The organism is Ascidiimonas aurantiaca, assembly GCF_037646345.1.
Taxonomy (GTDB): domain Bacteria; phylum Bacteroidota; class Bacteroidia; order Flavobacteriales; family Flavobacteriaceae; genus Ascidiimonas; species Ascidiimonas aurantiaca.
Genome location: NZ_JBBEWR010000004.1, coordinates 173015 through 230685 on the forward strand (window position 1 = coordinate 173015; position 57671 = coordinate 230685).

General features: G+C 40.8%; 53 protein-coding genes (2 of these 53 running past the window's edge). 33 read left to right on the plus strand and 20 right to left on the minus strand.

The window, feature by feature from the left end:
- From gwsG to sufD, 8 genes are all read left to right on the plus strand, one after another.
- Nucleotides 1-255: the final stretch of a grasp-with-spasm system ATP-grasp peptide maturase gene (gene gwsG / locus WAO84_RS05825; protein ID WP_340064350.1), read on the plus strand. Its footprint begins 711 nt before the window's first position; 255 of the gene's 966 nt are visible here — the last part of the coding sequence; the start codon falls outside the window, past its left edge; it ends in the stop codon at nucleotides 253-255.
- The gene (locus WAO84_RS05830; protein WP_340064351.1) at nucleotides 252-476 is read left to right on the plus strand and encodes a hypothetical protein; all 225 of its coding nucleotides are present in this window, start codon (nucleotides 252-254) and stop codon (nucleotides 474-476) included. Before gwsG ends, WAO84_RS05830 begins: the two co-directional genes overlap by 4 nt.
- On the plus strand, nucleotides 469-1545 hold the full coding sequence (gene gwsS, locus WAO84_RS05835) for a grasp-with-spasm system SPASM domain peptide maturase (protein ID WP_340064352.1): 1077 nt from the start codon (nucleotides 469-471) through the stop codon (nucleotides 1543-1545). Before WAO84_RS05830 ends, gwsS begins: the two co-directional genes overlap by 8 nt.
- 295 nt (nucleotides 1546-1840) lie before the next feature.
- Nucleotides 1841-3040 (plus strand): redoxin domain-containing protein, encoded by a 1200-nt coding sequence (locus tag WAO84_RS05840; RefSeq protein ID WP_340064353.1) that lies wholly within the window; start codon nucleotides 1841-1843, stop codon nucleotides 3038-3040.
- A 607-nt stretch (nucleotides 3041-3647) separates the two neighbouring features.
- Entirely contained in the window at nucleotides 3648-3977 is a 330-nt protein-coding gene (locus WAO84_RS05845; RefSeq protein WP_340064354.1) for a HesB/IscA family protein, read from the plus strand.
- 86 nt (nucleotides 3978-4063) lie between these two features.
- Entirely contained in the window at nucleotides 4064-5509 is a 1446-nt protein-coding gene (gene sufB / locus WAO84_RS05850) for a Fe-S cluster assembly protein SufB (protein ID WP_340064355.1), read from the plus strand.
- A gap of 17 nt (nucleotides 5510-5526) precedes the next feature.
- Nucleotides 5527-6282 (plus strand): Fe-S cluster assembly ATPase SufC, encoded by a 756-nt coding sequence (sufC, locus tag WAO84_RS05855; protein WP_340064356.1) that lies wholly within the window; start codon nucleotides 5527-5529, stop codon nucleotides 6280-6282.
- Nucleotides 6283-6297: 15 nt separating this feature from the next.
- Entirely contained in the window at nucleotides 6298-7614 is a 1317-nt protein-coding gene (sufD, locus tag WAO84_RS05860) for a Fe-S cluster assembly protein SufD (RefSeq protein ID WP_340064357.1), read from the plus strand.
- On the opposite strand, the gene WAO84_RS05865 is transcribed toward sufD, so the two are convergent.
- The gene (locus WAO84_RS05865; protein WP_340064358.1) at nucleotides 7592-8953 is read right to left on the minus strand and encodes a serine hydrolase domain-containing protein; all 1362 of its coding nucleotides are present in this window, start codon (nucleotides 8951-8953) and stop codon (nucleotides 7592-7594) included. The two genes, sufD and WAO84_RS05865, sit on opposite strands and share 23 nt — an antisense overlap.
- A gap of 149 nt (nucleotides 8954-9102) precedes the next feature.
- On the opposite strand from WAO84_RS05865, the gene WAO84_RS05870 reads away from it, so the two are divergent.
- The 6 genes from WAO84_RS05870 (at nucleotide 9103) to WAO84_RS05895 (ending at nucleotide 13329) form a co-directional block, all read left to right on the plus strand.
- A complete protein-coding gene (locus tag WAO84_RS05870) occupies nucleotides 9103-10317 on the plus strand; it encodes an aminotransferase class V-fold PLP-dependent enzyme (RefSeq protein WP_340064359.1) in 1215 nt (404 codons plus the stop codon).
- Nucleotides 10318-10500: 183 nt separating this feature from the next.
- The gene (locus WAO84_RS05875) at nucleotides 10501-11532 is read left to right on the plus strand and encodes a zinc metalloprotease (RefSeq protein WP_340064360.1); all 1032 of its coding nucleotides are present in this window, start codon (nucleotides 10501-10503) and stop codon (nucleotides 11530-11532) included.
- Nucleotides 11533-11607: 75 nt separating this feature from the next.
- Nucleotides 11608-12033 carry a hypothetical protein gene (locus tag WAO84_RS05880; RefSeq protein WP_340064361.1) on the plus strand — a complete coding sequence of 142 codons (426 nt, stop codon included), beginning with the start codon at nucleotides 11608-11610 and terminating at the stop codon, nucleotides 12031-12033.
- A gap of 31 nt (nucleotides 12034-12064) precedes the next feature.
- Nucleotides 12065-12487 (plus strand): SufE family protein, encoded by a 423-nt coding sequence (locus WAO84_RS05885; RefSeq protein ID WP_340064362.1) that lies wholly within the window; start codon nucleotides 12065-12067, stop codon nucleotides 12485-12487.
- 6 nt (nucleotides 12488-12493) lie between these two features.
- Nucleotides 12494-12820, plus strand: coding sequence for a DUF59 domain-containing protein (locus WAO84_RS05890; RefSeq protein ID WP_340064363.1), 327 nt, complete (start codon nucleotides 12494-12496; stop codon nucleotides 12818-12820).
- Entirely contained in the window at nucleotides 12820-13329 is a 510-nt protein-coding gene (locus WAO84_RS05895) for a DUF2480 family protein (protein WP_340064439.1), read from the plus strand. Before WAO84_RS05890 ends, WAO84_RS05895 begins: the two co-directional genes overlap by 1 nt.
- Nucleotides 13330-13376: 47 nt before the next feature.
- On the opposite strand, the gene WAO84_RS05900 is transcribed toward WAO84_RS05895, so the two are convergent.
- Complete coding sequence (locus WAO84_RS05900) at nucleotides 13377-15143, minus strand: hypothetical protein (protein WP_340064365.1); 1767 nt, start codon at nucleotides 15141-15143, stop codon at nucleotides 13377-13379.
- A gap of 197 nt (nucleotides 15144-15340) precedes the next feature.
- Between WAO84_RS05900 and WAO84_RS05905 the strand changes: the two genes are divergently transcribed.
- A complete protein-coding gene (locus WAO84_RS05905) occupies nucleotides 15341-16222 on the plus strand; it encodes a DUF3078 domain-containing protein (protein WP_340064366.1) in 882 nt (293 codons plus the stop codon).
- An 86-nt stretch (nucleotides 16223-16308) separates the two neighbouring features.
- Here the strand turns inward: WAO84_RS05905 and hflX are convergent, their stop codons facing one another.
- The gene (hflX, locus tag WAO84_RS05910) at nucleotides 16309-17532 is read right to left on the minus strand and encodes a GTPase HflX (protein ID WP_340064369.1); all 1224 of its coding nucleotides are present in this window, start codon (nucleotides 17530-17532) and stop codon (nucleotides 16309-16311) included.
- An 83-nt stretch (nucleotides 17533-17615) separates the two neighbouring features.
- Between hflX and WAO84_RS05915 the strand changes: the two genes are divergently transcribed.
- Nucleotides 17616-18593 carry an endonuclease/exonuclease/phosphatase family protein gene (locus tag WAO84_RS05915; protein WP_340064371.1) on the plus strand — a complete coding sequence of 326 codons (978 nt, stop codon included), beginning with the start codon at nucleotides 17616-17618 and terminating at the stop codon, nucleotides 18591-18593.
- A gap of 9 nt (nucleotides 18594-18602) precedes the next feature.
- On the opposite strand, the gene WAO84_RS05920 is transcribed toward WAO84_RS05915, so the two are convergent.
- From WAO84_RS05920 to hemB, 6 genes are read right to left on the minus strand one after another with little or no spacing between them, the layout of a single operon-like run.
- The gene (locus WAO84_RS05920; RefSeq protein ID WP_340064373.1) at nucleotides 18603-19316 is read right to left on the minus strand and encodes a 3'-5' exonuclease; all 714 of its coding nucleotides are present in this window, start codon (nucleotides 19314-19316) and stop codon (nucleotides 18603-18605) included.
- Entirely contained in the window at nucleotides 19306-20469 is a 1164-nt protein-coding gene (locus tag WAO84_RS05925) for a serine hydrolase domain-containing protein (protein WP_340064374.1), read from the minus strand. The genes WAO84_RS05920 and WAO84_RS05925 overlap by 11 nt, the downstream gene beginning before the upstream one ends.
- A gap of 28 nt (nucleotides 20470-20497) precedes the next feature.
- Nucleotides 20498-20971, minus strand: a complete 474-nt coding sequence (locus WAO84_RS05930; protein ID WP_340064375.1) for a methylated-DNA--[protein]-cysteine S-methyltransferase — start codon at nucleotides 20969-20971, stop codon at nucleotides 20498-20500.
- Nucleotides 20972-20973: 2 nt separating this feature from the next.
- Complete coding sequence (locus WAO84_RS05935) at nucleotides 20974-22047, minus strand: CNNM domain-containing protein (RefSeq protein WP_340064377.1); 1074 nt, start codon at nucleotides 22045-22047, stop codon at nucleotides 20974-20976.
- A gap of 39 nt (nucleotides 22048-22086) precedes the next feature.
- Nucleotides 22087-22587, minus strand: coding sequence for a DinB family protein (locus tag WAO84_RS05940; protein WP_340064379.1), 501 nt, complete (start codon nucleotides 22585-22587; stop codon nucleotides 22087-22089).
- A 9-nt stretch (nucleotides 22588-22596) separates the two neighbouring features.
- Nucleotides 22597-23571 carry a porphobilinogen synthase gene (gene hemB / locus WAO84_RS05945; RefSeq protein ID WP_340064380.1) on the minus strand — a complete coding sequence of 325 codons (975 nt, stop codon included), beginning with the start codon at nucleotides 23569-23571 and terminating at the stop codon, nucleotides 22597-22599.
- 668 nt (nucleotides 23572-24239) lie between these two features.
- Here hemB and WAO84_RS05950 point away from each other — a divergent pair.
- Nucleotides 24240-24428, plus strand: coding sequence for a hypothetical protein (locus WAO84_RS05950; RefSeq protein WP_340064381.1), 189 nt, complete (start codon nucleotides 24240-24242; stop codon nucleotides 24426-24428).
- A gap of 44 nt (nucleotides 24429-24472) precedes the next feature.
- On the plus strand, nucleotides 24473-24640 hold the full coding sequence (locus tag WAO84_RS05955; protein WP_340064383.1) for a hypothetical protein: 168 nt from the start codon (nucleotides 24473-24475) through the stop codon (nucleotides 24638-24640).
- A gap of 76 nt (nucleotides 24641-24716) precedes the next feature.
- On the opposite strand, the gene hemF is transcribed toward WAO84_RS05955, so the two are convergent.
- Genes hemF through hemA form a run of 5 tightly spaced genes read right to left on the minus strand, consistent with a single transcriptional unit; the run spans nucleotide 24717 to nucleotide 29474 of the window.
- Nucleotides 24717-25622 carry an oxygen-dependent coproporphyrinogen oxidase gene (gene hemF, locus WAO84_RS05960; RefSeq protein ID WP_340064385.1) on the minus strand — a complete coding sequence of 302 codons (906 nt, stop codon included), beginning with the start codon at nucleotides 25620-25622 and terminating at the stop codon, nucleotides 24717-24719.
- A 1-nt stretch (nucleotide 25623) separates the two neighbouring features.
- Nucleotides 25624-26658, minus strand: coding sequence for a uroporphyrinogen decarboxylase (hemE, locus tag WAO84_RS05965; protein WP_340064386.1), 1035 nt, complete (start codon nucleotides 26656-26658; stop codon nucleotides 25624-25626).
- The gene (locus WAO84_RS05970) at nucleotides 26651-27310 is read right to left on the minus strand and encodes a uroporphyrinogen-III synthase (protein ID WP_340064387.1); all 660 of its coding nucleotides are present in this window, start codon (nucleotides 27308-27310) and stop codon (nucleotides 26651-26653) included. Before WAO84_RS05970 ends, hemE begins: the two co-directional genes overlap by 8 nt.
- Entirely contained in the window at nucleotides 27307-28221 is a 915-nt protein-coding gene (gene hemC, locus WAO84_RS05975) for a hydroxymethylbilane synthase (RefSeq protein ID WP_340064388.1), read from the minus strand. The genes WAO84_RS05970 and hemC overlap by 4 nt, the downstream gene beginning before the upstream one ends.
- Nucleotides 28218-29474 (minus strand): glutamyl-tRNA reductase, encoded by a 1257-nt coding sequence (gene hemA, locus WAO84_RS05980; protein ID WP_340064391.1) that lies wholly within the window; start codon nucleotides 29472-29474, stop codon nucleotides 28218-28220. The genes hemC and hemA overlap by 4 nt, the downstream gene beginning before the upstream one ends.
- Before the next feature lie 201 nt (nucleotides 29475-29675).
- On the opposite strand from hemA, the gene WAO84_RS05985 reads away from it, so the two are divergent.
- The 3 genes from WAO84_RS05985 (at nucleotide 29676) to WAO84_RS05995 (ending at nucleotide 33277) form a co-directional block, all read left to right on the plus strand.
- Complete coding sequence (locus WAO84_RS05985; protein WP_340064393.1) at nucleotides 29676-30569, plus strand: AraC family transcriptional regulator; 894 nt, start codon at nucleotides 29676-29678, stop codon at nucleotides 30567-30569.
- Nucleotides 30570-30777: 208 nt separating this feature from the next.
- On the plus strand, nucleotides 30778-31809 hold the full coding sequence (gene hemH / locus WAO84_RS05990; protein ID WP_340064395.1) for a ferrochelatase: 1032 nt from the start codon (nucleotides 30778-30780) through the stop codon (nucleotides 31807-31809).
- A 118-nt stretch (nucleotides 31810-31927) separates the two neighbouring features.
- Nucleotides 31928-33277: an MATE family efflux transporter gene (locus WAO84_RS05995; protein WP_340064397.1), complete on the plus strand. Its 1350-nt coding sequence runs from the start codon at nucleotides 31928-31930 to the stop codon at nucleotides 33275-33277.
- A 19-nt stretch (nucleotides 33278-33296) separates the two neighbouring features.
- Here the strand turns inward: WAO84_RS05995 and WAO84_RS06000 are convergent, their stop codons facing one another.
- Genes WAO84_RS06000 through WAO84_RS06010 form a run of 3 tightly spaced genes read right to left on the minus strand, consistent with a single transcriptional unit; the run spans nucleotide 33297 to nucleotide 37235 of the window.
- Nucleotides 33297-34724, minus strand: a complete 1428-nt coding sequence (locus WAO84_RS06000) for a tagaturonate reductase (RefSeq protein ID WP_340064399.1) — start codon at nucleotides 34722-34724, stop codon at nucleotides 33297-33299.
- On the minus strand, nucleotides 34721-36169 hold the full coding sequence (gene uxaC, locus WAO84_RS06005) for a glucuronate isomerase (protein ID WP_340064400.1): 1449 nt from the start codon (nucleotides 36167-36169) through the stop codon (nucleotides 34721-34723). Before uxaC ends, WAO84_RS06000 begins: the two co-directional genes overlap by 4 nt.
- 31 nt (nucleotides 36170-36200) lie before the next feature.
- A complete protein-coding gene (locus tag WAO84_RS06010) occupies nucleotides 36201-37235 on the minus strand; it encodes a LacI family DNA-binding transcriptional regulator (RefSeq protein WP_340064401.1) in 1035 nt (344 codons plus the stop codon).
- Nucleotides 37236-37681: 446 nt separating this feature from the next.
- Between WAO84_RS06010 and WAO84_RS06015 the strand changes: the two genes are divergently transcribed.
- The 10 genes from WAO84_RS06015 to WAO84_RS06060 all read left to right on the plus strand — a co-directional run bounded on the left by WAO84_RS06015 (nucleotide 37682) and on the right by WAO84_RS06060 (nucleotide 52419).
- On the plus strand, nucleotides 37682-40564 hold the full coding sequence (locus WAO84_RS06015) for a TonB-dependent receptor (protein WP_340064402.1): 2883 nt from the start codon (nucleotides 37682-37684) through the stop codon (nucleotides 40562-40564).
- Between the two features lie 4 nt (nucleotides 40565-40568).
- The gene (locus tag WAO84_RS06020; RefSeq protein WP_340064403.1) at nucleotides 40569-42068 is read left to right on the plus strand and encodes a hypothetical protein; all 1500 of its coding nucleotides are present in this window, start codon (nucleotides 40569-40571) and stop codon (nucleotides 42066-42068) included.
- A 79-nt stretch (nucleotides 42069-42147) separates the two neighbouring features.
- Complete coding sequence (locus tag WAO84_RS06025) at nucleotides 42148-43344, plus strand: mandelate racemase/muconate lactonizing enzyme family protein (RefSeq protein ID WP_340064404.1); 1197 nt, start codon at nucleotides 42148-42150, stop codon at nucleotides 43342-43344.
- A 13-nt stretch (nucleotides 43345-43357) separates the two neighbouring features.
- Nucleotides 43358-44740, plus strand: coding sequence for a glycoside hydrolase family 28 protein (locus WAO84_RS06030; protein ID WP_340064405.1), 1383 nt, complete (start codon nucleotides 43358-43360; stop codon nucleotides 44738-44740).
- Complete coding sequence (locus WAO84_RS06035; protein ID WP_340064406.1) at nucleotides 44740-45999, plus strand: beta-L-arabinofuranosidase domain-containing protein; 1260 nt, start codon at nucleotides 44740-44742, stop codon at nucleotides 45997-45999. The genes WAO84_RS06030 and WAO84_RS06035 overlap by 1 nt, the downstream gene beginning before the upstream one ends.
- Nucleotides 45996-47360, plus strand: a complete 1365-nt coding sequence (locus WAO84_RS06040) for a glycoside hydrolase family 28 protein (RefSeq protein WP_340064407.1) — start codon at nucleotides 45996-45998, stop codon at nucleotides 47358-47360. The genes WAO84_RS06035 and WAO84_RS06040 overlap by 4 nt, the downstream gene beginning before the upstream one ends.
- The gene (locus WAO84_RS06045) at nucleotides 47357-50029 is read left to right on the plus strand and encodes a glycoside hydrolase family 2 protein (protein ID WP_340064408.1); all 2673 of its coding nucleotides are present in this window, start codon (nucleotides 47357-47359) and stop codon (nucleotides 50027-50029) included. The genes WAO84_RS06040 and WAO84_RS06045 overlap by 4 nt, the downstream gene beginning before the upstream one ends.
- Before the next feature lie 45 nt (nucleotides 50030-50074).
- Nucleotides 50075-51559 carry an SLC13 family permease gene (locus WAO84_RS06050; RefSeq protein ID WP_340064409.1) on the plus strand — a complete coding sequence of 495 codons (1485 nt, stop codon included), beginning with the start codon at nucleotides 50075-50077 and terminating at the stop codon, nucleotides 51557-51559.
- A gap of 4 nt (nucleotides 51560-51563) precedes the next feature.
- Nucleotides 51564-51968 (plus strand): GntT/GntP/DsdX family permease, encoded by a 405-nt coding sequence (locus WAO84_RS06055; RefSeq protein WP_340064410.1) that lies wholly within the window; start codon nucleotides 51564-51566, stop codon nucleotides 51966-51968.
- A complete protein-coding gene (locus tag WAO84_RS06060; RefSeq protein WP_340064412.1) occupies nucleotides 51901-52419 on the plus strand; it encodes a GntT/GntP/DsdX family permease in 519 nt (172 codons plus the stop codon). The genes WAO84_RS06055 and WAO84_RS06060 overlap by 68 nt, the downstream gene beginning before the upstream one ends.
- Nucleotides 52420-52692: 273 nt before the next feature.
- On the opposite strand, the gene uxuA is transcribed toward WAO84_RS06060, so the two are convergent.
- Genes uxuA through WAO84_RS06075 form a run of 3 tightly spaced genes read right to left on the minus strand, consistent with a single transcriptional unit; the run spans nucleotide 52693 to nucleotide 56357 of the window.
- A complete protein-coding gene (gene uxuA / locus WAO84_RS06065; protein ID WP_340064414.1) occupies nucleotides 52693-53865 on the minus strand; it encodes a mannonate dehydratase in 1173 nt (390 codons plus the stop codon).
- Between the two features lie 14 nt (nucleotides 53866-53879).
- Complete coding sequence (locus WAO84_RS06070; RefSeq protein WP_340064415.1) at nucleotides 53880-54695, minus strand: SDR family oxidoreductase; 816 nt, start codon at nucleotides 54693-54695, stop codon at nucleotides 53880-53882.
- 18 nt (nucleotides 54696-54713) lie between these two features.
- Nucleotides 54714-56357: a UxaA family hydrolase gene (locus WAO84_RS06075; protein ID WP_340064417.1), complete on the minus strand. Its 1644-nt coding sequence runs from the start codon at nucleotides 56355-56357 to the stop codon at nucleotides 54714-54716.
- A gap of 120 nt (nucleotides 56358-56477) precedes the next feature.
- Between WAO84_RS06075 and WAO84_RS06080 the strand changes: the two genes are divergently transcribed.
- The gene (locus WAO84_RS06080) at nucleotides 56478-57476 is read left to right on the plus strand and encodes a sugar kinase (RefSeq protein ID WP_340064418.1); all 999 of its coding nucleotides are present in this window, start codon (nucleotides 56478-56480) and stop codon (nucleotides 57474-57476) included.
- Between the two features lie 4 nt (nucleotides 57477-57480).
- Nucleotides 57481-57671, plus strand: partial view of a bifunctional 4-hydroxy-2-oxoglutarate aldolase/2-dehydro-3-deoxy-phosphogluconate aldolase gene (gene eda, locus WAO84_RS06085; protein WP_340064419.1) — the start only. The gene runs 466 nt beyond the window's last position; the window shows 191 of its 657 coding nt (coding positions 1-191); its start codon is at nucleotides 57481-57483; the stop codon falls past the right edge of the window.

Here is a 57671-nt window from a genome sequence, read left to right on the forward strand (position 1 = left end):
CAAACAAAGATAGATTTAAGAAAATATGATGATTTAAAACCTAACAAAACCGTGCCATATATACTTCCTGAAATTGTTAAGAAAAAACTTTCTCAATTAATGGAGGATTTAGAGTTAGATACGGGTTCAATAGATATGATAGTTGACGATAATGATGAGTTTTACTTCTTAGAGGTAAATCCTAATGGCCAATTTGGCATGGTATCTACCCCTTGTAATTATTATATAGAAAAAGATATAGCAGAAGTTTTATGATGAGTAAGAAAACTAAATTCTATGGTGGCTTCTCAGAAAAAGAGTTAGCATCATTACCCGTCAATTACAGGCTTTTAACACATTATGAGTTTACTTCAAATATTATTACTTCTAATTCTGACACAAAAAATAAAGGAATAGAGATCGCCGTTTACAATGGTAAAACGCTTTCTTCAGAAAAGCCTGCCTCCCCTATTTCAAAAATTATAGATTTTGACTAAAAAAGTTGTTTTACATAGTAACTGCCTTCTGGTTAAAGGGGCTAATCGTTCCGTAATTTGCGATGTTCAATTACAAACAATACACTATATACCAAATAGTTTATACGATATTTTAGAGAATCACTCGGGAAAATCTTTAGAAGAAATCAAACAAATTTTTGATAATAAGTATGACGATGTGATTGACGAATATTTTAGATTTTTACTAGAGAAAGAATGCGTTTTTTATACTAATACGCCAGAGCGATTTCCTCCAATGAATCTACAATGGCATTATCCTCATAAAATATCTAACGCCATAATTGACTACAATACTTACTCCTCATTCAATATTCATGCTATTTTAGAACAATTGGATCATATTAGATGCAAAAGTATCCAAATTCGTTTTTTCTCTAAGATTGATAAGAGCCTTGTTATTTCGATTTTACAAAAATTAAAAGACATAAAATCCATAATTACTTCGGTGGAGCTCATTGTTAAATCTAGTGATTGGACGGATATAGAAGAAGTAGAAAAGCTTTACTTAAAATTTCCGAGATTAACAGGATTCAATATTCATAGCGCAAATGAAAAGAAAATACTTCCCTTTGGAAATAAATATATTGTTTATACGAACCAAATTATAAACTCTGAGTCCCATTGCGGAATAATTTCTATGAACTATTTTTCTATTAATTTAAAAGCGTTTACAGAATCAAAACACCATAACTCCTGTCTTAATCGTAAAGTTTCTATCGATACAAACGGTGATATCAGAAACTGCCCGTCTATGCCAAAAAGTTTTGGGAATATTAATAATACTTCTATAGAAGAGGCATTAGAGCATGAAGATTTTAAAAAATATTGGAACATAACCAAGGATAAAATAAACATTTGTAAAGATTGCGAATTTCGTTATGTGTGTACCGATTGTAGAGCTTACAAAGAGAATCCTCAAGATGATTACTCCAAACCCCTAAAATGCGGTTATAGTCCTTATACCAATGAATGGGAAAAGTGGAGTCAAAACCCTTTAAAAGATAAAGCAATTAAACATTATGGATTGTTAGAACTGATAGATAATTGAGGACTTGTTTTTTCTTAATTTGTAAACCAAATTCTTAATGGGGGAGCCATCCTGCTTAACAGAGAAGAGCTTATGGATATTAGTGGGGGAGGCAACCCTACAATTTCTCCCATAGGAGGAGATTGTACTGATAGATGTGTATCAGACTGGGATTGTAATGCATATTGTCCAATATGTTTAGATGATGATTTCGGCTCTGGTTGTGTAACTTTTTAATAATAAAGAGTAAAGGCCAAGAAAGCCCGAAGGCTTTCTTGGTTATTTTTTTACAGCTTTCTTAATAATTATATTTTCCATGATGCATTATTTAAAAACATATTGTTTTATACTTCTGTTTACATCTATCCTGTTAACAGGTTGCCATACCCAGAAATCAAATGAGTTTGTTTTAGAGGTTTATCTTGAAGAGGCTCCTAAAGAGGTTACGTATTTAGTTTTACGTTATCACGATTATAATGGAGACTACGTACGTGACACCTTGCCCTTACAGGATTCACGAATTACTTTTACAGGAAAAATAAATGGAGCTGTTTTTGTGTCGCTTCTAAGTAATTTAGGCTCTGCCTGGGTTGAAGACCCGAATCATCTTTCGTTTTTTATAGATCCCGGTAAAACTTCGGTAAGGTTACAATCAAATAATTTTAAAAATGCTAAAATAAAAGCCTCAGCAACGCAAAATCAGTTTTTAGAACTAAATAAGCTGCTAGAGGGAATAACGCAGGAACAGAAAGTATTAGTTAATGAAAGAAATAAACTTATCCAACAAAAATACACTTCTAACAACCCTAAAGAAATAGATGAACGGCTGGAAAAGCTCCATATAAAGCATAATGAAATGCGGGCAAAAAAAACGGATATTGAAATACAATTTATAAGAGACAACCCTGATTCTTATGTAAGTGTATATGAATTGTATGGACGATCTAACTATAATTCAATTCCAATGGATCTGATCGAGGAGCTTTATCAGTCTTTAAGTAATAAAGTCAAAAAAAGTACGTATAGTAAACGAATTCTGCAAAATATTGAGAACTACAAACAATCAAGAATAGGAAGTCAGGCAACTAACTTTACGGCACAGGACCCCTCCGGAAAAAGCATTTCTTTAGCTGATTTTAAAGGAAAATACGTTTTGTTAGACTTTTGGGCAGGTTGGTGCAAGCCTTGTAAGGAAGACCAGCCTCTTATTAAAAAAATGTACAATGAATATCATAAAGAGGGATTAGAAATTATAGGGGTCTCTTATGACAGGAGCAGAGAGGCCTGGTTACAGGCTATTAAGAAAGAAGAACTGGGTAGCTGGCACCATGTTCTGGACGATTTTAAAAATATGAACGTAAATACGATAGGTCAGACGTTTAAAGTAAAACCCATTCCGGCCTATATTCTTATAGACCCCAGAGGTATTATTGCAGGGCGCTATGCCGCTGCCGATGGTAACCGCCAAAACACCCTGGAAGACCTGGAGCAGGATCTAAAAGATATTTTTGAATAAAAAAGCTGCCCGGTTTTACGGGCAGTTTACATATATACATTAAACATATATTACTTTTTGTTGCAATCTTCAGTAAGGTTTGGATCAATTGTCCCGCAGGAGCAGGAGTAATTACAACATGTGTTGGTGTTACCTCCTAGTATTTCCGCTGATTCTGGCTTTGAAAGAAGGGAAATAGCTGTTTTGTTGAGCTGTAATGTTTTTAAAGACTTTTTCATTTTTATAAGATTTTCTAGTTAAAAAAGTAAGATAAAACTTGTTTTTCAAAAATTATTATTAATTTTTTTAATTGTTTGTTAAATAGGAATTCAGGTATTCCGGTACAAAGTATATACATTTGGTGTTAAAAAAACCTTGAAATTACAGAGGTTTCTTATACGGAATTTGGAAAAACTGTGCAGGTTTTCTGCTGTAAGATGCCGTTTTTCTAATTTTTAACTCCGGCTTTTAACCGGTTGGAATCTTCAAATCTGTTTTGTTTTAGCTTTTATCTATAAAGCATAAACAAAAATTATGGGACTATTTGTTATATTAATGTTACAAAGTGCCTAAAATCTCTCCGAATAGACTATTTTTGTGTATTATTTAGAACCAATCTAGTTTAAGTATGATCAAAGTTTCAGAAGAAGCCAAAAGAAAAGTGGTACAGCTTATGACTGACGAAGGCTTTAACGCAGATACCGATTTTGTGCGGGTTGGTGTGAAAAGCGGAGGCTGTTCCGGTTTGTCTTATGAGCTTAAATTCGATAAAACCCAGGCACAGGAAGATAAGTTGTTTGAAGATAACTCTGTAAAAATATTAGTTGATAAGAAAAGCTTTTTATATCTGGTAGGCACCACCCTTGAATATTCGGGAGGCCTTAACGGAAAAGGCTTTGTTTTTAACAACCCTAACGCACAACGCACCTGTGGGTGCGGTGAAAGTTTTTCACTTTAACTTTAAGTCTGCAAGAGAATGTAGTTTTCTCGGGAGATTTCCTGAATGTACAAAACATTCTTTTTGTTTTCCACTAATTTAACACGATGGCATATACAGAAGAAGAATTAAAAAAAGAGTTAGAAACCAAAGAGTACGAGTATGGTTTCTATACCGATATAGAATCGGAGACCTTTCCCAACGGGCTCAATGAAGAAATAGTTCGTGCTATTTCCAAAAAGAAGAATGAGCCCGAATGGATGACTGAATGGCGTCTCGAAGCATTTCGCTCATGGTCTGAAATGAAAGAACCCGAATGGGCAAATGTGAATTATCAAAAACCCGATTTTCAGGGAATATCGTATTATTCGGCCCCTAAGAAAAAAGATAAATACGAAAGCCTTGATGAGGTAGATCCGGAATTGCTGGAGACTTTCAATAAGTTGGGGATCTCTATTGATGAGCAAAAGAAACTGGCGGGAGTAGCCGTTGATATTGTTATGGACTCTGTTTCGGTAGCCACTACCTTTAAAAAGACACTGGCAGAAAAAGGGATCATTTTCTGTTCTATTTCAGAAGCGATACAAGAGCACCCTGAACTGGTGAAAAAATATATAGGTTCTGTTGTTCCGCAGAAAGACAATTTTTATGCGGCCCTTAATTCTGCAGTATTTTCAGACGGGTCGTTTTGCTATATCCCTAAAGGAGTGAGGTGCCCTATGGAGCTTTCAACCTATTTTCGCATTAATCAGGCAGGTACCGGTCAGTTTGAAAGAACCCTGGTAATTGCCGACAAGGGTAGTTATGTAAGTTACCTGGAAGGCTGTACGGCCCCTATGCGTGATGAAAACCAATTGCATGCGGCTGTGGTAGAACTTATAGCACTTGACGATGCCGAGATAAAATACTCAACAGTTCAAAACTGGTATCCCGGAGATAAAGAAGGGAGAGGAGGCGTTTACAATTTTGTTACCAAACGCGGTCTTTGCGAAAAGAATGCCAAAATATCCTGGACCCAGGTAGAAACAGGATCTGCTATTACCTGGAAATACCCTTCCTGTGTGCTTAAAGGCGATAACTCGGTAGGAGAATTTTATTCAATAGCAGTTACTAATAATTTCCAGCAGGCTGATACGGGTACCAAAATGATACATTTAGGGAAGAATACCAAAAGTACCATTATATCCAAAGGTATTTCTGCAGGGCAGTCTCAAAACAGTTACAGAGGTTTGGTACAGGTTAGTGGAAGAGCTGAAAATGCCCGTAATTTTTCACAATGTGATTCCCTTCTTATGGGCAACCGTTGCGGGGCTCATACCTTTCCCTACATTGAGGTCAAAAATAAAACCGCTCAAATAGAGCATGAAGCCACCACTAGTAAAATTGGAGAAGATCAGATATTTTACTGCAATCAGCGGGGTATTGACACCGAAAAGGCCATCGCGCTTATTGTAAATGGTTTCAGTAAAGAGGTTTTAAATAAATTACCCATGGAGTTTGCCGTAGAGGCACAAAAATTATTAGAAATAAGTTTAGAAGGATCAGTAGGTTAAACAGAGAATAGAGAGTTATGTTAAAAATCAAGAATTTACACGCTTCCATTGAAGATAAAGAAATATTAAAAGGTATTAACCTTGAGGTGAAGCCCGGAGAGATACATGCTATTATGGGGCCTAATGGGTCTGGTAAAAGTACATTATCATCTGTTATTGCCGGAAAAGAAGAATACGAAGTAACTTCAGGCGAAATATTGTTTGAAGGAGAAGATATAGGTGAACTTGCTCCCGAAGAAAGGGCACACAAAGGTATTTTCCTTTCATTTCAATACCCTGTGGAAATACCCGGGGTTAGTGTTACCAATTTTGTGAAAACGGCGATCAATGAAACCCGCAAAGCTCAGGGGCTTGAAGAAATGCCGGCAAATAAAATGCTTAAGAAGCTCAGAGAAAAATCAGAGTTGCTGGAAATAGACCGTAAGTTTCTTTCCAGATCTTTAAATGAAGGATTTTCCGGAGGAGAGAAGAAGCGTAATGAAATATTTCAAATGGCTATGCTTGAACCCAAACTGGCTATACTGGATGAAACCGATTCAGGACTGGATATCGATGCGCTTCGTATTGTAGCAAACGGGGTAAATAAGCTGAGAAATCAGGACAATGCTGTAGTAGTAATCACCCACTACCAGCGTTTACTGGAGTATATTGTTCCGGATTATGTACATGTATTGCATGACGGCAAGATCGTAAAATCTGGCACGAAAGAACTGGCTCTTCAATTAGAAGAAAAGGGATATGACTGGATCAAGCAGGAAGTAGAAACCGTGTAAGCTGTAAAAAAGAAAATGGAACTTAAAGAAAAACTGGTATCGTCGTTCCTGGCCTTTCAGGAAACCATAGACCTGGATTCCCGGGTGCATGACATACGATCAGAAGCAATAAAAGTATTTGAAGAAAAAGGATTCCCTTCTAAAAGAGAAGAGGCCTGGAAATATACTTCACTTAATACGTTACTCAAAAATGACTATAGTGTTTTTCCAAAAAAGGAATCTGCACTGGAGTTCAAAGATGTTAAAAAGTATTTCATTCACGATATAGATTCGTATAAAATTGTATTTGTGGATGGTGTTTACAGTTCATACCTTTCTGAAACTACCCATGAAGGTCTGGATGTGTGCCTTATGAGTGCCGCACTCACCAAACCTAAATATCAAATGGTTGTAGATGCGTATTTTAACAAGATCGCCAAGAAAGACGAAAGCCTTACTTCACTTAATACAGCATTTTGCAGAGAAGGGGCCTATATTTACATCCCCAAGAACAAAGTAGTTGAAAAACCTATTCAAATACTCAATTTTGCTACCGGTAACGAAGCAGCACTTATGTTGCAACCGCGTAACCTCATTGTAGTAGGTGAAAATGCACATGTACAGATCATTGAGCGCCATCAGAGCCTTACAGAGAATGCTATACTTACGAATTCTGTAACCGAAATATTTGCCAATAAGAGAGCTATTGTTGATTACTATAAGATACAGAACGATTTGCCTACCGCGTCTCTTATAGATCACACATACATCTCACAACAGAGGAACAGTCATGCCCGTGTACATACGTTTTCTTTTGGAGGCAATATTACACGTAATAACCTAAACTTTTATCAGAAAGATGAGCATATTGATTCTACGCTTAAAGGTATTACGATCATAGGTAAAAAACAGCATGTGGACCACCATACACTGGTGCACCATGCAGAGCCTAACTGTGAAAGTCATCAGGATTACAAAGGTATTTACGCCGATCGAAGCACCGGGGTATTTAACGGTAAGGTAATAGTAGAGAAGGAAGCCCAAAAAACCAATGCATTCCAGCAAAATAATAATTTGTTGATAGACAACAATGCATCGGTAAACACAAAACCGCAACTGGAGATCTTTGCAGATGATGTGAAATGTTCTCATGGTTGTACCATTGGACAGCTTGATGAAGACGCGCTGTTTTACCTGCGTTCAAGAGGTATTCCGGAAAAAGAAGCAAGAGGGCTGCTTATGTACGCTTTTGCCAATAATGTTTTGGAAAGTGTTAAAATACCCGAAGTGAAAAGCAGAATTAAAAAGCAGATTGCTCTTAAATTAGGTGTTACTCTTGGTTTTGACCTGTAACGGGTTCTTTTACGCTTAAAAGAACTTCTTTAAGGAACTGATTAAAATCGAGTCCCGTAAGTCCGAAACGCACGACAACCATATCATGAGACGGTATAATGAATACCCGCTGTCCCTGAAATCCATCGGCATAAAAAACATCACGGGGTACATCAGGCATAGCGCCGCCGGCGTTCAACCAAAAGTGTGCCCCGTATTCTTTTTGTGAGTTAGGAGCAGGAGTTGCCGTATAATCTATCCATTCGGGAGTTATGATTTGCTCACCGTCCCACATGCCCCGATTAAGATAAAGTAATCCGTATCGGGCCCAGTCGCGGGTTGTACCCCAGGCATAGGAAGAGCCTACGTAATTTCCAGACATATCGGTTTCCACGAGCATAGAGTGCATACCTATCTTGTCAATCAAAGCTTTATAGGGAAAATCAAGATATTCCTGATGGGTATCAAATTGTGATCTAAGAATACCGGATAGAAGATTGGAGGTGCCAGACGAGTAGTTCCAGACTGTACCTGGAGGGGCTATTGCTTCTTTTTCTCTTTGGGAACGAGACATGTCTTCTTCAAGAAATAGCATTCTGGTAACATCAGAAATGCTTTCATAGTCTTCATCCCACTCCAGTCCGCTGTTCATTTGCAATAGGTCACTTAAAGTAATAGCAGCGCGTTCATCTAATGCCCATTCAGCAACCGGGGCGGGATCATCAATAGTAAGAGCGCCTTGTTTTTGCAGGATACCGTATAGTGTGCTAAGAATACTTTTAGTCATAGACCAGCCTAAAAACAGGGAGTTTTGGTCAAAACCGGCGGCATATTCTTCGGCAATGATATGATTTTTATAGAGAATGAGTATAGCTCTGGTTTTTAAAAGGTTTTCGTCCCGCTTGTCAAATGCGCTTTCAATGGCGTTTTGCAAGGCAGTGTAATCTATAGTATTGAAAATACTGTCTTTGGCTGCCGCTGCTCCGTAAGGATATGGCAGGGTATCATGAACGGATAAAGTTCTTACAGGTTTTAAATAGGGAGCGTTTACATCAAAACGGTCATTAATAAGCACACTGCCAGTTCCCTCCCTAAAAATAGCAGTACGCTTCATAAGCCCGAAAACAGTGGCAGATGCTGATTTCTCTTTGAGATCTACAGCATCGTCTGCCAGGCTTACGAGGCCAAAATTGTTATCGGTAGAATCTGTAAATTCAGCGCAGCGGTGTGCTACAAAAACCGAAGAACTCATGTTCTTGGCAGAATATCCGGTAATAATGGTAAGCTTAGGATATTGAAAAGCAATGATAATGATAACAATAAACAGAATAAGAAAAAGAGACCTTTTAAGAAGCTTCATGAAATACAGATTAAAGAAAATCAGTTCAAATATACCAAAATTGCCCTGGTATGGAGAAACTTTGTATCAGGTAAATCCTTTTAGAATTACCTGTATAGCCAAGTAAATAGTTAGTAAATTTGTAAATACATTTAAAAGATATATTCTTTATGTTGGATGTTGATAAAATAAGGCAGGATTTTCCCATTTTAAAACGCAAGGTAAACGGGAATCCACTCGTATATTTTGATAATGCAGCTACATCGCAAACACCCACTCAGGTTATCGATGTTATTGTTGATTACTACAGTAACTACAACGCTAATATTCACAGGGGTGTGCATACACTTTCCCAGGAAGCGACAGATGCGTATGAGGGAGCACGAATGAAAATACAAAAGCATTTTAATGCCGCCCAACCCTACGAGATTATTTTTACTTCCGGAACTACACACGGTATAAACCTGGTGGCTAACGGGTTCTCTTCCTTTCTCAAAAGAGGAGATGAGGTAATTGTTTCTGCATTAGAGCATCATTCTAATATTGTACCCTGGCAGATGCTTTGCGAAAAAACAGGGGCTGTGCTTAAAGTAATCCCTATGAATGATGAGGGAGCGCTGGAGATAGAAGCATATGAGCAGTTATTATCGGAAAAAACACAATTGGTTTTCTGTAACCATATTTCCAATGCATTGGGGACCATTAACCCCGTTAAGCATATTATAGACAAAGCCCATACGGTGGGAGCCGCTGTACTTATTGATGGCGCCCAGGCAGCACCCCATATAAAAGCAGATGTTCAGGAACTGGATGTTGATTTTTATGTGGTTTCTGCTCATAAAATGTGTGGGCCTACCGGTATTGGTATGTTATACGGGAAAGAGTCATGGCTCCGTAAACTCCCCCCTTACCAGGGAGGAGGTGAAATGATTGCCGAGGTAACTTTTGAAAAAACCACCTATGCCGATCTGCCTCATAAGTTTGAAGCAGGTACTCCCAATGTGTGTGGAGGGATCGCTTTTGGTGCCGCCATAGATTATATGAATGCTATCGGGTTTGACAAGATAGCTGCCTACGAACATGAACTGCTGGCTTATGCTACACAGAAGCTTCAGGCCATAAAGGGGTTAAAGATCTATGGTACCGCACCTGAAAAAACTTCGGTAATCTCATTCAACCTTGAAGGTATTCATCCGTATGATGTAGGTACCATTGTAGATAAGTTAGGCGTTGCTGTCAGAACAGGGCATCATTGCGCACAGCCTATTATGGATTACTACCGCATACCGGGCACTATACGGGCGAGTCTTGCTTTTTATAATACGTATGATGAAATTGATACTTTAGTAGCTGCCATAAAAAAAGCAAAGCAAATGCTTACTTAGGTATTAGTTGCGATATTTCCTCATTATTTTTAACCGGAGAAAACTTGTTTTTTCCGGTTTTTCTTTTCCCATTATTGCGAATTATGTTTTCCCATTTATCTAAAAAATTTAACTTTTTATTAATTTTATGTTAAAAAATTATATATTCGGCTACTGAAATTTAACCCTAACTTAAAATTTATTATGAAAAAAATGTTATTCAGTGTGGCAGGGATAGCCATACTGTTCGCCTCATGCTCTGAACAAACCAAAACCGAGAATGAAGCAGCCGTACAGGTACTGGAACTTGAAGAAAGTATTCAAAACAGCCAGGCGCGGAGTTGTGAAACTATGAAAGTACTGGACAACCAGTTGGCTAAAGACCCTATGCTTGCTATTAAAATGGCAGAAATTGAAAACCACGGACTGAGTTTCGCCAGACAACTCACTTCCAAAAAAGGAGGCAATGGTAATGGAGGTGGCGGCAGTGTAGATCCTGTGCCGGATAACCTGGGTGTTGTTAACATTCCTGTAGTTGTACACGTAATCTACAGTAACTCCAATGAAAATATTAGTGATGCTCAGATCAATTCGCAAATAGCGATACTTAATGAAGATTTCTCTGCTGCCAATGCCGATGTTAGTCAGGTTCCTGCAGAGTTTGCCGGACAGGTAGCCAATTCTGAAATACAGTTTACATTGGCTCAGGTAATTAGAAAATCATCTACCCGCACTTCCTGGGGAACGGCAGATGCCATGAAGTTCTCCGGTAATGGAGGTTCTGATGCCATAGATACTTCCAAATTTCTTAATATGTGGGTTTGCAACATAGGAGGCGGAATTCTTGGGTATGCCCAGTTTCCCGGAGGGAATGCTGCCACTGACGGAATAGTGGTGTCTCCTCAGTTTTTTGGCTCTCAGGGATTTGTACAGGCTCCCTTTGATAAAGGAAGAACCACTACCCATGAAGTAGGACACTGGTTAAACCTACGCCATATTTGGGGTGACGGGCGGTGCCGCCAGGATGACTTTGTAGCAGATACGCCATCGTCAGACAGGCCTAATTACGGCTGTCCTGCTTACCCAACCGTACATTGCCGTTCTAATGATATGACCATGAATTATATGGATTATGTAAATGATGATTGTATGTATATGTTTTCTGAAGGGCAAAAAGTTCGTATGCGTGCCCTGTTTGCATCAGGAGGTGCCAGAGAAAGTATTCTCACCCCTTAACCGATTATAATTTACTCTATAAAAAAGGCGCTTAAAAGCGCCTTTTTTGTAATATTATTCTAAATATTAGAAATTATGAAAATGTTGTTCTGTTTCCTGTTTTTGATCTCCATGCGCGGGTGTGCACAATCAGATGTTAAAAGTATAGTTTACAATGCTTCTTCCCGGGGTTTTTATTATAATATAGAGTTATCAGAGAACGAGATCGGTGTTCGTAATATAAGAGGAGCCGAAAAAGCATTGACCGCTCCTTTGAAAAGTGAACAATGGGACCAAATAGTAGCGCTCATTAATAACCTTAAAATAGACTCCTGGGAAACCATAGAGGCACCTTCTCAAAAAAGCCATGTAGATGCTGCTGCCATAGCAACCTTTATGCTTAAGGACGGCAAAGGCGAGATCATTGGGGAAACCCGTTTTGATCACGGAAATCCACCAGAAGTATTAAAGCCATTGGTAAACACTATTCTGTTATTGGCAGAAACTGTTGAAAAGCAGTAATTCTTATTGTATTTTTGTATAAAAATGTAAAATGACCATAAGCGAGATACAGCAGGAAATTGTTGATGAGTTTTCCATGTTTGATGATTGGATGCAGCGCTATGAATATATGATAGAACTGGGTAAGTCCCTTCCGCTCATAGAAGAACAGTACAAAACCGATAATTATATTATAAAAGGGTGTCAAAGTAAAGTATGGGTACATGCTGAAATGAAAGGTGATAAACTCATTTTCACTGCCGATAGTGATGCCATCATCACCAAAGGGATTATCGCCATACTAATTCGTGCTTTTTCAAATCAAAAACCATCTGCCATTGTAGAAGCAGATACGGCTTTTATTGATGAAATAGGGCTTAAAGAACATCTTTCGCCTACCAGAGCCAACGGACTCATAAGTATGATCAAGCAGTTAAAACTCTATGCAGTGGCTTATCAGGCTCAATTAAACTAAAAAAATATGTCAGAAGTAGTAATAAACACCACAGAACTGGGAGATAAGATCGTAAGAGTATTAAAAACCATTTACGATCCAGAGATCCCGGTAGATATTTATGAACTGGGGCTTATTTATGATGTTTTCGTAAATGAAGACCGGGATGTGAAAATATTAATGACCCTTACCTCTCCTAATTGCCCTGTGGCCGAAACCCTGCCCGTAGAGGTAGAAGAGAAGGTACGGTCAATTGATATGGTGAAAACAGCAGAGGCAGAGATCACTTTTGATCCCCCCTGGACTCAGGACCTTATGAGTGAAGAAGCCAAACTGGAACTGGGACTTTTGTGATGGAAGGAGAAATTGTAAACAGAGTGTCCCAGAGTAAGCTGGTGACTTTTGACCTTGAAGAACATTATCCGCAAGGGAAAAGAATTGTTTTTGATCTTAAAGACTGGCTCTTTGAAGGGCTGGTACTTCGTGAAAAAGATTTTCGTGACAAGGCTAAAAATCACGACTGGCAGCAATATGAAGGAACGTATGTTTCCTTAACCTGCTCATCAGATGCCATTATTCCCGGATGGGCCTATATGCTTATTAGTACTTACCTGAGCCCTGTGACCCGTAAAGTGGTAATAGGAAGTCCGGAAGACCTTGAAACAATTTTGTTTAAAGAAATTATTGATAAGCTAGATGTATCAGCATTAAAAGATCTGCCGGTAATTATTAAAGGGTGTAGCCATAAACCCGTTCCTCAAAATGCCTATATCATGCTATTGGAAAAACTTATTCCCATAGCCAGGAGTATTATGTATGGAGAAGCATGTTCATCAGTACCCCTTTATAAGCGTAAAAAGTAAATTACCAATAAAACCCAGGTAACTTTTACAAAGGGGCAACCGCTGGGTTAATCATCTTTATTGGGTATATCGCGCCATTGCTCTATACGGTAAACCCTGTTTTCGGTTTTAAGATCCCTGAGCATAACGGTGCTGGTACCGTTTGCAGAGTTACCGTCATGAGTTATTACGGCCTCTTTTTTCCAGTTGGCGTTAAGGAATTTAAGTTTTGCCGGATAGTGTAACTCAAGCGTAATTTCCCTTTCATAGGCAGATACTTTTTTTAGCCTGTAATAGGGTATCCAGTTGCCCAGATTATCCTGGGCTCCTGTTATATATACAATATCCTCTTTATGAGGCACCTTAACTTTAACCGTAGTTTGATAGGCTTCTTCTGAAAGTTCAACACTCACCTGATGGGTAAGTACAAAAGTGCCCACCTCATAAGATGAAGCAACCCTTTTAACCGGGGTTGTGGAACTCAGTATTTCTTTACCATCTACTATAAATGAATAGTGGTAAACCCCGGGATCCAAATGAAATTTTCCTGTCCATTTTCCATCTTTCTTTGTTAAAAAATTAAAAGCCACGGGAAGACCTTTTACAAACACCTGTCTGGCATTCCGAAAACCGCTTAATGCTATAGTAGTGTTGTAATTTTCATCATACCTGCCTTCAAACCGGTTTAGAATACCGGAAACATCCATACTGGTTTCAGGAACTTCGCGTTTATAATCTTCAATAATTGATATTGCTTTGTCTTTCTCTCCCATTTGGAAGTATAAAGTAGCCCTTAGTGACCTTAACCAGTGCCCTACAGGGTCAAATTGCAGGTATTCTTCTAAAAAAGGAAGTAGTGTTACATCATAATTCTTTGCCAAAAAAGCATTTATAAAAATGGATACGATTTCTTTTTTTCTTTCCTCAGGCAGGTTTAGCGACTTATATTTTTGAAAGGTGTATGCTCCTCCTTTTTCCAAATAGTCATCATGTAGTATTTTTATGGGATGGTCTTTGAACAGGTCCTGTATGCGATATGATTTTCGCCCTTTCGCCAACAAGGCTTTTATAGAAGTTTTGAAAGGGGTATCATAATCAGAGGTAAGGAAAAACCAGATCTCTCCGGTATTGAGGTTTTGTATATTCGAGTAAATAGTGTAGTTGGAATATCTCCCTTTTAACGAAGTACTTTCACAAATATCAGTAAATAAATCAAGGCCGGTTTCTCCCTGTTCCAGTTTCTCGTGTATAATGGGATAGCGCCAGCATGCAGAACTGTCTTCATTCCCGCATATATCAAAATTGGTAGAGATCTGATAAGGGCTGTTTTTGAGTATTCTGCTTCCGGAGGGCCCTATGATACCAAAGTTCCCATATTTATCAGCTACGTGCATTTGTGCACTGGTAAAACCCATTTCAAACCAGTAGGTGTCAAAAAAATCAATGACTTCCTGAACGGTCTTAAAATGCGCAAGAATATGGTTCAATATCCTGTCATCTCCCTCCGGGAATAGTTGCTTTGTATGGATATTTTTTACGGAGGTACGTTTTATTGAATTAAAATCATAAAAGAGGCCGGCTTCGTTCATACCGCCTTCAATAGCTCCCGATTCACCGTTTTTAGCAGAAAAATACGAGAGGGTATAGTATCCGTATTGGGTATCTTCCGTTTTAGGGAATACATTAATATAAGTGTCAAAAGTATAAGCGCCGTCTTCGTTGTTTCCTGCCCAGACATGGCCGTTTTTTGCCTTGCCGCAAAAAATGGTACAGGCACGGGCATAGTAAGGAATTAAGAGTAAAATAAACAGGCAGGTGCAGATAGCTTTTTTCATAGGTTTTCAATAAATAATGAGTTTTGATAATGTTGAATGTAATTATACAGACGTTTTATTGTATGATTTGGTTGCCTGCCCTGGCATTTTAGCATATTTATGAAAAGTTGTTTATTTTTTTTGGCAGAACTTATGTGTTAACTGTAAACTATTTTTACTTTTGATCCGTAAATAAGGAGCAACCTAAACTTTTTATAATGAAAAAACAGTTGTGGACTATATGTTTTTTAGCCGTAGTTGTTAGCGCTCAGGCGCAGAGTACTAATGAAGAAGATGAACCAAAAGATGGCTGGTCTGCCGCGGGTAATGTATCATTCTTATTAAATCAGGCTGCATTTTCAAACTGGATCGCGGGAGGTGAAAACAACATTTCCGGTACATTGGGCCTTAACTATGACTTTAACTATAAAAAAGGTGACTGGAACTGGGATAATAAGGTTATTGCTGCTTACGGACTTGTAAAAACGGAAGGAAGTGAGTTTGTTAAAAAGACAGAAGACCGCATAGAGTTTAATTCGCTTCTTGGCAAAAAGGCGGCAAAAAACTGGTTTTATTCAGCCTTCCTTAATTTCAGGACTCAGTTTGACAAAGGTTTTCGTTTTGAGGAAGATCCTGATACCGGTGAAGAGATACGAATCGAAAGAACCCGTTTTTTCTCTCCTGCTTATTTTCAGGTAGGACCTGGTTTTTTATGGAAAAAAAGCGATAATCTTAAAGTTAATCTGGCCCCTGCTACATCGCGGTTTATTTTTGTGAACCGTGATTTCACGCTGCCAGATGAAGCTTATTTTGGTGTAGAAGAGGGTAAAAGTATGCGTTATGAGTTTGGTGCCTCTGTCTCTGCATATTACAAATTCAACTTAATGGAAAATGTAAGTTTTGAGAACATTATCAATCTATATACCAATTACCTGGAACAGGGGCAGAACGTAGATCTGGATTATCAACTTAACGTTGTTATGAAGATCAATAAATATCTTTCTACCAATCTTGCCGTCCAGACCATTTATGATGATAATGCCATAGGGCGCTTACAAGTACGACAGGTTTTTGGGCTGGGAATAAACTTTGGGATATAATAGCAGGCAGACTTCTGTTTTAAAATATACCTCTGTAAGAAGTACCTGAAAAACGCATTTTTTTTATGCATTCAGGTACTTTCTTTTTACAGTATATTGTCAGGGTCTTCTATGTATTCCGGATAAAGGAAATCGTTATAGGGAAACCGGGTAACGTGTATTTTACGAACTTCTTCATACACCCGCTTTCTAAACTCTTCCAGATTTTCTTTATTCAATGCAGAGATAAATAATGCATTATTACCCAATTTAGCCATCCATGTTTCTTTCCATTCATCTAATGTGAAATGAGCTTTGGTCCTTTCGGTAACCAGATCATCTGTTTCAATAGTTTTATGGCTGTATTGATCAATTTTGTTAAATACCATGATCGTAGGCTTATTAGCACTTTTAATCTCTGCCAGTATCTGGTTTACAGAGGCAATATGTTCTTCAAAATTAGGGTGCGATATATCTACTACATGTAATAAAAGATCTGCTTCCCGCACTTCATCCAGAGTACTTTTAAAAGACTCTACCAGTTGGGTGGGTAATTTTCTAATGAAACCTACGGTATCTGTTAATAAAAATGGGAGATTCCCTATAACCACTTTGCGCACAGTGGTATCCAGCGTGGCAAAAAGCTTATTTTCGGCAAATACTTCACTTTTACTTATCACATTCATAAGGGTAGATTTTCCAACATTGGTATATCCTACCAGTGCGACACGCACCAGTGCTCCCCGATTACTGCGCTGGGTAGCCATCTGCTTATCTATGGTTTCCAGCTTTTTCTTGAGTAACGCAATACGGTCCCGAACAATACGACGGTCGGTCTCTATTTCGGTTTCTCCCGGGCCGCGCATCCCGATACCTCCTCTTTGTCGTTCAAGGTGTGTCCATAAACCGGTTAGCCTGGGTAACAGATACTGGTACTGAGCCAGTTCTACCTGGGTCCTGGCATAGCTGGTTTGCGCCCTTTGTGCAAAAATATCAAGAATAAGGCTGGTACGGTCCAGTATTTTACAACGAAGTATTTTCTCAATGTTTTTTTGCTGTGCAGGTGATAGCTCATCGTCAAAAACTACGGTACCCACATCATTTTCTTTTACATAGTTGAGTACTTCTTCCATTTTACCGGAACCAATAAACGTTTTGGGGTTAGGCACTTCGATACGTTGTGTAAACCTTTTTACTACCTCCCCGCCTGCAGTGTACGTTAGAAACTCAAGTTCGTCAAGATACTCTTTAGAAGTGTCATCACTTTGTTCCCGGTTAACAATACCAATGAGCACCACTTTTTCATAATCTAAGGTCTTCTTCTCTAGCATAAGATCATTTAAGATTGCAAAGTTACACATTTGATTTTTTCACTTTTTAGTAAATTAGAGTGTTTTTAACTATTAATACCGTAATGAAACTCTTTTTTCAAAATCAACGTACACCAGGAAGCATACATACGCTTGCCTTTTACAATCTGGAAAACCTTTTTGATGTGAAAGATGACAGAAGGACACTGGATGATGATTTTCTTCCTCATGCCAAAAAGAAATGGAATGAAAAAAAATACAGAAAAAAGGTGTATAACCTGGGAAAAGCAATTGCCAGAGTTGGTTTTGATAAAAGCAGGCAACCGCCTGCCATTGTGGGGCTGGCTGAGGTGGAGAATAGAGAGGTAGTGAACGATCTGATAAACTCAAAGCATCTGGCTAAAAAAGGTTTTGAAGTAGTACACTACGATTCTCCCGATGAACGAGGTATAGACACAGCACTTATTTATCGCAGGGAACACTTTGAAGTAACCCATTCTGTAACGGTACCGCTGCTTTTATACAATGAACACGGCGTTCGGGACTACACCCGGGATGTTTTGCATGTAACCGGTAAGCTTAACGGAGAGCGTATGCATGTACTGGTAAACCACTGGCCCTCCAGAAGAGCAGGAGTGCATGAAACCAACCCTAAGCGCATAGAGGCCGCACAAACTGTAAGAGAGGTTATGGAAGCCATTATCGAGGAAGAAAAAGACCCGGGTATTATTATTATGGGAGATTTTAATGATGAGCCTACCAGTGAAAGCATTAAAGAGCACCTTTTAACCCCCTTTCTAATTAATCCTATGGAGCGCCTTATGGGAACCCGAAGAGGAAGCCTGCGCCACAGAGACACCTGGAACCTTTTCGATCAAATCATAGTATCGCATAATTTCCTGAAAATGGAAAAAGGTACACACCATTTTGCACATGTCAATATTTTTGACAAACGTTTTTTAGCAGAATGGGAAGGGCGTTATAAAGGAAACCCGTTTCGCACATTTGCCGGAAAAAAGTATCTGGGAGGGTACAGTGATCATTACCCGGTATATATTCAATTTAAATATACCCATTCTTGAAAGTATTCCTTATACCCGGGTAATTTCATCTTCGTTTAACAATGCATCTCCACGCAAACGAAGGAGTATCTGGGCTACCGCTATCGTATCTCTTTCGCAATAATCAATAATGCGGTCAATATCATTGTCATTGTAATATACATCTCTTACTTCACTACCGTCAATATCTTCTTTGGGAGATGGGATACCGAGAATATGGGTAAGTAACTTTAGAGAAGTATAGTGTTTGTAATCACCAAATTTCCAGAGCTCCATAGTATCCAAATGAGGTACTTCCCACGGTTTTTTGCCAAAAAGGTTAAGTTTGGAGGGTAGTGGCATACCATGAATAATCATACGTCTTGCGATATAGGGAAAGTCAAATTCTTTTCCATTGTGGGCACACAGGAGGTGGTTATGCCTGTGAAAATGTGTTTCCAGTAAATTCTTAAACTCAGAGAGTAAGATGGCTTCTTCTCCATGAAAAGTAGTAACCCTGAAGCTACGAGAGTGTTTTTTGGGTACAAAATAACCTGCGGAGATACAGATAATCTTACCAAACTCTGCCCATATACCTGCGCGGTCATAAAATTCGGCAGCTGTATATTCATCCTTTCGCTGGTATTGTGATTTGGCGTCCCACAGGTCTTTTGTCACCTCATCGAGTTCTGCAAAATCAGTATTTTGAGGTACCGTTTCAATATCTATAAAAAGAATATTCTCAAGCTGTAACTTATGGATCATTTCGGATCATTTTATAGGTTTCTTCAATATATGCATAGATATCTTCTGAAAAAGGATCTATCTGGTCATTATATTTAATTGCCTTATGGCCAAGCCTCACAATAATAAGGTTGTCTTGTGGAGCTACGATCACATACTGCCCCAGATGCCCCCGCATCATAAAAAAAGATTTTCCGTTGTGTTGTGGCAGCCACCAGCCATACCCGTATTGAGGACTTTCTTTAAAACGTGGGGTAATGGATCTTTGAATAAACATACTGTCTAATATCTGCTTTCCGTTCCATCGGCCATGGTCTTTATAAAGTTTGCCAAATCTTGCAAAATCACGGGCATTACTGGCCACGCAACAGTAGGCTTTTTCCACTCCGTTTTTTTCACTGTCCAGTTGCCAGAAAGCCTCATTCTCTGCTCCCATGGGTTTCCAGAAAGATTCTGAAAGATATTGCGATAAAGGTTTTCCGGTGGCCTTAGCGACCACCATGCCGAGAAGCTGAGTGCTTCCGCTAAGGTACTTATAGGCCTTACCGGGCTCTTCGGTAACTTTAATACCAAGCATTACCTGGTCTAGTTTTTCGTCAAAATATGCCCTTGTGGTTACTGAGAAGGGATCGTAGTATGCTTCATCCCAGTCCAGACCGCTGGCCATCGAAGAGAGGTCTCCTACAGTCATTTGGGCTGCCATGCCCTCAGAAAACTCAGTAAAAAAATCACTTACCGGTTGGTCGAGCCCTTGTATGTAACCTTCCATTATGGCCTTTCCTAACATGGCAGATACCATACTTTTAGCCATGGAAAACGAATTGCTTTTGGAGCTTTCGGAATACCCTTCCCAATAGGTTTCGTGCCAGATGCTATCATTTTTTATGATTAGGAAAGCTACCGAGCCCAGATTTTCGTGAAGGGAATCAAGTTTTTTTGTAGCGGCAATTTTATTGTAATTTACATGTTGGGGCCACGGTTCTGAAAAATTGCCGGTTTCAATGGTTCGATTATCAAATACTTTGTAATCATCTAAATAAGCAGTTTTATGCCCTTTTAGATAAATGGTACGAACCCCTTTTATGAGGTAATCAAAATCAAATATATACAGAACTGCAATAAACAGTACAAAAAGGATAGCTAACCACTTAAGAAAAGATTTTAGATATTTCATAGTAAAGTTTTATAACGTGAGAAGGGTATTAAAAAAGAGATTGCTGTTTTGGGGGGTTTTCATGTTCCAGTAACCATTTTTTTCGCCATAGCCCTCCTGCATAACCCGTAAGAGACCCGTCACTGCCTATTACTCTGTGGCAGGGTACAATAACCCACAAAGGGTTTTTTCCGTTGGCTGCGGCTACTGCCCTTATTGCTTTTTCATCACCCAGCCTTTTAGAGAGTTCCAGATAGGAAAGGGTTTCCCCATATGGAATGTTTTGAAGTTCTTTCCAGACCTTTTTTTGAAAATGGGTACCTTCGGGGTTAAGACGAAGACTAAAGGACTGCCGCTCTCCTGCAAAAAACTCATTTAACTGGTAAACCACGTCTTCCAATACTTCAGGAATAACATTTGTGGTTTCTGCGGGTGTATCGAGAATGGTTACAGAATGAATACCTTCTTCATCACCTTGTATTCTTGCAGTTCCCAGAGGGGTTTTTATGCATACTTCTTCCATACTTATTCTTTCTCCGGCTGGTCAATAATGCCCAGTCTTTTTGCACGCGTTTCCCAGTTTTTGCGAGCCAGTAACTGAAGATCCTCTACGTGGTCGCTTTCATCTACAATTTCCAGCCCCAGTAAGGTCTCTATAATATCTTCCATAGTAACCAGTCCGCTAACCGAACCAAACTCATCTACTACCAGCGCAATATGATCTTTATTGGCAATAAACTGTTCGAATAAATCAGGAATGGGTATAGATCTTTGCGTAATAAGGATATCTCGTTTTATGGCTCCCAGAGTTTTATCGTTGTGTCCCTGTATAATTTCTTCCAACACCTGGTCTTTCAAAACAAAACCGGTGATGTGGTCTTCCTTTCCTTCAAAAACAGGGATCCTTGAAAACCGGAGTTTTGGGTTGTTTTTGAAAAAGGTTTCCACTGTGGTATCTGCAGAAGCAGTTTTCATAACGGTACGTGGTGTCATGATATCCCGGGCACTTACTTCTTTAAAACGCAGCAGGTTTTTAATAACATCACTTTCTGATTTTTTGAAAACTCCTTCTTCTTCGGCAATTTGTGTCATGGCGCTGAAGTCTTCCCGGCTAAAAACCGAACCGTGTACATCTTTTTTCCCCACAACCCGGGTAGTAAGTTGCAATATCCATAAAATACCGGTCCACTTTAGTACAAAAATAATGCCTTCTAAAACCGGAGCAGAAAAACGGGAAAGTTTTTTCCAGTAGGTAGCTCCAATAGTTTTGGGAATAATTTCAGAAACGATCAAAATAAGGACTGTCATTACGCTGGAAACAATACCTACTACATTATTACCACTTCCAAAAGCACTTTCTGCCGAAGCACCCACACCTATGGCTCCTACAGTATGGGCCACAGTATTTAAGGTAAGAATAGCAATAAGGGGCTGGTCAATATCTTTTTTTAACTTTTCTAAAGCGAACGCATATTTTTTTCCTTCCTGTTTTTTGACATTGATAAAGGTAGGTGTAATGCTTAATAATACTGCCTCAAGTATGGAACATAAAAAAGATACCAAAATAGAAAGTGTGGCAAATGTGATCAAGGCAGTCATGAAGGTATCGGTTTTGGTTTCAATTTACTAATTTTTGGTTTACCATCCGGTATATCGGGGTGGTGTAATGTTGTTGAGGTTGATATATACAATTAATTGCCCTCTGTGGTGGGTTACGTGATCCTGTAACAAATTGAGTATTTGTAATTTGGTTTTAGGGCCTGCAAAAAACGAAACTTCTTCTTTAAGGGCATTGCTTTGTATGGATTTAAGGGTATTTCCCAACGCGACAAAGGTTTTTTCCAGATAAGCGATCAATTCTTCTTTTCCTGCGTTTTCTTTCACTTTGTCGATGGGGTTCATACCAAAATAAGTGGTTCCCAGCCAGTGAATATTAGCCTGTATATGAAGAAGTTGCTCTTTAAAGGTCATTTGTCTTTCAGACGGTTTAAAATCATACTCTTTTTCGGGCATGGCCTCTGCTATTTCAAGCAGATACTTCTTTGAGTTTTCCCATTTTATGGAAAAGGCAGAAAGGGGTGTATCTTGAGCACCCAGGGGAAGTGCTGTAAAAAGCATGATCCAAAAAACAGTTTTCATAGAGAGGTGTTATGAGATAAGTTTAACAGCATCTTTGGCAAAATAACTGGCAATTATACTGGCACCTGCTCTTTTAATGGCGGTAAGTTGTTCAAGCATTACGGTATCGTGATCCAGCCACCCTTTTTCTGCTGCGGCTTTTATCATGGCATACTCACCACTTACCTGATAGACCGCTACGGGTACTTCTGTGATATTCTTGATATCACGTACGATATCGAGATAGCATATTCCAGGTTTAACCATCACAATATCGGCGCCTTCTGCAATATCCATTTCTGTTTCTTTTAGGGCTTCCAGACGATTGGCGGGGTCCATTTGATAGGTTTTTTTATCTCCAAAGCCCGGTGCTGAATCCAGGGCATCCCTAAAAGGCCCGTAAAAAGCAGAAGCGTATTTGGCACTGTAACTCATGATACCGGTATTTTTAAAACCTTCTTTTTCCAGTGCTTCACGTATGGTAAGGACACGGCCATCCATCATATCGCTGGGCGCTACAAAATCGGCTCCTGCTTCGGCGTGTGATACACTCATTTGGGCAAGTACCTGCGAAGTTTCATCATTCAATATGTGCCCTTCTGCCACAATACCATCGTGTCCGTAAGATGAATATGGGTCCAGTGCCACATCGGTCATGACCAACATATCGGGTACTGCATTTTTTACCGTTTTTACCGCCCTTTGCATAAGTCCGTCAGGATTTAAAGCTTCAGTTCCTTTATTATCCTTTAGAGAGTCAGATACCTTTACAAATAACAAAACTGATCTTAGGCCCATTTTCCATAGGCTCTTTACTTCTTCTTCGAGTAGATCGAGACTGTATCTAAAATAGGAAGGCATGGAAGAGATCTCTTCTTTTACATTTTTGCCTTCTACAACAAATAGGGGTACCAGGAAGTCATTAGGAGACAGGAGGGTTTCTCTTACGAGACTTCGAATAGCTTCACTTTGGCGCAGCCTTCGGTTTCTTTGAAAAGGGAACATAGCGTTTGTTACGTTTATTAGAAACAAAGTTAGCCATTATTTGGGATTGTTTTTTGATTCATTATTTCTTTTCTAATTCTTTTTCCAGAGTGTAGTTTTTTCATTTTATAAGAATACGCTTTATAAAAAATAAGTTTTGCATTCATTTTCTGTAAGTTAAAATTCGTATCTTCAAGCATTCATTTTTTTTAAACCTGTTGTATTTTGAAAAAAGCTATCGAAAAAAACCTGAATTTTAAGAAAAAACCACATCCTGTTTAAATACCGATTAGGTAAAAGATGGGTTTATTGAAACCGTTTTAGCTCCCTGTAGTGGTTCCCTGGGCTGTACATTCGTACGTCCTTATGTGTGCAAAGTAAACTGTGAGTTTTAGTTTAATGAATATTTAAAAAATGGAGAATTAAAATGGTATTATGAAAACAAATAGAAAAGTATCATTACGTATTAGAAGAAGTAGAGTTTCTTCTTTGAATTCTCAAAATATAACGGGAGGAACGTCAGGTGGACGTACCATCCTTCATCCCTGTGGTCAAAGTGACACATGTACTTCTGTTGCTCCCGATGTGTGTAAGGTAAATTGTGGAAGTAATGTGTAAGTAAGCTAAAAAGGTGAAAACCATGCCACTTTATCAAAATACATAAATCAAAAAAGCTATAATTATTTACTATGAAAACAAATAGAATATTGCCATTACAATTTAAAAAAAGTGTGATATCCTCCTTTCGTTCTCTTGAAGTGAAAGGCGGGCATACCTTTGTTAGCTTTGATACGGCTTGCGACCTGAGTAATGCCTGTTCTTCAACAGCTTATGAAAACGCCCCATGCCCGAATGACTGTAGGCCTATGGATGGGTAGCATTAACTATATTTTATTCACAATAACATTAAATAAAAACTCTTATGAAAAAAAGACCCTTTAAAAAGCTGGATTTTAAAAGAAAAGTAGTAGCTACTTTTAATAGTAATGATATTAAAGGAGGTGGAGTGTCAGGAGCCTGTACTTCCAGTATAAAGCATCCTGCATGTATTTTTGCCTGCCCGGAAAGTGTATATGCTTCCTGCGATTAATAAGTTACCTATATGGTTAGGTGAGAAGATTACTAATTCAATTAAAACTCTGCAACGACTGCAGAGTTTTTTATTTTTAAACGACCCAGTCTTTTGGGTGTTGTAATACTTCCAGTAATCTGGCTTCGTCACTATTTTCTTCCGGGTGATGGTCATAGCGCCATTGTACGTGAGGGGGGAGGCTCATGAGTATACTTTCTATACGGCCATTGGTTCGTAAACCAAATAAGGTACCTTTATCATGTACTAGGTTAAACTCTACATAACGGCCCCTGCGTATTTCCTGCCAGTTTCTATGTGCTTCGGCATAAGGTGTCTCTTTTCGCTTTTCTACAATAGGCAGGTATGCTTTTAAAAAACTGTTTCCTACTTCGGTAACAAAAGCGTACCAGTCTTCCATAGTTTTGCCATTTTCGGCCTTGCAGTAGTCAAAGAACAGTCCGCCAATACCTCTGGCTTCATTTCGGTGGCTGTTGTGAAAATACTCGTCACATTTCTTTTTAAACAACGGGTAAAATGCCGTATCGTGTTTATCACAGGCATTTTTACACACTTCGTGAAAATGCCGGGCATCTTCTTCAAACAAATAATAAGGGGTAAGATCCTGCCCGCCCCCAAACCAACTGTCTATAATTTGTCCGGTTACGTCATACATTTCAAAATACCTCCAGTTGGCGTGTACAGTGGGTACAAAAGGGTTTACAGGATGCAGGACCAGACTTAACCCGCAGGCAAAAAAATCAACATCACCTACGTTAAAATACTGCTGCATGGCTTTGGGGAGCGGCCCGTGTACCGCAGAGATATTGACACCGCCTTTTTCAAAAACAGTGCCGTTCTCTATAACCCGGGTACGACCGCCACCACCTTCTTTTCGTACCCAGGGATCTTCTTTAAAAATGGCTTTTCCATCTGCTTTTTCAAGTGCCTGGGTAATGGTGTCCTGCAGTTGCTGAATGTACTGGTAAAAACGCTCTTTCATATTAATAACGAACGGGCTCGTATTCTTTTACGGCTTCAATAAATGCTTTGGCATGATCTACAGGTATATGTGGTAGAATACCATGCCCAAGGTTTACGATGTACTGGTCTTTTCCAAATTCATTGATCATTTGGTGCACCATTTTTTTGATCACAGGTATGGGAGATAACAACCGGGAAGGATCGAAATTTCCCTGAAGTGTGATGTTGCCTCCTGTAAGATAACGGGCATTTCGTGCAGAACAGGTCCAATCTACCCCCAGTGCCGATGCTTTGCTTTTAGCCATTTCCCCAAGAGCGAACCAGCACCCTTTTCCAAAAACGATCACTTCGGTTTCAGGGGCCAGGGCATCTACAATTTGCTGAATGTATTTCCAGGAGAATTCTTTATAATCTTCAGGCGATAGCATACCGCCCCAACTATCAAATATTTGCACAGCATTCACACCTGCCTTCACTTTTTCTTTAAGATAGAGAATAGTGGTATCTGTAATTTTTTGCAATAGGGTATGTGCAGCCTCCGGCTGTGAAAAGCAAAATCCTTTGGCAGTATCAAAACTTTTAGAACCTTTGCCTTCTACGGCATAACAAAGTATCGTCCACGGAGAGCCGGCAAAACCAATAAGAGGTACTTCATTCGCCAGCATTTCTTTAGTAAGTTTTATGGCATCCATAACATAGCCGAGGGTTTCGTTAATATCCGGAACCACTACCTGTTCAACATCCTGTGCCGAACGTATGGGATTGGGTAACCACGGGCCTACCCCGGGTCTCATCTCTACCTCGATATTCATAGCTTGCGGGATCACCAGAATATCTGAAAATAGTATGGCAGCATCGGGTTTTACAATACGTATGGGCTGTACGGTAATCTCTGCTGCCAGTTCTGGGGTACGGCATCGGGTAAAGAAATCATATTTATCGCGAAGGGCTCTAAACTCTGGTAAATAACGCCCAGCCTGACGCATCATCCACACTGGTGGACGCTCTACTGATTCTCCTTTTAAAGCTCTTAAAAATAAATCGTTTTTAATCATTTTTTGAAAAGTGTTTTACTACCTGTACAATTACATTTTCCACAGTGGGTCTGGTGGCAGTACGAAAGGTATTTGTGTGTTTTTTAACTTCTTGTTCTGTGGTTTTCCCAATACAGAAAGCCATTTCCTGTTTAAGGGTATTTTTTTGTATAAAACTACGTACAGCGCTGGGGCTAAAAAAAAGAACGCCATCAAATTTTCCCGAAATCTGTTTGGGCGTTTCCCGGGTACGATACACGGGAATTTCTTCAAGGGAAACGGTATGTTCATTTAACATATCGGGAAGCTCATCACGGCGGGTTTCTCCGCAAAAAAAGATAAAGTGTTTGCTTGCATGCTTTTTTATAAGGAGGTTAGCAAGTGATTTTGCATCATACGCATGTTCTATTACATTAAATCCTGATGCCAATGCTAATTCTCTGGTTTTATCTCCTACACAAAACACGTGTTGTACCGGAATGAGTTGTAAACTAACCTGTTTAACAGCATTCTGACTTGTAAAAATAGCATTTTCTACAAATTCGGGCCGGGGAAAAGGTACGGGCTCAGTCTGTATAAAATCAGCTTCGGAAAGTGCAACATTGGCATTGAGCAATAATTCTTTCTGAGCGAGGCTTAATTTTTTTGTTGAAAAGACCCGGGCTATACTCATGACAGTTGTTTCCTTATTTCTTTCATGATCGTATCTCCTCCCTGTTGCAAAACTTTCTCAGCACATTGTTTTCCCAGGTCTTTGTACAGATCTGTGGAAATGGTTTTTTCTATATATGAGGTTTTGCTTCCGTCAAGTGAAAAAAGAGCACCTTTAAAATGAATTCTATCATTTTCAATAGTGGCTATGGCACCAATGGGAGCGGTACACCCCCCTTCCAGGGTTCTTAAAAAATCCCGTTCTACGTGAGTAGCCATTCGTGAAGGGTTATGTTCCAGAGTTGTGAGTGCTTCTCTTGAAAAAGCATCATTCTCCATGGTAACCACCAGCATGGCACCCTGTGCAGGTGCTGGCACCATCCAGTCGAGTACCAAATGGTTTTGAGGCGTTAAATGAATACGTTCCAGTCCGGCACGCGCAAAAATGGCTCCGTGCCAGGAATGGTCTTCCAGTTTTTTGAGCCGCGTATTTACATTACCTCTAAGATCGGTTACGGTATGTGAAGGATGGCGATGCAGCCACTGGGCTTTTCTTCTCAGGCTTCCGGTAGCAATGGTTCCCTCACCTTCCATAAAAGAAATATCTCCTTTGTGTACCAGAATATCTTCGAAAGCGGCTCTTTTAAGAACAGCGGCAGATACCATGCCTTTGGGAAGGCGGGTAGGTACATCTTTCATACTGTGTACGGCAATATCGATCTCTCCCTTAAGCATGGCTACATCCAGGGTTTTGGTAAAGATGCCGGTAATACCCAGTTCATAAAGGGGCTTATCTAATATAAGGTCTCCGGTAGATTTTACGGGAACCAGCAGGGTGTCGTACCCCTGAGATTGTAATTGTTGTTGTACGGTTTTTGCCTGCCAGAGTGCCAGTTCACTATCTCTGGTACCTATACGTATGGTTTTGCTCATTTTGAAGGAGTATCCAGTTGGAAGACTTTTTGAATAAGCTCAATACTTTTGTCTGAACTACCGTTTTGCTCTTTAAGGTGATTGGCAAAGTGAGTGGTGATTTTCTGAATGATGCGGGTACTAATAATTTCTGCCTGACTTTCGTCAAAGCCCTCTAGTTTTTTTCGTTGAAAATCTATTTCGGCTTCTTTGAGACTATCCAGTTTCTTTTTAAGGGCCTGAATGGTAGGAGCAAATTTACGGGTTTCCAGCCATTCATTAAAGTCGCTTTTTACTTCGTCTATAATAGCTTGGGCCTTAGGGATAAATTGTTTTCTTCGCTCCAGGGTGTTATCTGTGATCTTTGAAAGTTGATCGAGATGAACCAGTGTTACATTGCTGAGTTTGGTGACATCATCATCAACATTTTTTGGGATAGAGAGATCGAGGATAAGTAATTTTTTATCAGGGTTGATATGTTTCCTGGAAATAGTAGGTTGTTGGGCACCGGTTGCCACGATAAGTACATCTGCCTTTTCTATTTCTAAAGTAAGGTTTTCGTATTTTTTTACAACAAGATTGAACTTTCCGGCAATTTTTTCCGCTTTATCCAGGGTTCGGTTTATAAGAGTGATCTGGTTATTACGCGTATGTTTTACCAGGTTTTCACAGGTATTTCGCCCGATCTTTCCGGTACCGAAAAGAAGAATGTTTTTTTCAGATACATAGGGTACGCGTGAAAGTATATATTGAACAGAAGCAAACGCTACTGAGGTTGCACCTGAAGAGATCTCAGTCTCGTTTTTAATCCGTTTACTGGCCTGTATTACCGAATTACATAATCTTTCCAGAAAATGATTGGCGATACCCAGGTCGCGGGAAAGTATAAAGCTTTGTTTTAACTGACTAATAATCTCAAAATCACCAAGGATTTGACTATCCAGTCCGCAACCTACTTTAAAAAGATGCGAAACGGCCTCGTTGTTTTCATGTACATACAGAACTTCATCAAGCTCTTCTACAGTGCCATGAGTATGTTCACATAAAAGTCTTGTGAGTTGAAACGGATGCTGTGCAAAACCATACATTTCTGTTCGATTGCAGGTAGAAATAATGATGAGCGCATCAATACCTTCGTCCTTTGCCTGTATCAACAGGTTTCGTTTGCGTTCATCATCGAGACTAAAATTACCCCGTATGGTTGCATCTGCTTTTTGGTAACTTAATCCTACAGCAAAAAAAGTAGGGTGTTTAGATAGGTTGTAACCTTTCATTCGAGATCAATGGAAATACAGCACAAAAATAGGAGGGGGGCTTTAAAAAAAATAACGCTCGCGGAACTTTTTTTACCGCTTCGGGTGATTTACATGTCTGGAAGGCATTGAAAGTACAAAATACCGTACATTTGCAGTAATTATGCGAGTTAAGGAACATATTGTTTAGAATGGTTCTAAATAATTAAAACCAAAGTCTTGATGGAACAAAAGTTAAAAAATAACGCTTCAGGGGCTATTGATGAACTTCTTTTTGAGGAAGGTTTTATTGTTTTAAAGGCACAAAATGAAACAGATAATACCCAACACATAATCAGGGATATAGACCGTTCTTTTATTCATTTTCACTTTAGCCTGAAGGGAGTTTCCCAATTCAATTTTAATGAAGGGCGGTACTCTTTAAATGTAGGCGAAGAAAAAGTATTACTTCTTTACAATCCGCAGCGGGATTTGCCCATAGATATGGAAATGGCTCCCAAATCTTCATTGATATCGGTATTGATCTCTATTCAGAAATTCCACTCACTCTTTTCGCCCGAGGCCGGATATGTCGATTTTTTGAGTTCGGAGAACAAGGATAAAAAGTATTATAATGAAACCGCTATTTCTCCTGCTATGGCTGTGGTACTTCATCAGTTGGTAAACTTTAACCTTCATATCTCGGTTCGCACTTTATTTGTGAAGGCCAAGGTGTATGAATTACTGAGTTTATATTTCCATAAACCTGAAGATGCCGATATAGAACAGTGTCCCTTTCTGGTAGATGAAGAGAATGTACTCAAAATACGTAAAGCCAAAGATATTATAATTGCCAATATGGCTGAGCCTCCGGGATTGCAGGAACTGGCAAATACGGTAGGGCTCAATATTAAAAAACTAAAAGAAGGCTTTAAAGAAATATACGGAGAACCGGTTTATAGTTTTTTATTTGATTATAAAATGACCTATGCCCGTAAAATGCTGGAGAGTGGTGATTACAATGTAAATGAAGTGGGCCTTAAAGTAGGTTATAGCACAGCGAGCCATTTTATTGCTGCTTTTAAAAAGAAGTTTGGTATTACTCCCAAGAAATATCTTATGTCTTTAAATGTATAAAATGTTGAGAAATAACATACAGGTATTTATTATAATGATATAGAAAAAAGGAATTGTAAAAAAACAGGCGTTTTGCCTGATGAATGTATTTTTATATCTCACGATTATTTATAGGTTAATTAGTATTTTTGAAAAAAAATTGCTGTGTTTCGTTTTCCGGTATTTTAACAGATGTTATAGGAGACTTCACAATTAATGTTATTACTACATGCAGACAAAAAAAGGTGTTTTACTGGTGAACCTGGGTTCGCCAGATAGTCCGCATCCTAAGGATGTAAAAAAATATTTAGATCAGTTTTTAATGGACGAAAGGGTAATTGATGTGCCCTACTGGCTACGCGTTTTCATTGTAAGAGGTATTATTTTAAATACCCGTCCTAAAAAATCGGCTAAAGCCTATCAAAAAATATGGTGGGATGAAGGTTCTCCACTTATTGTGCTTTCTGAAAAGCTTCAGAAAAAGGTTCAGAAGCTTACATCTGTCCCAATAGCGCTCGCCATGAGGTATGGAAATCCTTCTATTGAGAGTGGACTAAGAGAATTGGCCAATAAAGGGGTTAATGATGTTTTGTTGATACCCTTGTATCCTCAGTTTGCAATGGCCACCACAGAAACTATACTGGTACTTGCAGAGAAGTTGCGCAAAAAGCATTTTCCTGAGATGAGTTTTACCTCACTTCCCGCTTTTTACAATCATCCGGATTATATACGGGTGTTGTCAAATTCCATAGAAGAAAGCTTAAAAGGAAAAGATTGGGAACATATTCTTTTCTCATATCATGGCGTTCCAGAACGTCATATCCGAAAATCTGATATTACCAGATCCCACTGTAAAATTGACGGGCAGTGTTGTAAAACGGCATCTCCTGCACATCAGTTTTGTTATCGCCATCAATGTTATGAAACTACCCGGCAGGTGGCAGAATACCTGGAGCTAAAAGAAGGAACCTATTCTTCTTCCTTTCAATCAAGATTGGGAAGAGACCCCTGGTTACAACCCTTTACAGATGATACCGTAGAGGAGTTTGCTGAGAACGGCACCAAAAAAATGGCTATTGTAATGCCTGCTTTTGTATCAGATTGCCTGGAAACACTAGAAGAAATTGGCATGGAGGCCAAAGAAGAATTTCTGGAAGAAGGAGGAGAAGAGTTTCATGTGATTCCCTGCCTGAATGATCGTGAAGACTGGGTAAAGGTCTTGAGCCGCTGGATTGATGAATGGGCGGTTTCAAAATCATAAGAAAAAGGTTTGTGAAAATAGAAAACAGAAGGTACATAAAGACATAGGTAATACCGGGTTTTTATGCAAAGCGTGTAGTTTTAATGCCGTATCTTCGCAGCTCATTAAAAAACATTTAATGTCTAAGGTTTCTTCGGCAGAACTGGGCTCCGAACCCATTGGAAAATTACTGGTCAAGCAGGCCGTTCCGGCCTCTATAGGCATCCTGGTAATGTCACTCAATATTCTGGTAGATACCATTTTTGTAGGCCAGTGGATAGGTTCTGTAGCCATTGCAGCCATAAATGTAGTACTCCCGGTTTCCTTTTTTATAGGTGCCCTGGGTATGGCCATAGGTATTGGCGGATCTTCTATTATCTCAAGAGCTTTAGGCGCCGAAAATAAAGAGCGGGCACTGCGCTCTTTTGGAAACCAGATCACCCTTACTTTTTTGCTTACCGTGAGCCTGGTAATACTGGGCCTGTTGTTTGTAAATGTGCTTATACCCGCTTTTGGCGGAAAAGGGAACATATTTGAACTCGCCAGGATATATTACATCATTGTAGTATGCGGAGTTCCCTTTCTGGCACTCTGCATGATGGGGAACAATGTTATTCGGGCCGAAGGGAAAGCCCGTTTTGCCATGATCGCCATGATCATACCTTCCATAGGAAACCTGGTACTGGATTTTGTATTCATCAAAATACTCGATATGGGTATGCATGGGGCTGCCTGGGCCACTACTATATCCTATATTTTGTGTTTTCTTTATATTTTCTGGTTTTTTATATCCCGTAATTCCGAGCTTAAAATTCAATGGAAACACTTTGGGCTCGATCTTTCAGTAGTAAAAGAAATAAGCTCCCTGGGCTTTGTTACCCTCGCCAGACAGGCAGTAGTGAGTGTTACCTATCTGTTTATGAATAATATTCTGTTCGATCTGGGAGGAGAATCTTCAGTAACCGTTTATGCGATCATAAGCCGTATGCTCATGTTTGCTTTGTTTCCCGTATTGGGAGTAACTCAGGGATTTTTACCCATAGCCGGTTATAACTACGGTGCCGAAAAATACAAACGTGTAGAAGCTACTATTGTTACAGCCATGAAATATTCCGTAGGGCTGGGGCTCCTTATTTTTGTATTGATCATGGTTTTTCCCGAAACCATTACCATGGTGTTTACCAGTGACCCGAAAGTGGTTAGTGATGCACCTGTAGCTATGCGGTGGGTATTTGCCGCTACGCCCATAGTAGCTATACAGCTTATAGGCTCTGCGTATTTTCAGGCCATAGGGAAAGCAGTACCCGCATTGTTGCTTACCCTCACCCGGCAGGGGCTGTTTTTTCTGCCCTTAATTTTCATTTTGCCCGTTTTCTTTGGCGAAATGGGGGTTTGGATATCATTTCCGGTAGCCGATGTATTATCTACCATAATCACTGCTATTTATTTACATTTTGAAGTAAAACGTACCCTCAAAGCATCAGAATAACAGGGGGCGGTAAGCTGTTTTAGGCTGGTGTACCGGTAGTGTGCTCCTGTTCAAGAAGAACAGTTATTTCCTTTACAAGTGTTTTTTGCAATCCGTTAATATTGATTAATGATCTACCCCATAAAGTGGGATTATCAAGGCTCTTAAAAACTACTTTTTCAATAGTATCGCATTGCCATACACGGGTAAAAAAATCAAGTATTTCAGGCGCGTCCCTAAGTGGGATATCTTGCCCTTTATAATGACCTCTGTAAAAAACCAGTAAGTGTGCCAGAGATCGTACCAGGCCCCTGGGAAGCATACCTTTTTCCTTTTGGTATGCCAGTATCGAGGGAAGTACACGCACTTTAAATTTTGAGATAGCATTAAGGGCAATACTTATTAACTCATGTTGAATAAAAGGATTTTTAAAACGCTCTGTTACAGCGTTGGCAAAAGGTATAAGTTCCTCTTCTGGTTGTGGCAGTGTAGGGAGAATCTCTTCAAAAATTACTTTTTGCATAAAACTCCCTGTAATAGGATCCTCCATGGTTTCTTTAACGGTTTTGATACCTTGTAAGTACCCAATGGGAACCATAGCTGTGTGAGCGCCGTTAAGTACTCTCACTTTTCGTTCGCGGTAAGGAGTGATGTCGTTTACAAAACGTACCTGTAACCCGGCTTCCTGTACCGGAAAGTGAGTGGCAAGACGTTCGGGCCCTTCAATTACCCAAAGATGAAAAGGTTCTGCGGTTACAACCAGGTTATCGTCATAACCCAGTTCGGTTTGAACCTGTTTTATGGTTTTAGAAGGGAAGCCCGGTACTATACGGTCTACCAGAGCGTTGCAGAAAGTAACGTTTGTATCCAGCCATTTTGTAAACTCATGGGGCCATTGCCATAAATCTGTATACCGGAGTACTGCTTCGCGTAACCGGATCCCGTTTTTATCAATAAGCTCACAGGGAATAATAGTTAGTCCGTGGCCATCTCCTTTAAATACGTTAAAACGGCGATATAAAAAAATAGCGAGCTTTCCCGGAAAAGAATCGGGTAATATATCAGGGGTGATATCCTGTTCGTTAAAATGAATACCGGCTTCGGTTGTATTAGAAATAATGAATTCAAGATGCGGATTAGCTGCCTGTTCCAGGTACTCCCTGGGATGGGTGTACGGGTTGATCACTCCTTTTACACAGGTAATAAGACGAATGTCTCTTGTTTTATGTCCGTTTTGCAATCCCTGAAGAATTACGTGGTACAAACCTTCCTGCCGGTTTATGGCGGTTTCCATACCTTTTGCGAGTGGTTGTATTATTTGTACATCTCCATTAAATGATGTTTTTTCATTCATTATATGAATCATCCAGTCGGCAAAGCCTCTTAGAAAATTCCCTTCTCCAAACTGAAGTACCTTTACAGGGCGATCACTATGGGTATTTGTGGTGGTTCGGTTAAGTTTTTTCATGATCGGGAGATGTTGAAGTTAAAATAATCGCGGGCATTGGTATAACAAATATCCTGTACTATTTTACCCAGCCATTTCTCATCAGCCGGTAATTCTCCGTTTTCAACATCTTTTCCTATCAAATTACAAAGTATACGTCTAAAATACTCGTGCCTGGGGAAAGAGAGAAAGCTACGCGAATCAGTAAGCATGCCCACAAAGCAACTCAGGAGGCCCAGATTAGAAAGTGCATTAAGTTGCTTTTCCATACCGTCTTTTTGATCCAGAAACCACCATGCGGCTCCGTATTGTACTTTTCCTTTTATACTACCGTCATTAAAGTTTCCTGCCATAGTGGCCATAACTTCATTGTCTGAGGGATTAAGATTGTAAAGAATGGTTTTACAGAGTTGGTCCTCACGATCCAGCTCATTGAGAAATTGACTCAAACTTTTGGCCTGCGAAAAATCACCAATAGAATCAAAACCGGTATCTGGCCCTAGTTTTTGGAGCATACGTTCATTAGTATTGCGCAGGGCGCCCAGGTGAAATTGTTGTGTCCACCCTTTTTCGTGATACATACGGCACAAATGCAGTAGGGTTTCAAATGTATAATAGTGGATTTCTGTGGGGGTAAGAACTGTTTTGTTCTTTATTTTGTTAAATAGTACTTCGGTATCATAACTTCCGGGTGTAAAATAATACAAACGCTCCAGGCCATGGTCTGACAGTCTGCTGCCTTTTTCATGAAAGTAATCAATACGGTTTTTAAGAGCATCGAGCAAGTCCCGGTAAGAAGTAATCGTAATACCGGATACCTCTTCCAACTGTTCCAAATACCCGAGATAACCGGGAATGTCTTCTACGGCATATGCTTTGTCGGGTCTAAAAGCGGGTAGCAAAGTTATACTGTCAGAGTTGTTTTTCATGGTTTCATGATATTCAAGAGAATCAAGAGGGTCATCGGTAGTACATACGGTTTCTACATGCATCATTTTGAGTAATCCCAGCGTATGATGGCTTTCTTTCTGAAGAAGTGATGAGGTTTTCTCATAAACATCTACCGCAGTTTCCGGTTCCAAAAGTGTATTAATATCAAAGTATCGCAATAGTTCGAGATGTGTCCAGTGATACAGCGGATTTCTCAAAGTGTAAGGAACCGTTGCTGCCCATTTTTCAAACTTTTCACGGTCGCTGGCATCACCAGTAATATATTTTTCAGAAACTCCCAGTGTACGCATAGCTCTCCATTTATAGTGATCCCCTTCCAGCCATACCCGGGTTGTGTTTTTAAAAACCCTGTTTTCGGCTATGTCTTTTGGTGAAAGATGGCAGTGGTAATCAATTATAGGGAGCTTCTCGGCATACTGATAATATAGTTTTTGCGCAAATGAATTTTGCAACAGAAAGTTTTCTGAAATAAAAGGATGATTTGTTTGATGCAATCGATTGCGCTTCGTGTTCATGATTTCTTTACTGCTTTATTATTTATCGTATTTATATGTTAACAGTGGTTTTTAACGAAGAAGCCCGTACTATCAGTTTAGGCTGCAGGACGGTTTTCTGTGGAATTGTTTTTTTAGTACCGGCATTCAGAATATCAAAAAAAAGTTCGGCGGCAGCATGACCCATTTCTACGGGAAACTGTTCTATAGATGTTAACGGAGGATCGCTAAAAGAGGTAAACGGTTCGTTACTAAAACCAGACAAAGCTACTTTTTCCGGTATAGCTATTTTATGTTCCTTTAAAACCTGCATAGCACCCATAGCCGCATAATCACTGGCAGAAAAAATAGCGTCAAATGGTTTTCCTAAAGTAAGTAACTGTTGTGTACACACACGGCCGTCCTCCAGTTGCATATTGCTTTCACAAACCAGTGCCTCATCAAAAGGAATGTTGTGGTCCTTTAACGCTTCCATATATCCGCGATAGCGCTCTTTATAAATGTTTACTCTGTTTATATTGGTAAAGTGCGCAATCTGTTGGCAACCCTGCTTGATGAGGTGTTCTGTAGCCATATAAGCACCCAGAAAATCATCAATAACCACCTGGCTGGTGCCCAGCTCATTAGTGGTACGGTCAAATAATACTAAAGGAATCCCTCTTTTGATTATTTTTTTATAATGATCATAATTTTCAGTGTTTTTCCCCAATGAGGCAATAATGCCATCCACGCGTGCATTGAGAAGTGCATCTACGGTAGCGCTTTCATTGACCACTTCTTCATACGACTGACTCACAACTACCTGGTAACCTACCTGATTAGCAACTTCTTCTACCCCGCGAATGACCGATGAAAAAAAGGCACGGTTTATAGTAGGAACTACAATACCTATTAGCTGGCTTCGCCCGCTCCTCAGTGCGGCAGCAATACGATTGGGCTGGTAATTAAGAGATTTGGCAACATCCAGTACAGCCTTTTTAGTGGCCTCACTAATTCTGGGGTGATTGTTTAATGCTCTTGAAACCGTAGAAGCCGTAATATTAAGCTGCTCTGCAATATCGTGTATGGTCGCCTTTTTAGGTGTCATGTATTTAAAGTGAATGCCGGGTCTTAAGATCCGTTAACGAAGGTAAAAGTAAGGAACTATCTTTTAAAATGATAAAGTTCTTCTTTTTTATTGTAATCGATTGCGCAATTTAATGAATTTTAAAGAATATTGGAAAACAATATTTTTAGAAAATTATCATATTTGTAACTTTTCCTTCAAAAAAATAGCCATTTATAGGTTTTAACGAGCAAAATTTGGTTATTTGATAAATAATTTATAATATGCAATCGATTGCACAAAATTATTGTAATATTCACAAATAACGCCTCATTATTTTAAGAAATGTTACGCAGGTAAATCGGATAAAAAATATAGTATGAAACCAGCAGAACTTTTAGAAAACAGAATCAGAGGGCACACTCATTACATTTTGTTAATTTATCAGAGAAGACCAAACAAAATGTAACACAATAAAAAAACGCAAGATGAAATTATTGAAAAGAACCCGTATATGGTTTTTAGCGCCCATTTTATGGATCGGTTTTTACGGTTTCGCAAATAATGCACCCCATGAATATTACAATTTTGCTATTGAAGAACAACAGGCATTTGTTATTGTAAACGGGCGTGTACTGGGAGACAGGGGAGAAGTACTCCCCGGGGCCTCTGTAGTTATAAAGGCATTAAATCTGGGAACCAGTACCGACCTGAACGGTAATTTTAGTCTGAATCGTGTTCCCACAGGTACGCATACTCTGGAAGTTTCCTATTTGGGATTTAACTCGTATACTACAGAAATCACAGTTGACGGTACTTCTAATATCAATCTAAAAGATATTGTACTTACACCGCAAACTAACCAACTGGGGGAAGTAACGGTAACTGCCAGTCTTGAAGGCCAGCAACGTGCATACAATCAGCAAAAAAATGCCGATAATATTAAAACGGTAGTATCTGCAGATCTCATTAGCCGGTTTCCCGATATCAATGTGGGTGAGGCTATGCAGCGTGTGTCAGGAGTTACTATAGAAAGAGATAATGGTGAGGGTAGTATTGTAAAAATACGGGGAACTCCTCAAAACTTTACTACGGTCTCTATTAACGGAGAACAAATTCCTACCACTGATGAAGGAGGAGGTCGTACCGAATCGCTGGATCTTATCTCGGCAGACCAGTTGGCCTCTATGGAAGTGAGTAAAGCCATTACTCCGGAAATGGACGGAGATGCCGTAGGAGGTGCCATTAACCTGATTACCCCCATGGCCCGAAGTAAAAAAGCACGTTTTAAAGGAAGCCTTGGCGGGGGGTATAACGACCTTTTTGAAAGAGGAAGTCAAATTGCCAAATTAAAATACGATCAACGTTTTGCTGATGATAAGTTTGGGGTGTTGCTGGGAGGAAGCTATTACAATACGGTAAACGGGGAAGAGCGTTTTGAAGCTACTTATCGAAACCGCAGGATAGGTGATTCTGATGATCCCAATTCTTTCAGAGCCAATGTAGTAGATGATTATCGTTTACGCCCGTTACTCAATGAGCGTACCCGAATCGGGCTTAATGCCACTTTTGATTATCGCTTTAATGAAAACTCCAAAATAGTAGTAAAAGCAATTTATAATGATCTGAGAGACGAATCCCTTCGTCGCAGAACCCGTTTTCGTCCCAGAAACAACTATCAGGATCCCTTAAATCCCAATGTAGCCGGAAGTGTAGACAACGGCGATGTGCGTGTGAGAAGAGATATTAACGACAGGGTGATCAACAGGGAGAATATCACTTTCTCATTTGAGGGCGATCATTTACTGGGTACTTTTGGAAAAATAGATTACGGGTTTAATTACACCCGTTCAGAGCGTATTCTTCGCAGCGACCGTTTTGTTTTTAGAGAAAGAGGCCTTGCACTGGAACTTGAAAGAGATGGTGATTTTATTCTGTTCTCGTCCCCCGATTCAAATTTTACGGATTATGATCGGTTTGAGTTTAATGCTTTTCAGCAGGATAAGCCCATTCTCAACAGAGGAGATAATATGGTGGCCCGTCTCAACTTTACTTTCCCTTTTCAATTGGGAAAGAATAACGGAGAGTTTAAAGCCGGAGGAAAATATCGGGAACTGGATAATTTGCGAAGAAGAAACACCATAGAATACACTGGCTTTGACGGGCCCTATAACCTTTCTCAGGTATTGGATGGTTTTGACGGTACCATATTTGATGGAAGATATGACATGGGAAGTTTCCCAGATCCTCAAAGAGCCTTTCAGCATTTTGTAGATAATCAGGGCGCCTACCAACTCGACGAACGAAATACAAAAATCAATAGCGACAGCTTTTTCTTTAATGCCGATGAAGATGTATCTGCAGCCTATGTGCAGGGTAAATTGCAGATCAACGATTTGCGAATACTGGCAGGAGTGCGCTACGAGAATACCAGAGTTCGTTATGATGCGTTGCAGATAAACGATCCGGGTGAAGACAGCAATATGCCGGTAACGTCAACGCCTATTGAAGGCGGTACCGATTATGATTTTCTGTTGCCCATGATACATTTGAGGTATGCTTTATCAGACCGGGCCAACATTCGTTTTGCCTATACCCGCTCGTATGCGCGGCCCAATTTAAGTGATGTGGTGCCTTCGCAGAACATTAATTTTGCCGATCAGATCATAAGCACCGGAAATCCCGATCTGCTGCCTGCCGATGCTACCAACCTGGATCTTCTTTTTGAAAACTACATCCAGGGAGCCGGTGTTATTTCGGGAGGATTGTTTTACAAACGTATCGAAGATTTTATTTTTAATCAGGTATCTGATGTAGAAGGAGGCCAGTTTGATGGTTTCCGAAGCTTTTCACCGGTAAACGGTGATGTCGCCAATTTGTATGGTGCAGAAATAAACTTCTCTAAAAAACTCGATTTCCTTCCCGGGTTTTTATCGGGACTGGGAGTGTATCTTAATTACACCTATGTACAATCAGACAGTAGTTTTGAATTTTTAGTAGAAGATCCCGATACGGGTCAGGAGGTAGTTTCTGTGAGAGATGATGTGCCTTTTGTAGGACAGGCAGACCATGTTTGGAACGCCGCTATCTCTTTTGACCGTGGAGGGTTTAGCTCACGAATATCACTCAACTATAACGGCTCTTCCTTATTGAGCTTTGCCGACGATCCCGAACTGGATTTTTTCCTGGATGAACGTTATCAGTTAGATATCAATGCTTCTCAGAAAATTACCGACCAGTTAACCATTTTTGCCGAGTTTGTAAACCTTACTAACGACCCAAATGTACAATACCAATCCGTAAGAAGTCAGGTGGTGAATTATGAATTGTATAGCTGGTCCGCCAGGTTTGGTATTAATTTCAAATTTTAAGATAATGAAAAATACAATATATCCTTCCGTTAAGAAAGTAGCTGCGCTCATTGCTGTTTTTCTGCTTTTTACGGCCTGTAGTAATGACGACGATACCGTTGAGCCCCCCTTATATTTTAGTCCCAATGTGAGTCTGGATATCACTTCCGGAGAATTTGGAGTGGGACAGATCATAACCGTTGAGGTATCGATGCTGGCTTCGGGCCTTTTAAATACGCTTACCATTTCGGCAGGTAATACAGTACTTGAAAACATCACTTATGGTGATACCGGGGATCAGGACTTTCGCTTTTCTTTTCAGGTACCACCCGAATGGCTGGGTACGGTGCAAACCATAGCATTTACAGTTACCGATAAACAGGGGCAGCAAGCTACAACAAATTATACGGCTACAGTCTCTCAAATAGAACCGCAATATACCATAGATGATATAACTCTTAACGGTGTTGATTTTCGCCAGATTACCGGGAACGTCAATTTTGATGAAACTCTTGATAATGATACAAACTGGGTGCTTAACGGTTCAGTAGAAGTAGACCAGCAAACTACGCTTACCATTGAAGAAGGAACTACCGTTTACGCCCTAAACGGAGATACAGAACTCGACATAAAAATAGGAGGGACTTTACTGGCAGAGGGAACTCTGGAAAATCCTATTGTTTTTACCAGTCTGGCAAATGCTCCGGGGCAATCGGGAACACCTGATGCCGGAGACTGGATAGGGGTTACTTTACGAGGAAATGACACACCGGACGACAGTTCGGGTATACTCACCTATGTACGAATAGAATATGCAGGTAATGATGATGATGCCTTTCAGCTTCGCCAGGTAGGCGGAAATACAGTGATTGATTATCTACAGGTATTTGATGTAGATGATACCGGTGTTCGTATTCGAGGAGGTTCGGTAAATCTGAAGCATCTGGTAGTGGTAAAGCCCGATAGTCGCTGTGTGCGGTATGGAGAAGGCTGGACTGGCAACGGTCAGTTCTGGGCCCTGGCCACCAGTACCGATAGCAGAGCCATAAACGGTACCGATGACAATGCAGTGCCACAATCCAATCCGCTTTTGTCCAATATTACCGTTGTAGGAGCCAATATAACCGAAGGTACCCCAGGTGTAGGTGAAGGTGTGCGTATGCAGGATGGTGCCAACGGAAGGTATTACAATACCGTTCTTCTGGGCTTTGATGTATCTTTCCGGGTTCGGGACGGTGGAGAGATCACCATGCGCAACTGTGCTGTTTTTAACAATGGTGAGAACGGAGATGATGACGGGTTACACAGCAGTGTACGGAATCAATACCGCGAAGCATCCAACAATAATTCAGAAGACCCTTTTACAATTACTGATACCTTTGTAGGAGTCTCCACAGCCAATTCTTCCAATGCATTGTCTTTGGGAAGCTTTTTTGAAGGCGTTAATTATGTAGGAGCAGTTCCGGCAGATGATGACTGGACCCTGGGATGGACCCGTAATTTTGACGGCTCTTTCCGGGAATAAATATAAAAAAAAGCAATAGTTAGTTAGCTAAATTGAAATGACCTGAATGAACCGGAAACAATTCATAAAGTCTGTTTCGATGGCAACCCTGGCAACAGGGTTGCCTTTTCCCATTATGGCAGTTGCCCGTAACGCGAATAGTAAAGAAAACAGCGAGTATTTTAAGGATCTGAAAAGTAATCCTGATTTTACCATTGCAGAGATCAGAACCTTTTTATTAAAAAAAGCACTATTTGTTCGTGTTACCCTTAATAATGGAGTAACAGGCTGGGCAGAAGCCATGCCCAATGATCGAAGAACCTCCCGAACGCTTATTGAGAAAACCCTGAAAGACTATTATCTGGGAACCAATGCTTTCAATGCCGAAGCTACCTGGGACAAAACTATTTATTCTGAATACGATCTGGGGCCGGGGGGGTTGCTTACCTATTCCATAGCAGGAATAGACTGTGCCTTATGGGATGCTATGGGAAAAGTTACCGGTAAACCCGTGTATGAACTTTTAGGAGGAAAAGTACGTGACACCATTCCTATTTACGGAAGTTTTACCCGCGATGTATATCCCACTCCCAAAGAAGCGGCTCAAAAGGCAAAACAATTAGTAAATGAGGGCTATAAGACCCTGAAGTTTAGAATGCGTTGGGGTCTGGAGAACAGAGACCCTGCCAATGATAATACGGTTGCCTTTGCCAGCACCATTCGTGAGGCTGTAGGAGATGCCGTTCAACTTGCTTTTGATGCCAATATGGGTTACTCAGTTCCCAGAGCCATTGAAATGGGGAAACAACTGGAACCTTTGGGGCTGGCATGGTGGGAAGAACCCGTAGCCCCGTATGATTACGAGGCCATTAAAAAGGTAATAGCACATGTAAATATACCCATTGTTTTTGGAGAGCACGCCTATACGGTACACCAGGTAAAACACCTCCTTACCTATGGAGGGTCGTGGGCTATTAATCCCGACCTTTTAAAATGTGGCGGATTCACAGGAGGTAAACGTATAAGTGATTTTATCGCAGAAAGAAATGTAAAGCTCTCAGCTCACAATTCACGCCCTTCACTAAGCACTGTGTGTATGCTACACTGGATAGCTACTGCCAAAACAGCCACGTTGGCCCAGGAGTTTGCAGGAAGAGAAAAAGCTCCCAAAGCTTTTGATACCCTCACCCATTTTCCCGAATTTAAAAATGGCACTTTTACCATAAGCGACCGCCCGGGTCTTGGGGTAGAAGTAGACGAAGATAAGGTGACATTTTATGACAAAAAATATTCGTAAGTACATCAGGAATATGAGAATACTTAAAAAAAGAAGTACCACTGCCGGTATAACCATCATCATGATTTGGATACTCTGTACGGCATGCAATAGTAATCATGTATACACCATTACCGATTTTGGCGCAGTTCCCGATGGGAAAACACTCAATACAAAAGCCATTCAGGAAGCTATAGACAGAGCAATAGCAACAAAAGGCACCGTTCGTGTCCCTGCCGGTACTTTTTATACAGGTAGTCTTGTTTTGGGTCCTCATATTACCCTGCAACTTGATGAAAATGCAGTTCTTCTTGCCTCTTCCGATATGAAAGACTATGCGCATAAACACTTTATTCATGCTCCGGAGGCAGATAACCTCATCATACAGGGAAAAGGTACCATTAACGGTAACGGCACCTCTTTTTTCGATAAAAACTGGAAGTATACTGAGCGTCCCCAACCATGGATCGTGATAGAAAGTGCCCGAAATATTTCAGTATCCGGTATAACCCTTACCAATAGTCCGTCGCATTGCCTGGTATTTGAGCATTGTATCGGTGTGAAAGTAGAAGGTATTCAAATTAACAATCACCCGAGAAGCCCAAATACCGATGGTATAGATATCACCAATACCAAAAATGTAACCATAAGTAATTGCCGTATTTCTACCGGAGATGATGCTATTTGCATCAAAAACAAATCCAAAGTACCTGTTGAAGAGAACAACATCCTTAAAAATAAGATTACAGAAAATATTACCGTTACCAATTGCTTTTTAGAGAGTGACGATGCAGCTTTAAAACTGGGTACCGGTTCCGGGAACCTAACCCGTAATTGTACCTTTAGCGATATCCAAATTACCAATACCCGTTACGGGATGGCTCTTTTTATGATGGACGGAGGTACCTATAGCGATATCACGTTTAAGGACATTTCCATTGAAACCGGAGGGCGCCAGAAAGATGCGTATGCCTTGTTTATGGATATTCACCAACGAACCGAAGAATCACCTCCGGGAGAAATTACCAATATCTCTTTTGAGAATATTGATATCACCACTAACGGACTCCTTTACATTTCCGGTCACCCCGAACAGAACATTGGCAGGGTTGCCATAAAGAACATGAAAGTTCGTGTACCTTTTGCCGATAATACAGTTGCAGAAAACTGGAAAAAACCCAAAGGGAATAAAAAGATCAAACAATGGGCGGGAACTGCGAATTATGTGCAGGCTCCCGGCACATTCATTGTTGCACATACAGATCATGTAACTATGAATAACATGCATATAGTGCATGAAGAAGGTGCTATGGAAAGGCATGCCCTGTACTTTGTAGATGTGCAAAAAGCAGATACTGTAAATATTAGGGGGAATGCCCTTTACAAAGAAACATTTATGTACCAAATAGCGGAATAATGAGAACCTGCCTTTCCTTTTTAGTAATCGTATTATTTTTTATAGCGCAGGCCTGTGCCCAGAAAGAAGTGCTCGTTCTTAAAGAAAGTTATAAAGACCGAATCAAAACATCATTGCAACATGCCATTGACCATGCAGGAGAAACTGTTTTGAACAGAGAAGGCAGGGCAAGGGGAGATTATGAGCTTATTTCAGGGAAATGGCTTGAATATGAACCGGCATGGCACACCGGCCAGATCATACAGGGGCTGCTGGAAGCGTATAAGGTGACTGGTAATGAAAAGGCACTTACCCATGCGGTAAGAGCCGGAAAGTGGTGGGCAGGATTACAATTTCCAGAGGGGCATACACTGGAGGGATATATGAATGCCGTACATGGAGCTTCCGTAGGAAACCTTATCAATACCACTACCATAACCGATGGTACTCCGGGGCTGTTTATGCTCAGTGAAGTAACGGGTGATAAAACGTATGCGCAGGTAGCATCATCCGCCGGCAAATGGATATTAGAGTATCTGTATCTTCCTGAACACCGACTCAGTTACAATATTGTAGACCCGGTTTCCGGGGAAATATGGAAAGATAAAAGTCCGCATAAGCAACATCAACAAGGTACTGTTACCATCAAAATGGTAGCAAGACCCAACGCAGAGGGATATTTGTGGAAAGACATGTATGAATTTCTGGGTGAAGACCGCTATAAACAGGCTTTTCTTGAAATTTGTGACGGACTGGTAGAGAGTCAGTCCCAAAACGGTTTCTGGATGGATTTTGAACCCAATGATCCGAAAACCGGAAAAATACATGCGCGTTTTAATACCTGGAACGCAGAAGCGCTTCTCGAAGCATATACCCTTACCGGCATAAAAAAATATCGGGAGGCCGCTACCAGAACTGCGGTGGGGCTTACCACTCTGCAACAGGACAACGGCGTGATCTATTATATTAGTTATGCCGACGGGACATTTGATGAACGTTCTCCCTGTGGTTCCGGCACTTCATTTGCAGGCATATTATGGCTGCGGCTTTTTGAGCTCGGAGATACCCGTTTTGGACCCCACATTAAAAAAGCACTGGATTTCACTCTGAAAAATCAGTTTTCAGAAACACATCAGGACGAAAATCTGGCAGGAGGCTATTTTGAGATACGCCAGAAATCCAATAGCAAAGGGCGCATGAAAATACTGGTACGCGATATCGCTACCGCTTTCGGGCTCCGGTTTTTAAGCAATGTATACCAAAATGCTTTTGCGCCATGAAGAAACTTTTTTTTCTGGGTATTCTCATGATCCTGTCTGGGTGTTTAACTCCCCAAAGCAAAAATAAAAAGTTCACGCCGGAGGTTGCACGGGAACAGGCATTTCAGGCATGGAACGATACGTTACCCGAAATCCTTAAAAAAATAGTTCCTCCCGTATTTAAAGATACCGTATATCTTATTTCAGATACCCTAAACTTCAGAGAAAAGCTAAATACCACCATTCAGGAAGCTTCTCAAAATGGCGGGGGTGTTGTAAAAGTACTTCCCGGCACTTATTTTGTGAAAGGCCCAATACGTATGAAGTCAGATGTAAATCTTAAGTTGAGTGAAGGTGCACAATTAGTGTTTTCTGCCCACCCAGATGATTATCTTCCCGTGGTAAAAACACGCTGGGAAGGTACATTTTGTCTCAATTATTCCCCACTTATTTATGCTCTGGGAGAAAAAAATATCGCTATTACCGGAAAAGGAAGTATACACGGGCAGGCAGCTTCGTTTTTTCACAGCTGGAAACAAAAGCAAAAAAATGATAAAAAGCGACTTCGTAAAATGGGAAATGACCAGATACCCCTTGAAGAACGCGTTTTTGGAAAAGGACATTTTCTCAGGCCGTCCGGTATAGAGTTTATAGAGTGTCGCAACATTCTTTTAGAAGATTTTCAAATAAAAGAGAGCCCGTTTTGGACCATTCACCCGGTATTGAGTGAAAATATTACCATACGAAAACTCCGTATCGATGCCGGAACGACCAATGACGATGGTATTGATCCCGACAGTTGTAAAAATGTACTCATTGAGAACTGCCATATTACCACACATGATGACTGCGTAGCCATAAAAGCCGGGCGCGACCAAGATGGCTGGCAATATCCGGGATCTTCGAATATAGTAGTTCGCAACAATACGTTTCGTACCAAAGTAGGGAGTGGGTTTTGTATAGGTTCCGAAATGTCTGGTGGCGTGCACAATATTTTTGTAGAAAACAATACCATTGTTAGTAATAAACACGCCTTCAACTTTAAAAGTAATCCTGATCGTGGCGGATTTATGAAGCACTTATATATGCGCAATATGCAAATTGACAGTGCCCGGTACGGCCTTGCATTCACTACTGATTACAAAGGGTGGCGAGGCAACAATTATCCTACCGCTTATTCCGATTTTTTTATTGAGAACATCACCTTCAATTCAGTAGGAGAGGTTCCCGTGAGTATTACCGGTTTAGCGCAGAAACCCATTGAGCGGGTATATATTCACAGGCTTACTGTTAAAAAAACAGATAGCGCTTTAAAAAAGATACACACAAAAGATGTTTTGTTAGATCATGTAATTATTAATGGTGAAAAAATAGACCCATGAACCGGCACACCCTATCGCTTTTTCTTTTTTTAATAACCCCGTTTTTATGGGCGCAGCAACCTGTGGCCGGAGGGCTCCAGGCAGATAAAACACTCATTATAACTCCTGAAGGGATCGTTAATGAGAACCCCTTAACGTCCAAAAAACTAGGGTACAAATTATTGGACGACCCTAATTTTGATTATGAAATAGCACCCCGGTTGCCGGAGGATATACACTGGATTGCCGGTTTTAACCTCCCATTTAAAGAAGGTGCCACCACCAATCTTTTCTTTTATGACAGCTGGGTAGGTACTTCCAAAAACATACGTACCAATGCCCGCAAGCGAAAATTCCCCAACGACATTACCCGCCTCGTAAAATCAAATGCCTATCATATCGCCATACAGCGGGAATTTATGGTTGAAAATGAAACCTATATGCTGGTGATTTCTCCTAAGAAGCAAAAAGTAATCATTGAATTGCCTGAATCCATCTTTAAAACCAACCGTGTACTTACGTATGATATGGATGCCTGGGAAGCCAAATTTATACACATAGTTATACCTCCCGAAGAGCATACCGTAGTAATGTGGGACGAAGAAAATACGCGTAGCACCCTTCCTTTAAAAGAGAACTGGCAATTTGTATATAGAAAGAAGAGAGAACCGGGAGATGTAACTGACTGGTTTGCAAATAACCCCTTCAAAAAAGGAAAAGAAACCATTCAAACCGTAAGCGTACCCCATGTGTTTGAGTATTATTCCCATTTTGATAACAGGAACTTTAAAGATACCCTGGATATTACCGAAATGTATGCCCGCGGAACCGGTTGGTACCGTATAGAATTCCCGGCAGATGCTTCCTGGAAAGAGAAATATGTAAAACTTGATTTTCTGGGTGCCAATACCCGAACCGATGTATGGCTCAATGGGGTGTATCTGCGTAAACACGAAAACGGATATACCGGTTTTCATCACGGGATCGTAGAGCATCTCCGCTATGACCAACCCAATGAATTGATCGTTAGAGTAGATAACCGTTACCATAAAGAATACCTGCCCCATACGGCCGACTACAATGCACAGGGAGGGCTCTACAGAGAAGTGCGTGTACAGGCACAGCACAAAAGCTTTGTAAAAGATGTGTTTATAACCACTCCCAAAGTATCTCCCGTAAATGCAGACGTACAGGTAGCACTGACCCTTCGCAATATGAGCTGGAAAAACGCCCGTTACCGGGTACGTACCAATCTGGTAAATCCGTATAACGAAATAATAGCATCTTCCATACAATCCATTACCTTACCTGCTACTTCTAAAACATTTTCTCTGCAAAAAGAATTTAACAACATTAAAAACCCGATGCTTTGGGGGCCGGATCATCCCCATCTGTATAAAGTAGTAGTTAGTCTTACAGATGAGCAGGGAGTTACTATAGACCAGACAAGTGATCACTTTGGCATGCGTTTTTTTCACTTTGATAAAGATGAAGGCTTTTTTCTAAATGGAGAGCCGTTAAAGCTTCACGGCGTAAACGTTCATCAGGACAACTACCGGCAGGGGTGGGCCATAGACAGTATTTCGCGAAAAAAAGACTATCTTCTTATGAAAGCCATGGGTGTGAATTTTATTCGTATGGCCCATTATCCGCATCATCCGCATGCTTTACATCTGGCCGACTCTCTGGGTATGATGGTTTGGGAAGAGATTCCCGTAGTAAATTCTGTAGGAGAGGCCGCATTTATTAAAAACGTAGAAAAAACCACCAGAGCCATGGTGCTCAGGGATAGAAACCATCCCTCAGTTATTATGTGGGGCGTAGGCAATGAATACTATAGAGAATACCTTACCGACGAAGTAATTGACTGGTCCTTAAAATCTACCAAAGCAGCTATTGAGGTGGTAAAAGAATTTGATACCACCCGCCCAACCGTTATGGCACAGAACGACCTTAAAGATGATAAAGCCATGTCACTAGTAGATTTGCAGGGGCGTAATAAATACATTGGCTGGTATACCGGTGGTAGCGCCTACCGCGGACTCACCCAACCGGAAGAGATAGTACAATCACTGCAATACGACCGTGAGGAACATCCCGAATGGAAGATTATAGTCTCCGAGTACGGCGCCGAGGGCAAATACGGATATCATGTGAATGATCCGCAACGTTTTGATCATTCCGAAACCTATCAGCTACACTTTCATAAAACCTATTGGCAGTTTATTAAAAAAACCAGGTGGATAGCCGGAAGTACCCTTTGGAATATGTTTGATTTTGTAAGCTTTGCCAAAGTAGGGAATATACCTCATATTAACCAAAAAGGGGTGATGACCTACCACCGGAAGCCCAAATCCCTTTATTACTACTATCAAAGTCAGTGGACTGAAAAGCCTATGGTATACATAAACAGTCATACCCATCTGCATCGTACAGGGAATCCTTCCCAAAAACAAACCATAGAAGTTTTTAGTAATTGTGATACCGTTACCCTGTATGTAAACAATACCAAAGCAGGTACCTTATCTCAACAGGAAGAATGGATATGGCAGGTACCCTTAAAATTAGGGTTTAACTTTTTAAAAGCCGTAGGTACCAAAGACGGACAAACAGTAGTCACTACACTCAAAATACATTTTTCCAATGAGGTAGCTGTTGAAAAGAAAGTACAGGGGAATGACTCAGATTAGCGCAAAGTTTTATATTTATAGTGTTACAATTCTAAAAAAGAAGGTTTGAGAAACCAACAAAATGTACTTAAGAATTTTGGGTTGGTAGCGGGTCCTGCCCTTTTTATATATATCATCTTCTTTTTTCATCCCGAAGGTCTTTCAAAAGAAGCCAATGCCGTATTGGCTTCTACAGTTTGGATTGCTATCTGGTGGACATTAGAAGTGGTTCCCATTGCGGTAACAGCTTTGTTGCCGGTAGTACTTTTTCCGCTTACGGGAGCGCTAGACCTCAGTGCCACCACCGCCAGCTATGGTCACAAATTTGTTTTTCTGTTTATAGGAGGGTTCATTTTAGCCATAGCTATAGAGAAATGGAACCTGCACCGCCGTATGGCCCTTACCATTATTAACTTCATAGGAACCGGTGTAAGCAGTATTATCCTGGGTTTTATGGTGGCTACGGCCTTCTTATCTATGTGGATATCCAATACGGCTACCGCCGTTATGATGATGCCTATTGGTATGGCCATTGTAAAACAGTTAAAGGACAATCCCGCGACCCCGGAAAATGAAACTCGTATTTTCGGGAAAGCACTCATGCTGGCTATTGGGTATTCTGCTTCCATAGGCGGGGTAGCTACCCTTATTGGTACACCTCCCAATCTCGTACTCTCAGGAATCCTCTCAGATACGTATGGTATTGAAATATCATTTATGGACTGGATGAAATTCGGACTCCCCATAAGTCTTTTACTTTTGGGTATTTGCTGGTGGTACCTTACGCGTAAAGCATTTCGGTTACAGAAAAAAAAGTTTCCCGGCGGGAGGGCAGAGATCAAAAGATTATTAAAAACGCTGGGCCGTATTTCTTTTGAAGAGAAACTGGTGCTGCTGGTATTTAGCCTTACGGCACTTTGCTGGATGTTGCGTAGTTATCTGATCAAACCGTTTATTCCCGCAATTGATGATACCATAATAGCCGTTTTTTTTGCAGTTACTTTGTTTTTACTCCCTGCGGGAAAGAAAAATAAAGGAAAATTGCTCAAATGGGATGAAGCCGTAAAACTCCCCTGGGGCATATTGCTTTTATACGGCGGCGGACTTTCACTGGCTTCGGGTTTTTCAGAAACGGGGCTGGCAGAATGGATTGGTATGCAACTCACCACTATTAAAGGAGTTTCTTTGCTGATACTGATACTTATTTTAGTCACTGCCGTAAACTTCCTGACCGAAGTTACTTCAAATCTGGCAACCACTTCCATGCTTTTACCGGTGATTGTTCCGGTGGCTTTTATTTTTGACGCGCACCCGTATGTGCTTATGGTAGGAGTTACCATAGCTGCTTCCTGTGCTTTTATGCTTCCGGTAGCAACCCCTCCCAATGCTATCGTTTTTGGTTCGGGGTATCTCCGTATTCCGGATATGTTACAAAAAGGCGTATGGATGAATGTGATATCCATATTAATAATTACACTGGCTACCTACTATCTGCTTCCGTTTATCTGGGATTTTGACCCGCATACCTTTCCGGAAACCTTAAAAAAGTAAATGTATGCTCACCGGTTTTCCACTTCTTCTCTGTATTCTCGCTTCCATTTTATTAATAGTGGTTCTTACTTCCCGGTATAAGTTTCATCCGTTTCTGGCGCTGGTAATAGCGTGTTTTTTTCTGGGGATCTGCAGCGGGATGTCGTTTCCCGTATTGTTGCGATCCATGCAGGAAGGATTTGGGGGGCTTATGGCTTCCATAGGGCTTATTGTAATATTTGGGAGCGTAATCGGGGTTTTTCTGGAGAAGTCCGGAGGAGCCTTGCAGATTGCACGTTATATTATTCAGCTTTCAGGAAAAAAAAAGAACCCTCTCTGCCATTTCCGTTATTGGAGCAGTAGTGAGTGTACCCGTATTTTGCGACAGTGGTTTCATCTTATTATCCGGCCGTCACAAAGCCAGCCTTAGTCTGGCACTGGCTACCGGTCTTTATACTACGCACACCCTGATTCCTCCTACTCCTGGCCCTATAGCCGCAGCGGGAAACCTGAATGCCTCACAACATCTGGGGATGGTTATTCTTATAGGGATCATCATTAGTATTCCCGTATTGCTCACCTTACAATGGTTATCCGGAAAACTGGGAAAACAGGTAGAACTGGTATCAGAAGAAAACGATACTTCTAAAAACGTAAATGAAAGTGTACCCTCGGTATTTAAATCCCTCTTGCCCCTGGTACCGCCTATAATATTGATTGCTGCAGGTACGCTGGCTCCTTTTTTAGGATATGAAAAACCCTGGCTCTCTTTTTTAAGCACCCCGGTGACCGCCATTTTTCTGGGAGCTTTGGTGGCTATGCTGGTTTTTAAAGCCAAAAGTTACAGAAGACTATACCCAATGGTTTACACAGGCAATTAAAGTGGCCGGACCTATACTTATTATCACAGCTGCCGGAGGTGCTTTGGTGGCGTATTAAAAGCAACGCCGCTTGAGTTTGCACTGGCCGTAATGGCCATAGGCGGGGGTGCCATGATGGTATCTCACTACAATGACAGTTATTTCTGAGTAGTGTCTCAATTTAGTGGTATGTCCTCCCGGGATACCTACTGTACCTTTTCATTGCTTACTGTAGTTCAGGGACTCACGGTACTGCTTTGCACCCTGCTCATCTGGTTCTTATTTGTATAAGTATCAGTTGCCAAAAGCACAGGCAATAGCATGTTCCACGCCGCGAAGTTCAGCAAGGCCTTTAAGCCTTCCAATAGCCGTATATCCGGGATTTGTTTTTTTATGGAGATCATCCAGAAGCTGGTGCCCGTGATCAGGCCGCATGGGGAGTGACTTTTTTTGTCCCTGTTGTAATTGAAAAAATGCTTTTACTACCTTGTACATAGGTACATCACCTTCCAGATGACCGGCTTCATGAAAATTTCCCTCATCGTCCCGAAGGGTACTTCGCAGGTGCACAAAATGAATGCGGTGCCCAAAGTCACGTATCATTTGAAGAAGGTCATTATCTGCCCGTACACCCAGAGAACCGGTGCAAAAAGTTATACCGTTATGTACATTATCCGTTTGCATGAGAATACGTTTCAGATCACTGGCCGTACTCACAACCCTGGGCAATCCAAAAATAGGAAAAGGAGGGTCATCCGGATGAATCGCCATACGAACGTTGTTGTTGGCAGCTACCGGAACAATAGCATCCAGAAAGTATTGCAGGTGCTTTGCCAGTGTCCCGGAATCTATATGCTGATACGTATCGAGTACGTCTTGAAACTGTTGGATGGTATAGCCTTCCTCTGCCCCCGGCAATCCGGCAATTATGGTACGTGTAAGCGTTTCTTTTTCTTTCTCTGACAGACGCTGATAATAAGCGTTTCCCAGAGAAAGCTGTTGGGGTGTATAGGTTTGTTCTGCTCCGGGTCTCTTTAAAATAAAACAGTCAAATGCTACCAGCGCCTGTATTTCAAACCGGAGGGCCTTTCCCCTGTTTCCCAGCTCGTAATAAAGATCGGTACGGGTCCAGTCCAGTCCAGGCATAAAATTGTAGCAGATGGTGTGTATCCCTTCAGCGGCCAGGTTTTCAATACTTTGCTGATAATTTTTTATATACGTTTCATAAGCGCCTTTTTGGGTTTTGATCGCTTCATGAACAGGAATACTTTCTACTACAGACCATGTGAGCCCTACTTCTTCTATACATTGTTTTCTTTTTCGTATTTCTTCCCGTGGCCAGATCTCTCCGTTTGGAATGTGGTGCAGGGCACTTACCACTCCCGTGGCTCCGGCCTGTTTTATATCTAAGAGGCTTACCGGGTCTTTGGGCCCGTACCAGCGCATGGTTTGTTCAAACAATAGCATACTATATATTTTAATTACACCCCGGAATAGGCATTAAATCCTCCGTCAATAGGAATCACGGTTCCGGTTACAAATTGGGAGGCTTCTGTACAAAGCCAGTGGATGGCTCCAAAGAGTTCTTCAGGTTGCCCGAAACGTCCCATAGGGGTCTGATTTATAATTTGCTGCCCTCTTTGGGTGAGACTTCCATCCGGTTGTGTGAGGAGCGTACGGTTTTGTTCAGTAAGGAAAAAGCCGGGCGCAATGGCGTTTACCCGCATACCTTCACCGTATTTTTGGCAAAACTCAATGGCCAGCCATTGCGTGAGATTATCAATAGCTGCTTTGGCCGATGCGTAGCCCATCACCCGGGTAAGAGGGCGGGCCGCCGCCATAGAGGAGATGTTGATAATACTGCCTTTTTTTTCTTTTAGGAAAAGGGGCAACAACGTTTTTACCGGTAAAAAAGTACCCATGTAATTGAGCTCTATTACTTTTTGAAGTGCTTCGGTATCACTATTTAGAATGCTCTGTTCCGGCATAACCACGGCTCCAGCCATATTTCCGCCAGCGGCATTGAGCAGTACATCTATATACCCAAACTGTTGCTGTAACTGTTGACAAACGGTTTGCAGCGCATCCTCATTCGTAACATCGGCAATAACGGCATGGGCAACGCCTCCGTGGTCTTTTATAGATTGAACGAGTTGGTTGGTTTTAACAGTATCGCGTCCGAGGGCAATTACCACAGCTTCCTGCTCTGCTAAGTAGTGAGATATGGCCGTACCTAACACCCCGGTAGCCCCACTCACAACTACTTTTTTATTTTTAAGAGAAAACAGGTGATTCATAACAGTTGTTTTTAAGTATTAAAGTGATATACCTCGTTTCCAGGGTATAAAATCGTCTTGATGGAGTTTCTGAGCTTTAGTGCGTAGCTCTCCACTGGCCACTTTTACTATAAAATCAAGTAATTTTTCGCCGGCCTGTGCAATATTTTCACCCCCTGTAATGATAGCTCCGGTATCAACATCTATAATATCAGGCATACGTTTTGCCAGTTCAGAGTTGGAAGCAATTTTTATGACCGGAGCAATCGGATTTCCGGTTGGGGTTCCCAGTCCGGTAGTAAATAAAATAATAGTAGCTCCAGATCCTGCCAGTGCCGTAGTACTCTCTACATCGTTTCCGGGAGTACAAAGCAAATTGAGTCCGGGTTTTGTGGCTGTTTCGGCATAATCCAACACATCGGTAACCGGAGAAGTTCCTCCTTTTTTAGCAGCACCTGCACTTTTCATAGCATCTGTGATAAGTCCGTCTTTAATATTACCCGGGCTGGGATTCATATCAAATCCTGATCCTGCCGCTTCCGCAGAACGTGCGTAAGTGCGCATAAGCTGTATAAACTTTTGCGAAATAGCCTTATGGGTGCAACGATTAATAAGTTCCTGCTCTACACCGCAAAGTTCGGGAAATTCTGCGAGCAGGGTAGTGCCTCCCAGAGAGGCTATGATATCTGATACATGGCCTACAGCGGGGTTGGCAGAGATCCCGGAAAACCCGTCAGACCCTCCACATTCCAGTCCTATGGTGAGTTTGTTAAGCGGAGCAGGACTTCTTTGAAGTTTGTTGACTTCCATAAGGCCCGTAAAAGTTTGTTTGATAGCTTTAGACAATAACTGTGCTTCTGTACCCTCCTGTTGTTGCTCCAGTATAAACAGGGGTTTTTGAAAATCGGGATTTTTTTCCTGAAGTTTTTCCTGTAAAATATGTATTTGAGCATTCTGGCACCCCAGGCTCAATACGGTGGCCCCGGCTACGTTAGGATTGTGAAGATATCCGGCAATAAGACTGCAGAGCATTTCGGCATCTTCGCGAGTACCTCCACACCCTCCCTGATGGGTGAGGAATTTAATGCCGTCAACATTCGGGAAAAGACGCTCCGAAAAAGCAGTATCATCTTCAGGCATAATAGTTTCTATATCAATGGATCGTCCTTCACGATACAATTGTGCCATTTGCTGCACGTATTTTTTATACCGATTGGGGCGCAGGAACCCTAATTCTTCCAGAAACGCCTCTTTCATAACTTCTACGTTCCTGTTTTCACAAAATACCAGTGGAATCACCAGCCAGTAGTTGGCCGTACCCACCTGCCCGTCTGCACGGTGATATCCCAGGAAAGTTCTGGAGGCCCATTGGGGTACCTGAAGTGCTTCCCAGGAGGCAGTGGTGGTTTTTTCAGAAAAGCTATGAGCCTTATGTGAAACGTTGTGCGTAGTAAGAGCACTCCCTTTTTCAATAGTTTCGGAAGCGATTCCCACCAGTGTACCGTACATAATAACAGGATCGCCTTTTTTTATTTCTGCTTCGGTAAATTTGTGTTTGGCACGTATGGTTTCTGCTACCGGTATCGAAGTACCATTATATTCCAAAGGCTCGTTCTTTGCCAGATCTGTTAAGGCAACAAACACATTGTCATCAGGGTGTATTTTAAGAATTTTATGAGCCATTAAAAAATAAAATTAGTATATTGCGCAATCGATTGCACAAGTTACATAAAAAAGTATAACTTACCATATAAAAACATAAAATTTGAAAATCGGTATCTTTAATCAAAGGCTTGCACAGATATGAAAAAACGTATCATAACTCTTGGTGAAGTACTCATGCGGTTAACGGCGCCCAATAATAAGCGGTTTGTGCAGGCTACGAATTATGAAGCATTTTTTGGAGGAGCCGAAGCCAATGTAGCCGTTTCTTTGTCACATTTTGGGTTAGCTACTACGCATGTTACTGCATTTCCGGCACATGATATTGGAAAAAGTGCAGGGCAATACCTCCGATCTCATGGAGTGGATACCTCTCATATATACTTTACTGAAAAAGGCCGAATGGGTCTGTACTTTCTTGAAAAGGGAACCATGCAGCGGGCCTCCCGAATTATTTATGACCGGTTTGAATCTTCCTTTTCTCATATAGACCCCAATGTCTTTAACTGGGATATCATTTTTAAAGATGCCCACTGGTTACACTGGTCCGGTATAACCCCGGCACTTTCCCAATCGGCTGCTGTGCTGTGTAGAACAGCAATACACAAAGCCAAAGAATTCGGACTAACGGTAAGCGGTGATATTAACTACCGGCGCAACCTCTGGCAATATGGAAAGCAGCCTCATGAAGTCATACCGGAGCTGATACAAAAAACCGATGTGGTCATTGCCGGGCTTTCCGATTTCAGGAACTGCCTGGAGATTAATAAAGAAGATTTTGAAGCTGCCTGCCTCAACGCGGTAAGCAAATATCCCCACATACACACCTTTGCTACCACGCATAGGATTTCTCTTTCCGCTACTCATAATAAACTCTCAGCAGTTATGTGGAAAGCTCAAAAAATGTATACTTCAAAAATATATGAACTTCCGGCTATTACAGATCGTATTGGCGGGGGAGATGCTTTTATGGCAGGGCTTATTTACGGATTGCTTTACAGAGAACCGCAGCAGGCACTTGATTTTGCCATAGCGGCTTCAGTATTAAAACACGGGATACCGGGAGATGCCAGTCTGGTAACCGTAGAAGAAACAGACCGGTTGGTTACCGGTGAAAATACCGGCAGACTTTTAAGATAAGCTATTGAAAAAAGAACAGATCATACAGGCAATGGAACAAACCGGACTCATTCCGGTATTTAGCCATGCTGATGTAGAAACTGTAAAAAATGTACTGGATTGTGCTTATGAAGCAGGCATCCGGGTGTTTGAATTTACCAATCGTACAGAGAATGCTGTAGAAGTCTTTACCGAACTGGCCCGGTATAAACAAAA

Bases quoted from the DNA above. Each gene is read 5' to 3' on its own strand.
- WAO84_RS06040 (WP_340064407.1), top strand. From the start codon at position 45,996: ATGAAGAAACTTTTTTTTCTGGGTATTCTCATGATCCTGTCTGGGTGT.
- WAO84_RS06000 (WP_340064399.1), bottom strand. From the start codon at position 34,724: ATGAAAAAACTTAACCGAACCACCACAAATACCCATAGTGATCGCCCT.
- sufB (WP_340064355.1), top strand. From the start codon at position 4,064: ATGGCATATACAGAAGAAGAATTAAAAAAAGAGTTAGAAACCAAAGAG.
- WAO84_RS06035 (WP_340064406.1), top strand. From the start codon at position 44,740: ATGAGAACCTGCCTTTCCTTTTTAGTAATCGTATTATTTTTTATAGCG.
- WAO84_RS06025 (WP_340064404.1), top strand. From the start codon at position 42,148: ATGGCAACCCTGGCAACAGGGTTGCCTTTTCCCATTATGGCAGTTGCC.
- WAO84_RS05925 (WP_340064374.1), bottom strand. From the start codon at position 20,469: ATGAAATATCTAAAATCTTTTCTTAAGTGGTTAGCTATCCTTTTTGTA.
- WAO84_RS06020 (WP_340064403.1), top strand. From the start codon at position 40,569: ATGAAAAATACAATATATCCTTCCGTTAAGAAAGTAGCTGCGCTCATT.
- WAO84_RS05880 (WP_340064361.1), top strand. From the start codon at position 11,608: ATGAAAATGTTGTTCTGTTTCCTGTTTTTGATCTCCATGCGCGGGTGT.
- WAO84_RS06055 (WP_340064410.1), top strand. From the start codon at position 51,564: ATGCTCACCGGTTTTCCACTTCTTCTCTGTATTCTCGCTTCCATTTTA.
- WAO84_RS05995 (WP_340064397.1), top strand. From the start codon at position 31,928: ATGTCTAAGGTTTCTTCGGCAGAACTGGGCTCCGAACCCATTGGAAAA.
- WAO84_RS05915 (WP_340064371.1), top strand. From the start codon at position 17,616: ATGAAACTCTTTTTTCAAAATCAACGTACACCAGGAAGCATACATACG.
- WAO84_RS05970 (WP_340064387.1), bottom strand. From the start codon at position 27,310: ATGAGTATAGCCCGGGTCTTTTCAACAAAAAAATTAAGCCTCGCTCAG.
- WAO84_RS05870 (WP_340064359.1), top strand. From the start codon at position 9,103: ATGTTGGATGTTGATAAAATAAGGCAGGATTTTCCCATTTTAAAACGC.
- WAO84_RS05905 (WP_340064366.1), top strand. From the start codon at position 15,341: ATGAAAAAACAGTTGTGGACTATATGTTTTTTAGCCGTAGTTGTTAGC.
- WAO84_RS06010 (WP_340064401.1), bottom strand. From the start codon at position 37,235: ATGACACCTAAAAAGGCGACCATACACGATATTGCAGAGCAGCTTAAT.
- WAO84_RS05930 (WP_340064375.1), bottom strand. From the start codon at position 20,971: ATGGAAGAAGTATGCATAAAAACCCCTCTGGGAACTGCAAGAATACAA.
- WAO84_RS05845 (WP_340064354.1), top strand. From the start codon at position 3,648: ATGATCAAAGTTTCAGAAGAAGCCAAAAGAAAAGTGGTACAGCTTATG.
- WAO84_RS05890 (WP_340064363.1), top strand. From the start codon at position 12,494: ATGTCAGAAGTAGTAATAAACACCACAGAACTGGGAGATAAGATCGTA.
- sufC (WP_340064356.1), top strand. From the start codon at position 5,527: ATGTTAAAAATCAAGAATTTACACGCTTCCATTGAAGATAAAGAAATA.
- WAO84_RS05895 (WP_340064439.1), top strand. From the start codon at position 12,820: ATGGAAGGAGAAATTGTAAACAGAGTGTCCCAGAGTAAGCTGGTGACT.
- WAO84_RS05900 (WP_340064365.1), bottom strand. From the start codon at position 15,143: ATGAAAAAAGCTATCTGCACCTGCCTGTTTATTTTACTCTTAATTCCT.
- hemC (WP_340064388.1), bottom strand. From the start codon at position 28,221: ATGAGCAAAACCATACGTATAGGTACCAGAGATAGTGAACTGGCACTC.
- WAO84_RS06080 (WP_340064418.1), top strand. From the start codon at position 56,478: ATGAAAAAACGTATCATAACTCTTGGTGAAGTACTCATGCGGTTAACG.
- WAO84_RS05920 (WP_340064373.1), bottom strand. From the start codon at position 19,316: ATGATCCATAAGTTACAGCTTGAGAATATTCTTTTTATAGATATTGAA.
- WAO84_RS05830 (WP_340064351.1), top strand. From the start codon at position 252: ATGATGAGTAAGAAAACTAAATTCTATGGTGGCTTCTCAGAAAAAGAG.
- hemH (WP_340064395.1), top strand. From the start codon at position 30,778: ATGCAGACAAAAAAAGGTGTTTTACTGGTGAACCTGGGTTCGCCAGAT.
- uxaC (WP_340064400.1), bottom strand. From the start codon at position 36,169: ATGAACACGAAGCGCAATCGATTGCATCAAACAAATCATCCTTTTATT.
- WAO84_RS05865 (WP_340064358.1), bottom strand. From the start codon at position 8,953: ATGAAGCTTCTTAAAAGGTCTCTTTTTCTTATTCTGTTTATTGTTATC.
- hemF (WP_340064385.1), bottom strand. From the start codon at position 25,622: ATGAAAGAGCGTTTTTACCAGTACATTCAGCAACTGCAGGACACCATT.
- WAO84_RS05840 (WP_340064353.1), top strand. From the start codon at position 1,841: ATGATGCATTATTTAAAAACATATTGTTTTATACTTCTGTTTACATCT.
- WAO84_RS06075 (WP_340064417.1), bottom strand. From the start codon at position 56,357: ATGGCTCATAAAATTCTTAAAATACACCCTGATGACAATGTGTTTGTT.
- uxuA (WP_340064414.1), bottom strand. From the start codon at position 53,865: ATGCTATTGTTTGAACAAACCATGCGCTGGTACGGGCCCAAAGACCCG.
- WAO84_RS06070 (WP_340064415.1), bottom strand. From the start codon at position 54,695: ATGAATCACCTGTTTTCTCTTAAAAATAAAAAAGTAGTTGTGAGTGGG.
- WAO84_RS05950 (WP_340064381.1), top strand. From the start codon at position 24,240: ATGAAAACAAATAGAATATTGCCATTACAATTTAAAAAAAGTGTGATA.
- WAO84_RS05985 (WP_340064393.1), top strand. From the start codon at position 29,676: ATGGAACAAAAGTTAAAAAATAACGCTTCAGGGGCTATTGATGAACTT.
- hemB (WP_340064380.1), bottom strand. From the start codon at position 23,571: ATGTTCCCTTTTCAAAGAAACCGAAGGCTGCGCCAAAGTGAAGCTATT.
- WAO84_RS06015 (WP_340064402.1), top strand. From the start codon at position 37,682: ATGAAATTATTGAAAAGAACCCGTATATGGTTTTTAGCGCCCATTTTA.
- WAO84_RS06030 (WP_340064405.1), top strand. From the start codon at position 43,358: ATGAGAATACTTAAAAAAAGAAGTACCACTGCCGGTATAACCATCATC.
- WAO84_RS05955 (WP_340064383.1), top strand. From the start codon at position 24,473: ATGAAAAAAAGACCCTTTAAAAAGCTGGATTTTAAAAGAAAAGTAGTA.
- hemA (WP_340064391.1), bottom strand. From the start codon at position 29,474: ATGAAAGGTTACAACCTATCTAAACACCCTACTTTTTTTGCTGTAGGA.
- hflX (WP_340064369.1), bottom strand. From the start codon at position 17,532: ATGCTAGAGAAGAAGACCTTAGATTATGAAAAAGTGGTGCTCATTGGT.
- WAO84_RS05875 (WP_340064360.1), top strand. From the start codon at position 10,501: ATGAAAAAAATGTTATTCAGTGTGGCAGGGATAGCCATACTGTTCGCC.
- WAO84_RS05935 (WP_340064377.1), bottom strand. From the start codon at position 22,047: ATGACTGCCTTGATCACATTTGCCACACTTTCTATTTTGGTATCTTTT.
- sufD (WP_340064357.1), top strand. From the start codon at position 6,298: ATGGAACTTAAAGAAAAACTGGTATCGTCGTTCCTGGCCTTTCAGGAA.
- hemE (WP_340064386.1), bottom strand. From the start codon at position 26,658: ATGATTAAAAACGATTTATTTTTAAGAGCTTTAAAAGGAGAATCAGTA.
- WAO84_RS05940 (WP_340064379.1), bottom strand. From the start codon at position 22,587: ATGAAAACTGTTTTTTGGATCATGCTTTTTACAGCACTTCCCCTGGGT.
- WAO84_RS06045 (WP_340064408.1), top strand. From the start codon at position 47,357: ATGAACCGGCACACCCTATCGCTTTTTCTTTTTTTAATAACCCCGTTT.
- WAO84_RS05885 (WP_340064362.1), top strand. From the start codon at position 12,065: ATGACCATAAGCGAGATACAGCAGGAAATTGTTGATGAGTTTTCCATG.